General features: G+C 65.6%; 55 protein-coding genes and 1 riboswitch (1 of these 56 cut by a window edge). Of the genes, 27 read left to right on the forward strand and 28 right to left on the reverse strand.

Translation table 11 applies throughout. The features are described from left to right. The 4 genes from ACQR1B_RS16790 to ACQR1B_RS16805 form a co-directional block, all read left to right on the forward strand. The coding region (locus ACQR1B_RS16790) for a hypothetical protein (protein ID WP_434834619.1) at positions 1–228 on the forward strand (228 nt) is incomplete at its 5' end. A 559-nt stretch (positions 229–787) separates the two neighbouring features. Next, on the forward strand, positions 788–2,035 hold the full coding sequence (locus ACQR1B_RS16795; RefSeq protein ID WP_434834618.1) for a hypothetical protein: 1,248 nt from the start codon (positions 788–790) through the stop codon (positions 2,033–2,035). Between the two features lie 441 nt (positions 2,036–2,476). Further along, positions 2,477–3,085 carry a hypothetical protein gene (locus ACQR1B_RS16800; protein ID WP_434834617.1) on the forward strand — a complete coding sequence of 203 codons (609 nt, stop codon included), beginning with the start codon at positions 2,477–2,479 and terminating at the stop codon, positions 3,083–3,085. A gap of 40 nt (positions 3,086–3,125) precedes the next feature. Then, entirely contained in the window at positions 3,126–3,377 is a 252-nt protein-coding gene (locus tag ACQR1B_RS16805; protein WP_434834616.1) for a hypothetical protein, read from the forward strand. Positions 3,378–3,517: 140 nt separating this feature from the next. Here ACQR1B_RS16805 and ACQR1B_RS16810 read toward each other — a convergent pair whose 3' ends face one another. The 6 genes from ACQR1B_RS16810 to nikR form a co-directional block, all read right to left on the reverse strand. Further along, complete coding sequence (locus tag ACQR1B_RS16810; protein ID WP_434834615.1) at positions 3,518–3,976, reverse strand: hypothetical protein; 459 nt, start codon at positions 3,974–3,976, stop codon at positions 3,518–3,520. 104 nt (positions 3,977–4,080) lie between these two features. Beyond that, complete coding sequence (locus tag ACQR1B_RS16815) at positions 4,081–4,494, reverse strand: NUDIX hydrolase (protein ID WP_434834614.1); 414 nt, start codon at positions 4,492–4,494, stop codon at positions 4,081–4,083. Between the two features lie 371 nt (positions 4,495–4,865). Then, on the reverse strand, positions 4,866–5,048 hold the full coding sequence (locus tag ACQR1B_RS16820; protein ID WP_434834613.1) for a hypothetical protein: 183 nt from the start codon (positions 5,046–5,048) through the stop codon (positions 4,866–4,868). Between the two features lie 298 nt (positions 5,049–5,346). Then, complete coding sequence (locus tag ACQR1B_RS16825; protein WP_434834612.1) at positions 5,347–5,724, reverse strand: VOC family protein; 378 nt, start codon at positions 5,722–5,724, stop codon at positions 5,347–5,349. Between the two features lie 376 nt (positions 5,725–6,100). Further along, entirely contained in the window at positions 6,101–6,670 is a 570-nt protein-coding gene (locus ACQR1B_RS16830; protein ID WP_434834611.1) for a DUF2867 domain-containing protein, read from the reverse strand. 505 nt (positions 6,671–7,175) lie between these two features. Next, positions 7,176–7,667 (reverse strand): nickel-responsive transcriptional regulator NikR, encoded by a 492-nt coding sequence (gene nikR / locus ACQR1B_RS16835; RefSeq protein WP_434834610.1) that lies wholly within the window; start codon positions 7,665–7,667, stop codon positions 7,176–7,178. Between the two features lie 201 nt (positions 7,668–7,868). Here nikR and ACQR1B_RS16840 point away from each other — a divergent pair, with 201 nt between their 5' ends. Next, positions 7,869–10,184 (forward strand): TonB-dependent receptor, encoded by a 2,316-nt coding sequence (locus tag ACQR1B_RS16840; protein ID WP_434834609.1) that lies wholly within the window; start codon positions 7,869–7,871, stop codon positions 10,182–10,184. Between the two features lie 31 nt (positions 10,185–10,215). Here the strand turns inward: ACQR1B_RS16840 and ACQR1B_RS16845 are convergent, their stop codons facing one another. Both ACQR1B_RS16845 and ACQR1B_RS16850 read right to left on the reverse strand, forming a co-directional pair. Beyond that, complete coding sequence (locus tag ACQR1B_RS16845; protein ID WP_434834608.1) at positions 10,216–10,482, reverse strand: hypothetical protein; 267 nt, start codon at positions 10,480–10,482, stop codon at positions 10,216–10,218. 277 nt (positions 10,483–10,759) lie between these two features. After that, positions 10,760–11,929 carry an extensin family protein gene (locus ACQR1B_RS16850; RefSeq protein WP_434834607.1) on the reverse strand — a complete coding sequence of 390 codons (1,170 nt, stop codon included), beginning with the start codon at positions 11,927–11,929 and terminating at the stop codon, positions 10,760–10,762. A gap of 451 nt (positions 11,930–12,380) precedes the next feature. Here ACQR1B_RS16850 and ACQR1B_RS16855 point away from each other — a divergent pair, with 451 nt between their 5' ends. Beyond that, complete coding sequence (locus ACQR1B_RS16855; RefSeq protein WP_434834606.1) at positions 12,381–13,154, forward strand: DUF2147 domain-containing protein; 774 nt, start codon at positions 12,381–12,383, stop codon at positions 13,152–13,154. A gap of 41 nt (positions 13,155–13,195) precedes the next feature. On the opposite strand, the gene ACQR1B_RS16860 is transcribed toward ACQR1B_RS16855, so the two are convergent. Together ACQR1B_RS16860 and ACQR1B_RS16865 are read right to left on the reverse strand one after the other, a co-directional pair. Then, complete coding sequence (locus ACQR1B_RS16860; RefSeq protein ID WP_434834605.1) at positions 13,196–14,572, reverse strand: ATP-binding protein; 1,377 nt, start codon at positions 14,570–14,572, stop codon at positions 13,196–13,198. Next, positions 14,562–15,329, reverse strand: a complete 768-nt coding sequence (locus tag ACQR1B_RS16865; protein WP_434834604.1) for a response regulator — start codon at positions 15,327–15,329, stop codon at positions 14,562–14,564. Before ACQR1B_RS16865 ends, ACQR1B_RS16860 begins: the two co-directional genes overlap by 11 nt. Positions 15,330–15,558: 229 nt before the next feature. Here ACQR1B_RS16865 and ACQR1B_RS16870 point away from each other — a divergent pair, with 229 nt between their 5' ends. The 3 genes from ACQR1B_RS16870 to ACQR1B_RS16880 are packed head-to-tail and all read left to right on the forward strand — an operon-like array spanning position 15,559 to position 20,349. Beyond that, complete coding sequence (locus ACQR1B_RS16870) at positions 15,559–17,034, forward strand: efflux transporter outer membrane subunit (RefSeq protein WP_434834603.1); 1,476 nt, start codon at positions 15,559–15,561, stop codon at positions 17,032–17,034. Between the two features lie 55 nt (positions 17,035–17,089). After that, a complete protein-coding gene (locus ACQR1B_RS16875) occupies positions 17,090–18,388 on the forward strand; it encodes an efflux RND transporter periplasmic adaptor subunit (protein WP_434834602.1) in 1,299 nt (432 codons plus the stop codon). After that, a complete protein-coding gene (locus ACQR1B_RS16880; RefSeq protein ID WP_434834601.1) occupies positions 18,388–20,349 on the forward strand; it encodes a MacB family efflux pump subunit in 1,962 nt (653 codons plus the stop codon). The genes ACQR1B_RS16875 and ACQR1B_RS16880 overlap by 1 nt, the downstream gene beginning before the upstream one ends. A 307-nt stretch (positions 20,350–20,656) precedes the next feature. Here ACQR1B_RS16880 and ACQR1B_RS16885 read toward each other — a convergent pair whose 3' ends face one another. The 7 genes from ACQR1B_RS16885 to asd form a co-directional block, all read right to left on the reverse strand. Next, positions 20,657–21,553, reverse strand: coding sequence for a DUF3313 domain-containing protein (locus tag ACQR1B_RS16885; protein ID WP_434834600.1), 897 nt, complete (start codon positions 21,551–21,553; stop codon positions 20,657–20,659). A gap of 167 nt (positions 21,554–21,720) precedes the next feature. Further along, positions 21,721–21,870, reverse strand: a complete 150-nt coding sequence (locus ACQR1B_RS16890) for a hypothetical protein (RefSeq protein ID WP_434834599.1) — start codon at positions 21,868–21,870, stop codon at positions 21,721–21,723. Continuing rightward, positions 21,863–24,067 carry a xanthine dehydrogenase family protein molybdopterin-binding subunit gene (locus ACQR1B_RS16895; RefSeq protein ID WP_434834598.1) on the reverse strand — a complete coding sequence of 735 codons (2,205 nt, stop codon included), beginning with the start codon at positions 24,065–24,067 and terminating at the stop codon, positions 21,863–21,865. Before ACQR1B_RS16895 ends, ACQR1B_RS16890 begins: the two co-directional genes overlap by 8 nt. A 4-nt stretch (positions 24,068–24,071) precedes the next feature. Then, a complete protein-coding gene (locus tag ACQR1B_RS16900; RefSeq protein WP_434834597.1) occupies positions 24,072–25,088 on the reverse strand; it encodes an FAD binding domain-containing protein in 1,017 nt (338 codons plus the stop codon). Further along, entirely contained in the window at positions 25,085–25,597 is a 513-nt protein-coding gene (locus ACQR1B_RS16905) for a (2Fe-2S)-binding protein (protein WP_434834596.1), read from the reverse strand. The genes ACQR1B_RS16900 and ACQR1B_RS16905 overlap by 4 nt, the downstream gene beginning before the upstream one ends. 155 nt (positions 25,598–25,752) lie before the next feature. Next, complete coding sequence (locus ACQR1B_RS16910) at positions 25,753–26,694, reverse strand: NUDIX domain-containing protein (RefSeq protein WP_434834595.1); 942 nt, start codon at positions 26,692–26,694, stop codon at positions 25,753–25,755. Between the two features lie 106 nt (positions 26,695–26,800). Then, entirely contained in the window at positions 26,801–27,676 is an 876-nt protein-coding gene (asd, locus tag ACQR1B_RS16915) for an archaetidylserine decarboxylase (RefSeq protein WP_434834594.1), read from the reverse strand. Between the two features lie 35 nt (positions 27,677–27,711). Here asd and ACQR1B_RS16920 point away from each other — a divergent pair, with 35 nt between their 5' ends. Beyond that, positions 27,712–29,376, forward strand: a complete 1,665-nt coding sequence (locus ACQR1B_RS16920; RefSeq protein ID WP_434834630.1) for an aminotransferase class III-fold pyridoxal phosphate-dependent enzyme — start codon at positions 27,712–27,714, stop codon at positions 29,374–29,376. Positions 29,377–29,651: 275 nt separating this feature from the next. Here ACQR1B_RS16920 and ACQR1B_RS16925 read toward each other — a convergent pair whose 3' ends face one another. The 4 genes from ACQR1B_RS16925 to ACQR1B_RS16940 form a co-directional block, all read right to left on the reverse strand. After that, positions 29,652–30,284, reverse strand: a complete 633-nt coding sequence (locus tag ACQR1B_RS16925) for a hypothetical protein (RefSeq protein WP_434834593.1) — start codon at positions 30,282–30,284, stop codon at positions 29,652–29,654. 130 nt (positions 30,285–30,414) lie between these two features. Then, on the reverse strand, positions 30,415–31,104 hold the full coding sequence (locus tag ACQR1B_RS16930; protein ID WP_434834592.1) for a class I SAM-dependent methyltransferase: 690 nt from the start codon (positions 31,102–31,104) through the stop codon (positions 30,415–30,417). A gap of 51 nt (positions 31,105–31,155) precedes the next feature. After that, positions 31,156–32,211 carry a glycosyltransferase family 4 protein gene (locus ACQR1B_RS16935; protein WP_434834629.1) on the reverse strand — a complete coding sequence of 352 codons (1,056 nt, stop codon included), beginning with the start codon at positions 32,209–32,211 and terminating at the stop codon, positions 31,156–31,158. 58 nt (positions 32,212–32,269) lie between these two features. Beyond that, complete coding sequence (locus ACQR1B_RS16940; RefSeq protein WP_434834591.1) at positions 32,270–32,590, reverse strand: hypothetical protein; 321 nt, start codon at positions 32,588–32,590, stop codon at positions 32,270–32,272. On the opposite strand from ACQR1B_RS16940, the gene ACQR1B_RS16945 reads away from it, so the two are divergent. Then, a complete protein-coding gene (locus ACQR1B_RS16945) occupies positions 32,568–33,263 on the forward strand; it encodes a L,D-transpeptidase (RefSeq protein WP_434834590.1) in 696 nt (231 codons plus the stop codon). The two genes, ACQR1B_RS16940 and ACQR1B_RS16945, sit on opposite strands and share 23 nt — an antisense overlap. A 247-nt stretch (positions 33,264–33,510) precedes the next feature. Further along, the gene (locus ACQR1B_RS16950) at positions 33,511–35,148 is read left to right on the forward strand and encodes a DUF4403 family protein (RefSeq protein WP_434834589.1); all 1,638 of its coding nucleotides are present in this window, start codon (positions 33,511–33,513) and stop codon (positions 35,146–35,148) included. A 23-nt stretch (positions 35,149–35,171) separates the two neighbouring features. Here ACQR1B_RS16950 and ACQR1B_RS16955 read toward each other — a convergent pair whose 3' ends face one another. After that, positions 35,172–36,293: a sugar ABC transporter substrate-binding protein gene (locus ACQR1B_RS16955; RefSeq protein ID WP_434874909.1), complete on the reverse strand. Its 1,122-nt coding sequence runs from the start codon at positions 36,291–36,293 to the stop codon at positions 35,172–35,174. 2 nt (positions 36,294–36,295) lie between these two features. Then, positions 36,296–37,594: a CHASE3 domain-containing protein gene (locus tag ACQR1B_RS16960; protein WP_434834587.1), complete on the reverse strand. Its 1,299-nt coding sequence runs from the start codon at positions 37,592–37,594 to the stop codon at positions 36,296–36,298. Between the two features lie 541 nt (positions 37,595–38,135). On the opposite strand from ACQR1B_RS16960, the gene ACQR1B_RS16965 reads away from it, so the two are divergent. Next, positions 38,136–38,876, forward strand: coding sequence for a response regulator (locus ACQR1B_RS16965; protein WP_009025786.1), 741 nt, complete (start codon positions 38,136–38,138; stop codon positions 38,874–38,876). A gap of 24 nt (positions 38,877–38,900) precedes the next feature. After that, positions 38,901–40,313 carry an ATP-binding protein gene (locus ACQR1B_RS16970; protein ID WP_434834586.1) on the forward strand — a complete coding sequence of 471 codons (1,413 nt, stop codon included), beginning with the start codon at positions 38,901–38,903 and terminating at the stop codon, positions 40,311–40,313. Between the two features lie 86 nt (positions 40,314–40,399). Here ACQR1B_RS16970 and ACQR1B_RS16975 read toward each other — a convergent pair whose 3' ends face one another. From ACQR1B_RS16975 to ACQR1B_RS16985, 3 genes are all read right to left on the reverse strand, one after another. Continuing rightward, a complete protein-coding gene (locus tag ACQR1B_RS16975) occupies positions 40,400–40,933 on the reverse strand; it encodes a PRC-barrel domain-containing protein (RefSeq protein WP_434834585.1) in 534 nt (177 codons plus the stop codon). Positions 40,934–41,195: 262 nt separating this feature from the next. Further along, the gene (locus ACQR1B_RS16980) at positions 41,196–41,444 is read right to left on the reverse strand and encodes a hypothetical protein (protein WP_434834584.1); all 249 of its coding nucleotides are present in this window, start codon (positions 41,442–41,444) and stop codon (positions 41,196–41,198) included. A 150-nt stretch (positions 41,445–41,594) separates the two neighbouring features. Beyond that, complete coding sequence (locus ACQR1B_RS16985; RefSeq protein ID WP_434834583.1) at positions 41,595–43,076, reverse strand: hypothetical protein; 1,482 nt, start codon at positions 43,074–43,076, stop codon at positions 41,595–41,597. 211 nt (positions 43,077–43,287) lie between these two features. Between ACQR1B_RS16985 and ACQR1B_RS16990 the strand changes: the two genes are divergently transcribed. The 6 genes from ACQR1B_RS16990 to thiC all read left to right on the forward strand — a co-directional run bounded on the left by ACQR1B_RS16990 (position 43,288) and on the right by thiC (position 49,284). Beyond that, positions 43,288–44,112 (forward strand): transglycosylase SLT domain-containing protein, encoded by an 825-nt coding sequence (locus ACQR1B_RS16990; protein ID WP_434834582.1) that lies wholly within the window; start codon positions 43,288–43,290, stop codon positions 44,110–44,112. 78 nt (positions 44,113–44,190) lie between these two features. Beyond that, positions 44,191–44,301, forward strand: a riboswitch (TPP riboswitch). Further along, a complete protein-coding gene (locus tag ACQR1B_RS16995; RefSeq protein WP_434834581.1) occupies positions 44,289–45,305 on the forward strand; it encodes an FAD-dependent oxidoreductase in 1,017 nt (338 codons plus the stop codon). It overlaps the preceding riboswitch by 13 nt. Further along, entirely contained in the window at positions 45,296–45,493 is a 198-nt protein-coding gene (gene thiS / locus ACQR1B_RS17000) for a sulfur carrier protein ThiS (RefSeq protein WP_434834580.1), read from the forward strand. Before ACQR1B_RS16995 ends, thiS begins: the two co-directional genes overlap by 10 nt. 337 nt (positions 45,494–45,830) lie before the next feature. Then, entirely contained in the window at positions 45,831–46,613 is a 783-nt protein-coding gene (locus tag ACQR1B_RS17005) for a thiazole synthase (RefSeq protein ID WP_434834579.1), read from the forward strand. Continuing rightward, complete coding sequence (locus tag ACQR1B_RS17010; RefSeq protein WP_434834578.1) at positions 46,600–47,208, forward strand: thiamine phosphate synthase; 609 nt, start codon at positions 46,600–46,602, stop codon at positions 47,206–47,208. The genes ACQR1B_RS17005 and ACQR1B_RS17010 overlap by 14 nt, the downstream gene beginning before the upstream one ends. Positions 47,209–47,382: 174 nt before the next feature. Then, positions 47,383–49,284 carry a phosphomethylpyrimidine synthase ThiC gene (gene thiC / locus ACQR1B_RS17015; RefSeq protein ID WP_434834577.1) on the forward strand — a complete coding sequence of 634 codons (1,902 nt, stop codon included), beginning with the start codon at positions 47,383–47,385 and terminating at the stop codon, positions 49,282–49,284. Between the two features lie 212 nt (positions 49,285–49,496). Here thiC and ACQR1B_RS17020 read toward each other — a convergent pair whose 3' ends face one another. Continuing rightward, entirely contained in the window at positions 49,497–50,264 is a 768-nt protein-coding gene (locus ACQR1B_RS17020; protein ID WP_434834576.1) for a hypothetical protein, read from the reverse strand. Between the two features lie 238 nt (positions 50,265–50,502). Here ACQR1B_RS17020 and ACQR1B_RS17025 point away from each other — a divergent pair, with 238 nt between their 5' ends. From ACQR1B_RS17025 to ACQR1B_RS17040, 4 genes are all read left to right on the forward strand, one after another. Next, a complete protein-coding gene (locus ACQR1B_RS17025) occupies positions 50,503–50,889 on the forward strand; it encodes a RidA family protein (protein WP_434834575.1) in 387 nt (128 codons plus the stop codon). 396 nt (positions 50,890–51,285) lie between these two features. Next, positions 51,286–52,581: an acyltransferase family protein gene (locus tag ACQR1B_RS17030; RefSeq protein ID WP_434834574.1), complete on the forward strand. Its 1,296-nt coding sequence runs from the start codon at positions 51,286–51,288 to the stop codon at positions 52,579–52,581. Between the two features lie 182 nt (positions 52,582–52,763). Next, positions 52,764–53,018 (forward strand): hypothetical protein, encoded by a 255-nt coding sequence (locus ACQR1B_RS17035; protein WP_434834573.1) that lies wholly within the window; start codon positions 52,764–52,766, stop codon positions 53,016–53,018. 195 nt (positions 53,019–53,213) lie between these two features. Then, positions 53,214–53,483 carry a hypothetical protein gene (locus tag ACQR1B_RS17040; RefSeq protein ID WP_434834572.1) on the forward strand — a complete coding sequence of 90 codons (270 nt, stop codon included), beginning with the start codon at positions 53,214–53,216 and terminating at the stop codon, positions 53,481–53,483. Between the two features lie 43 nt (positions 53,484–53,526). Here ACQR1B_RS17040 and ACQR1B_RS17045 read toward each other — a convergent pair whose 3' ends face one another. After that, complete coding sequence (locus tag ACQR1B_RS17045) at positions 53,527–54,162, reverse strand: glutathione S-transferase family protein (RefSeq protein WP_434834571.1); 636 nt, start codon at positions 54,160–54,162, stop codon at positions 53,527–53,529. Between the two features lie 108 nt (positions 54,163–54,270). Here ACQR1B_RS17045 and ACQR1B_RS17050 point away from each other — a divergent pair, with 108 nt between their 5' ends. The 3 genes from ACQR1B_RS17050 to ACQR1B_RS17060 form a co-directional block, all read left to right on the forward strand. After that, positions 54,271–54,795: a mismatch-specific DNA-glycosylase gene (locus ACQR1B_RS17050; RefSeq protein WP_434834570.1), complete on the forward strand. Its 525-nt coding sequence runs from the start codon at positions 54,271–54,273 to the stop codon at positions 54,793–54,795. 81 nt (positions 54,796–54,876) lie between these two features. After that, positions 54,877–55,323 carry a hypothetical protein gene (locus ACQR1B_RS17055; protein WP_434834569.1) on the forward strand — a complete coding sequence of 149 codons (447 nt, stop codon included), beginning with the start codon at positions 54,877–54,879 and terminating at the stop codon, positions 55,321–55,323. A gap of 171 nt (positions 55,324–55,494) precedes the next feature. Continuing rightward, positions 55,495–55,972, forward strand: partial view of an IS1182 family transposase gene (locus ACQR1B_RS17060; RefSeq protein WP_434831094.1) — the 5' portion only. The gene runs 1,142 nt beyond the window's last position; the window shows 478 of its 1,620 coding nt (coding positions 1–478); it begins with the start codon at positions 55,495–55,497; the stop codon falls past the right edge of the window.

A 55,972-nucleotide genomic window follows, 5' to 3' on the forward strand; every position in this document is an offset into this window, starting at 1 on the left:
GCCCGCCTGCTCAAAAAAATGCAGGCGGCAGGTACCACAGGTCTGGCCGAACACACCCGGCCCTCCCCGCGCGATGGGTTTACGAATTATACGTACTCTCCCCGGTGTCCGGGCTTGTTAGCCACCGTCGCCGTCCGGATCATCACCGGACGACTTGACGCCAGCGTCGGGGCGCCAGGACCATACGACTTCACCGTCCTGCCGGACACGTTCGTCCGCTCGCGATAAGCGCGCTGCGCTCCCGACAGGCCACCGCTCCCCGCCTCCCACGTTCGTGACGATCGCGAAACGCCCCTTGCCGATCGAGACGGGATGGCGACAGAGAACCACGATTTCCGAAAAAAAGAAACAGGAATATTTTTCGCCGGAGGACTGGACAGGGCAAATCAGCTTGATGGGACGAGCGAATTTGGATTTTGCGCGCACGCAATTTTGCGTCGCGAACGCGGCAGCGCGGCGTCGTCGCCCAAGGCCGGAGCGTGGGGGTCCGAGAAGGGCCAAAAGCGGCCACCCAATACGTCGAGGAAAGGCGCAAAGCTCTACTTGCTGCGAAGACTGGCCTGAAGCCGCAACCGTCAACGGAAAGTAGAGTCAGCCGCTTCGGCCGAGCCGATTTATGCTTGGGGGCAGCAGGACTCAACGCTCCGGCCGCGAAAGCATTAACACGAACACCAGCAGTTCAGTGAACTGTACTGTAGTGAAACGCTGACAAACCAAGATTTCATTGCGGCTACGAAGCCGATTCGCGCTACAAGTAGAGTAGCTACAATGCATGAGGGAGCACGCCTTGCGGTTACTGTTGCCAGCAATCTTCTGCCTCCTCGCCACCACAGCTGCCGCTCAAGGGCCGTTCACGCAACCTGACGTGATCATGACGATGGCGACCCATGACCAATTCATGAGGGAGAACGCCTTGCGGGATTTGCCACCACCAATCCTCGCCATCACAGCTGCCGCGGAAGGGCCGTTCACGCCACCCGGCGTGATCCCCCCCGACTACGCTATGACGATGGCGACCCATGAATCGTACCGCAAGGGCAGCAAGATCATACTCCATCACGGCGACTGGACCCGGGCTGCCGTGACCGCGGATTTATCGGCGAACTCGTCGTATGGGGCAGTGGCATATTACTTGACCAACGTTGGAACGATATTGGTCGACGCTCACGGCCGATCGTTCTTGCGTGGGCCGTATCGCTCGTCCGACACCGAATATGCGCCGCGTAACACCGGCGAACGACAGATCCATCTCGGCGAAAGCTGCACGGTCTGGGAGGTATCGCGGACCACGGGGGACATACCCGTACATTTGAGCTGCGTCAGCGACGACGGCATCGAGCTTTGGCAGAAGTCGCTGAAGTCGAGCACGCGCGAAGTTACTTCATCAGCCGAGGCGACGCAGATCGAGCGACGGCCGGTGTCGACGGAAGACGCACGTCCACCGAGATCTGTCTTTGCACTGAATTGGCCCGACGACCGCGATACGCTGCCGCCAATCGCGCCGGAAAAGTCGGACTACGAACTCGTCATGGAGCAGACCATGTCGCCGCCCGGGAGAGAGGTCATTCGCACCGTGCGCCGACATGGCCCGTGGGAGTTCACCGAGGAAACCACCGGCAAGCTGCGAACGATCCATGTCATACACGATTTCGGGCAAGTAAGGTCCACCTATGAGACTGATGACTCCGGCGCGCGACAGAGTCTGTGGATAGACATAAGGGTGCGCACCCCCGCCGAGCAGGAAAGAATTGACGCACATTTTTGGGCCGCGCTTCCTCGACCACTGATCCCGGACCGGACCGATACAGTGCTCGGCGAGAACTGTCGCTGGTTTGACTTGATGCCCGCAATGGCTGGTGGCCGTACCTCTTCATGCCTTACGAAAGATGGCATCGCGCTAAAGGAAAGGCATTTCTGGGACAACTCCCTTACCTCGGAGTGGACCGCGATCCACATTACGCGGCATCCCATCACGATCGACGAGATCAAGCCGCCGGCCGAGCTGCTGTCGCCGCAAATATGGGCCATCGAGTAGACCTACTGTGCCGAAAGCGATCCGCGACCAAGCCCACGCCTTGACGCCCAAAGAGCGGGCGGCTGGCGCTTGGTGGAGGTCCGCCCTGGGTCAAAGACTGAAATTCTCATGCCGAGTAGATCTCTTCTGCACAACCTCGAATAACCGACGTGGCATGGCCCTGACGGCTTTTCTCTGCCGGGCCATGGGCTATCCTCCGAAATGGGCTGGCGCTATGGCCGGTGTACCCCAGATAACAGGCGACTTGCCGCAGCGCCGCAAGTCGGCAGCCATGGGCCACAAGCAGTCCTCCGGGATGCCGCTGCGGAGCGCCAGGGATTGCCCCGATGGCGGCCGTTAAACGAACCGCGACCGAACCGCGTCGCCCGTGGCCAGCCAGCCTGCGCATTTAGGAAAAGGTTCAGCTTTGCGGAAGCGCGGCGCGCTCCCCATATGAGGTACATGAGCAGCGATGATTACGTAATCGGCAAGCGCATGTACGAGGACATGACGGCCGAGGCATTCGAGAGCGATTTCCCGAAGGTGACCGGCCGCAGGGTCGAAATTGTCGGTAGAGAAGACCCGCCCGATGTGATCGCACTCATTGACGGCGTAGAGACCGGCGTCGAACTGACCGCGATAATGGCCGAGAGCGCCCAGGATATCGTGCTTGGGATGCACCGACTAGCGAAGCAGAAGCATGAGAAGTATGACCGCCGTGCGCTGTTCGGTGTCCGGCCAATGATCCTGTTGGGCCATCTTACCTGGCCCGCCATCGGCACCAAAGAGCGCGAAAACCTGACGATGGAAGCCATGCGCCGGGCAATGGCAACCTACCCTGCGCTATGGGATGTATGGGAAGACGTCGATGGCCTGTATGACCCATCCGATTTCGACGGGTTGGGGTTTTCCGAGGTTTGGCTGATGGACGACGGCATGAAATACACTTCCCGCCGCGATCCACGCGCTCCAGCGGATTTCTTCTGCTTTGCACCCTCTAAGCAGGGCGGGTTCTGGGAGCTTGAGAGAAAACGCCGCCCCCCTTACTGGCACCTTCATGCCGGCTACTAGAAGAGCGCACCGAGGCGGTGGTGATATGGGAGATGCGAGAATGCGGCGGTTCACGGACCCGGAGATCGTATTCCATCATGAGGGTACCGATGGCGGGATGGAACGGACGTTAGAGGCCAATGAGGATGGTACCCTAACCTATGACGAGTCACCCAATTACTATGCGCACCTCGGCGGCGAGAAGGGCAAGGTACAGAGACTGTCGCCGACCGAAGCAAAGGCGCGGTTTCCAGGTTACGATGAGAAAATCGATAGTGCTGTCGCCTATATGAAGGGCCGTCGGTCTCGCTAACGGCGCCAACGACGGGTTGGGGTCAAGGGCCGCCATGGTCAGCAGGCTGGTGGCAGAGCCAGTGTACCCCCAGCTTCGGAAATCACTTTGCCGTCCAGTACTTACGCTTGGGGCCAGAAGCAGACTGCGTCCTGCTGGGATTAAGCCCAAGCGAAACCTTCGATGGCAGGATGCTCGTCGTCGGGTTTGGTCCGACCGGTCAAGCGCTTTCGACCGCTAATATTGGGCTCCCGCTGGCGGCGAGAATCCAAGCGTTGAACGCTGACCAACGCGCGGCCCGCTAATTTGACTGCCTGCTCCACCGTCTGCTTCGCCAAAAGCCAACAAGCTGTCATGCGGCCCAAAATGCTGAGCAGCAATATCACCGAAAAGATATCGATGTAGGCTAGCACATCGCCCACCAGCATTAGTTCAGGAGGGATCGGGATGCTGTGATAGTAAGCCAAGCTCAGACTGACGACAGGAATGAACGCAATGATTTTCCTTAGCGTCAGCCGGTCCAACCAGGCGGCAAACCGGACAACAAATATTTCCCACAGCAGATCACCAAACGCCGCAGGCTCATCGACCGTCCATTTCTTCCAAAATTGTTTAAACACAGAGTGAATGCCCCGTCAGTCCAAGCTGAAAGATCATCGCAATTAGATAAAACCTTTGGTTGATCAGGGTGTCAAGTCTGCAACGGGTCAACAAGAGACATAGTTCAGCGCAGCAGTTTCCGACGAATGAAGGTGATGGCCTGCTGAAAGTCTGAATGCCATTCGTCACTGAGTGGTCGGTCCATCGCGCACCAGAAGAATTTGAACTCGTGACCACCGTCGTCCCGAGCGTCATGCGTCCATTCGTGCGGCAAGTCTCCTGTCAAACAAAGAAACAAATGCCATTCCTGGTTGCTCGCCACCATCTGAATCGCACCAATAAAAGAATCTATTCGCGCATCGCAGATGCCGCTTTCTTCGCACAACTCGCGCAATGCCGCATGCCCGGCGTCTTCTCCAGCCTCGATGGAGCCCTTGACCAGCTGACATCCTGCCAATGGATGCCGAAACGCAAGAATCTCCAGGCCATCGCTGTTTTGGCGGACGACGACTGGGCAGGCTTTTCGAGGAGACGTCATCGGTTGTTGGGGACCTGACCACTTTGTTCGAACACCGCGAACGAGGGTGGCACGCCCGCCGGGCTGGATTCAATACTTGCCATTGAAGAGCCCAGGTGCAGCTTCCGGCCAGCGTCACGCACGGGCATGGCCGCCGGGCTGATGGCATGGCCGGTGCCCTCCGCTCCGGAAATTCCCGTGCGCTCCGGCACTCGCGTTTCGGGCCATGAACCGACGTTCCGCATACACGCTACGCTCGGCCCGGGCGAGCAATCGCTTGCTCGTAGCTCAACGTATCGCGATGTCGAAGACGGAAGAGAGCTTAGCTACTGAAGTGCCGGCTTGAATCTTTGGCGCCCCTGTGAAGCCCGGGTCGTCCAGGGTCATAGGACTCAGATGAGGCCGAAGGTGATTGCGATTAGGAAGAACACGATCAGCCCGATGCCGACCAGCTTGAAGATGTAAGCGGCCTCAACATCGCGCCCAAGCCACTCGAAATCCAGCCCCCATAGGACGGTTGCGACGAACCCCAGAACGAGGGTCGAGATCAGCAGGATCACGTTGATGGTGTCCATTGACTGAGCCTTCACTGGCTACGCCGAAGTCTCAGCGGACTCCGTACGAAAAACCGCAGCCATCGTCCCGCTGCTTTGCCATTGCCATTCTGCGACGGAAGTAGAGAGCGATGGGAACAAATGCCACTCTTGGTTAATCGCGGCCATCTGAATCGCACCAGGAGAAAAATCCATTCGCGCATCGCAAATGCCGCTTTCTTCGCACAACTCGCGCAAAGGCTACAGAATTCGTCTTGCAGATCGTCATCGCCAAGGTGACGAAGCCTTGACGGGCGGCTCCGGAGTCCGATACGGCCGGTCAGCGTTTCGTGGTCACCCAGGCCATGAGTGCACCGGTCGCGTCCGCCCCGATGGCAATGCGCCCGAAATGCGGGACGTCGAACGGCTGTCGGGCGATCCTGCCGCCATTTCTCTCGATCTCGGCAAGGCGCCGGTCGACATCGTCGACTTCGAGATAGCTCAGCCAGTGCGGCGGATCGCCTTCGGGAACGATTCCGCGCATGTCGAGGATGCCGGCGACCGGCCTGCCCTCCGCCTTGGCGATCCAGTAGGTGCGGTCCCGGTCCGGCATTGGTATCCCCTCGAACGTCCAGCCGACAATCGTCGCATAGAACGCCTTCGCCGCTTCGACGTCCCGTGTATAGAGCTCATTCCAGACGAAAATTCCGTGAGTCATGGCGCGTCCTCCGTGTGATTTGGCTCGACCGGCGCCGCCGTCGAAACCGACCTGGATCGAACTCGGCAGCGCCTACAGAGGACGAACGAGACCTCGCCAGCCCGACAGCGAGCGTCGAGCCTGCCCTTCGCCGGGGCTCTGACCGCGCAGGCGAGCGCGGCAACAAGCGCCAGGTCACAGGATCAAGACGCGAGGTGAATGCGACGTCGGCTCTCACACAGGGGCGACGTTGGACTGACATGCTTCTGCTCGTATGGCAGCAGCAACGGATGTTCTGTCGTGAATGCAGCAGGTGACGCGCATCAAAACGAACCTGCCTCGCGTCTAACGAAGGACCTGCGGCGTCTCGCGCCATCGTCGTCCGTCACGAGCGACGTCATTGGGCGCGCGGCCGCGGGCGAAGCGGTCCAGGGGCCGCGCCGCTCTCTTGTTGCGTTCGTGCACAGCGTGCCAGATTGGCCCTGACCACGAGATGATGAAACGGCCTGATCGCGTTGAGATAGGTGAAGCCAAGGGCATTGTGGGTATGCACCACGGTCGTCGCGATCAGCAACGTTCCCGTCGACGCGTGGCGTCGCAGCAGAGAGAGCCGGAAGTCCAGGTGCCGGTCATCCGCACCGAGCACGATTTCGTCCGTGCCCTCCCAATGCACCGGGAAGAAATCCACCCGTTCATGGCCGTCCGGGGACGTCCTGACGACATCGGAGGTCTTGATGCCAAAGGGCGTCACCATGGCGTCGCGCAGCGCGATCAACGCCTTTTGCCACGCGGGTGGATCGACGAGTGTGCGCCGCGCCAGTTCGCGCATGGTCGACTGTTCCGATGCACGGAGCTCGATGCTGTAGCTGTCGAGCAGACTGGCGTTCTCGTACCAGTTCGCGACGACACTTTCCGACGGCGGCGTCGTCCGGCGTACCTGCGATTTGTGGTCCAAACCCATGGTCATGACGACGTCACCTCTTCGAGCAGCCCGCGGCTCGATCCATGGCTGCGTCAGTGGACATTGCGCCATGGTATCAGGCGTCCCGACTGCTTTCCAGAGCGTGGCCGCGTTGGTCGCCGCGGCGAGTCGGCTTCATGTCCATGGCCACATTGCTGCGGCATACCTCGTTGCCAACCACCTGCCTGAACCGTCGCGCCGCGGTGGGCACGGCGCGGGATGCATCACGTCTGATCAGCAGCATCGGGGCGCGCCTTTGCCCACCCTACCGCGCCATCATTGCGAGCGATCGCTGAGCGGCCCAAGGAACGTCGTCGCACGAGTGTCTCGCGACGACGAAAAGTGGCAGGCTCTGCACCTCACCCTCAACTGTCATCGCCCGGCTTGACCGGGCGATCCAGTACGCCGAGGCAGTCGTGATGACATCGATCGGCCGCTGCGTACTGGATGCCCGCCTGCGCGGGCATGACGGGAGGATTTGACCGGCAGCCCCGTCCTATCGCTCTCCGCTCTACTTCTTCCCGCTCTTGGTCGTGTGGGAATGCGAATGGCTGTGGCTGTGACTATGCGAATGGCTGTGCGCATGCCCGTGGTCATGCGCCGCCTCGATCGGCATCAGCGCGACGTGGCCGTGGCGGACGCCGCGTTCGGCGATGACGTGGTCGGCGAACGCCTTGACCTCGGCCCGCTCGCCCTTGAGCACGGTGACCTCGAGGCAGCTTTCCTGGTCGATGTGGACGTGCAGCGTCGCCTGGGCAAGGCCGGAATGATCATGCGCCTCCTGGGTCAGCCGCTTCGGCAGCTCGCGCGCGGCGTGATCGTAGACGTAGCTGAGGGTGGCGATGCAGTGCCGGCTCTCGGTGCCCGCACCGTCGGCGCTCTCCAGGCCGCTGCGCAGCAGGTCGCGAAACGCCTCCGAGCGGTTGTCGTAGCCGCGCCGCGCCATGAAGGCATCGACCTCGGCGAGCAGGTCGTCGTCGATCGTGATCGTCAGGCGCTGCATGTCTCGTCTCCTCCGGCGCGCGGCAAGCGCCTATCCACCAGCTGAGTATGATGTTTTCACGTTGACATCATACTGGCGTCACCTTAGCGTTCTTTAACACTCGACATCAGGGCGATCCAAGCGAGCTTGCCGCGCGCCGACGACGGTGCGCGGCGGATGACGACGCATGCCCGATTGGCGAGATCGAGGGGCGTTGCGACGATGAAGTGGCGTGGGGCAAGCGTGGCGGTGCTGATGGCGGCACTGGCGCAACAGGCGGTGGCGCATCCGGAACGGGCTCCGGCCGAACTGCCGACGGTCGACGTCGATGCTCCCAAACGCACGGCCAGGGCGAAGCCGCAGGTCCGGCGCGAGGCGCAGCGGCCGAAGCCCGATGCAGCCCGTCCTGCAACCAGCATTGCGCCGGCTCCCGCCGCCGCGATGGCGCCGTCCGGTGCGCCAAATGCCGGCTCAGGCCCGGCGCGGCCGCAGGGGATGGCGAGCGAGACCATCATCACCGGCGACGAGATCAACGCGCGCCCGGCCACACGGCCCGGCGAGGTGCTGGAGGCGGTGCCCGGACTGATCGTCACGCAGCATTCCGGCGAAGGCAAAGCCAACCAGTATTTTCTGCGCGGCTACAATCTGGACCATGGCACCGACCTCGCGCTGTTCGTCGACGACGTGCCGGTCAACATGCGCACCCATGCGCATGGCCAGGGCTATGCCGATCTCAACTGGCTGATGCCGGAGACGATCGGCCGCGTCGACGTCCGCAAGGGGCCTTATTTTGCCGATGAAGGCGATTTCGCTTCCGTCGGCAGCGTCCATATCGGCCTGATCGACAGCGTGCCGAAGGCGATCGCGCAGGTGACCGCCGGCAGCTTCGGCTACCGCCGCTTCTTCGGCATGGATTCGGTCCATGTCGGCGACGGCCATCTGCTGATCGCGGGCGAGGCCGGCCGGTATGACGGTCCGTGGACGACGCCGGATGATGCGAAGAAGCTGAACAGTCTGCTGCGCTACAGCCAGGGCACGGCGACCGACGGCTTCTCGATCACCGGCATGGCCTATGCGAATCGCTGGACTTCGACCGACCAGGTGCCGGAGCGCGCCATCACCTCGGGCCTGCTCGGCAGGTACGATTCGATCGATCCGACCGACGGCGGCAAGACCAACCGCTTCGCGCTGTCCGGCCGCATCGCCGGCACCGACGACGCCGGCGCGTGGAAGGCCAACGCCTATGTGGTGAAGAGCCAGCTCGATCTCTACAACAACTTCACCTATGCGCTGCGCGATCCCGTCAATGGCGACCAGTTTCATCAGCATGACGACCGGCTGATGCTCGGCGCCAACGCGTCGCGGACGATCAATGGCAGCTTTGCCGGACGGCCGATGGAAACGACCTTCGGCATTCAGACGCGCTACGACGACATCGCGCTGGCGCTGAGCTATACGAAACAGCGCAGCTATCTCAGCTCCGTCCGCAACGACAAGGTGGGCGAAGGCAGCGTCGGACTCTATGCCGAGAACACGGTGCGCTGGGCCGACTGGCTGCGCACCACGGTCGGCTATCGCGGCGACTATTACCAGACCCACGTCTATTCGCTGTATAACGGCAACAACACCGGCGATGCCGCGGCCAGCCTCGGCAGCCCCAAATTCCGCATGGTGATCGGGCCGTTCGACAAGACCGAGTTCTTCGTCGGCGCCGGCTACGGCATGCACAGCAACGACGCGCGCGGCGCCACCACCACCGACGATCCGACTGCGCCGGGCACCAGGATCGACTCCTCGCCGCTGCTGGTGCGCACCAAGGGCGCCGAGGTCGGGGTGCGCACGCGCATCATTCCCGGGTTCGACTCGTCGCTGAGCGTGTTCATGCTCAACCAGGATTCCGAAATCCTGTTCTCCGGCGATGCCGGCAACACCGAGGCGAGCCGGCCGAGCCGGCGCTACGGCTTCGAATTCACCAATCACTATCGCCCGAGGTCGTGGATCGACATCGACGCCGACCTCGCGATGACGCATGCGCGCTTCGTCGGTGACAATGCCGACCAGGCCGACGCCTACAATCAGCTCGTCGCCGCCGGCGCGTCCGCCGAGGTGCTGCGCGGCAATGCGCCCGGCAACTACATCCCCAACGCGCCGTCGATGATCGCCTCGGCCGGGATCACGCTCGGCGAGCAGACCGGCTGGTTCGGGTCGTTGCGCTGGCGCTATCTCGGCTCGACGCCGCTGACCGAGGACAATTATTTCCGATCGACCGCGACCAGCGTGTTCAACGGCCGCATCGGCTTCCGCGATGCCAATGGCTGGCGCATCCAGCTCGACGTGCTGAACCTCTTCAACACCAAGGCTAACCAGATCTCCTACGGCTACGGCTCGTTGCTGACGACGGATCAGCTGTACCAGGCGTGCTACGGCAGCGCGCCGACGGGCGTTCCGGCACAGGTGTGCCAGACCGGCGTGATGGACCGCGTGCTGCATCCGATCGAGCCATTGACGTTTCGCGTGACGGTGGCCGGGACGTTCTAGCAGCGATCGGATCAGGCGGGTTCGCCGGACCTCACTGGCAGCACAACGGCGGGCCATCCGGCACGATCGAGATCTCGAAATCAGCCTCGTCGTACGCGGCCTCTTCCGCTGCGACGGCCGGCATGTCGCGGTCCGGCGGAATGCGCCATGGAATCGGCTTCGGCGGCATCCGCTCCAGCCGCTGGGCATCGGCGACGGCGCGGCGGGCGATCTTCAGCGAACGACAGACCAGGACCGGCTGCTCGTCGGTACCGACCTCGAACCCCGAGCCAATCGCCCTGATGCGATACGATGCCATGTTCGCCCCTCCCATCCCGCCAGCAACAAGAACCCCGCGCGCCTTGTTCCCGGCGACTGTGGCAGGTCTAGTATCGGCCAATGGCGGACGGCGAAGCTGGTCAATGGATTCTTAATGCGCGTGATGCGCCGGCGGCCTTTGCGTTCCGGAGCAGGACAGACGGCGCGATGCGGCGGATCCCGCGGAAAGAAATCCACAGCCGCGCGTGACGGCGCGTGGCGGATAGCGGATCGGGACGGCGCTGCGAACCACTCGCTACTCGCCACTCGCCTCTCCGTCAATAATCCCGGAACTCGTCTTCCTCGTTGATCAGCTGACCGATCGACTTGGCCTGCTTGCGGGCCGGAATCGAGCTGGTGACGTCGGGCTCGCGCTGGCCATAGCCGTAGCGGCGCTGCTGGGCGCGCGACGCGACCGCCTCGCCGGATTGTGCGGCGGGCTGGCAGATCAGGCGGCGGCTGGCGCGGCGCATCAGGTCCACATGGATGTGGTCGTAGTGATAGACGTTGGAGCCCGGCGCCAGCACGGTGGTGAACTGCTGGCACGCGCCACCCTGGACGTCGCGCAGAAAGCCCTGCTCCTCCGGCACCCCGATCCAGCCGTCCTTGACGCTGATGCGGCGGCCGTCGGCGAGGATGAAGGCGGCGATGTCGAGCGCGTTGCCGAAGGCATGCTCGGAAATGTGCGCGCTCGGATTGCCGTTCATGCCGCGGCAGGAATAGGCCGAGATCTGCTTGATCTCGACGACCCGGGTGCCGAACCAGCGCTGTGCGGCCGGTTGCACCGATTCCGCGATCCAGCGGTCCAGCGCCGAGACGATCGGACAGGCCAGCGTCGCGGTCGGCTTCACCGCGACCGGGCCGACGGTGCCGACGGGATCGCGCGACGGGCCGAGCCGCGGCGGCACCTCCGGCTGCTGCTGCGGATAGGCGGAGCGCGGCGCGGGATAGGATGCGCCGGGCGGCAGGTTGACGTCGTCCTCGCCGGCCGGCGGCTCGAGCGGCAGCGGCGCGCCGGGAGCCGCGCCATAGGCCGGCGACGACGCCGCGCTCGGATAGGCCGCGCCCGACGGAGGATACGCGGGCTGTGCCGCCGGCTGATAGGTCGACGGCGGCGGATAGGACTGCGGCTGCTTGTTGACCGGCCAGCGCGGCTGGCCGCCGATCGCGGCCGGCGGACGCAGGCTCTCGTCGGCGAAGCCGTAGCTCGCGGTGGCTTCGCCCAGCGCCGCCACCTTGAGCGGATAGTCGGCGCCGCACATGCCGGGGCCGGAGATCGGATCGATGCGGACGATGTCCGCACTCTCCTTCACCGCACCGGATTTCAGGCAGGCGATCTCGGCCTCGGCCCGCCACGGCTCGCGTTCCTGGAAAAATCCACGGCCGCAACCCGCAAGCGAGACAAGGACGATGGAGCCGACGAGATACAAACGAACTCCGCGCGTCATGTCCGGAGGTTTGCGACAATTTGCTTAAGGACCTGTCAATGCCGTCCGTTGACGGCGCGCAAACCATCGCGCCACGCGAGCTGTCGATTGACGGGGATGCGGCAGCCGCGCTGTCTTTTATGCCGAGGCCGTTCGGATATGTCTTGCGCGCGCCTGGTGAGACGCCGGGCGGAAACGCGAAAACGGGAGCCGTGTCATGACCCTTGCCGGTCGACTGAACATGGTGGTCGCCTATGTCGTGTTCGCCTTCGTCGGCGCGATCGTCGTCGGTCTGGTCTGAAGCCGCGACGCCTCACACGCGAACTTGATCCGCTCCGTCCCTGCCGTCGGCGTCGTGAGGGTTCTCCGGACGCGACCGCTTTCGCCGACAGTGATGCGCGTCACGGAGTGCCCCGCCGGCCGCGCCTAAGGTTCCCCTCAGGTTCACGACGCGCCCGAGGGAGTTCCATCCATGAAGACCGTGTATCTCGCCGCAGCCGCGGTCCTGATCGCGAGCAGCGCCGCCCAGGCCGGCAGCTCGGTCGCGTTCGATTTCGGCGGCCACAAGGTCCGCGTCACCGTGCCGCGCAACTGCCAGTCGCTGTCCTGCCTGCAGGTGTCCGGCGTCGATCTCAGCGGCCTGAAATCCAAACTCGACGATGACGATACGCAAGCGAGCAGCACGCCTGCGACCAGCGCTCCCGTTGCCGCCGCTCCAGCGACCGCGGCTCCGGCCGCACCTGCGCCGGTCGTCAACGCGCCCGCCCCCATCGCCGCGGCACCGGCCGTCACACAGCCGGCGCCCGCTCCAACCGCACCAGCTCCGATAGCGCAGATGCCGGTGCCGCCCGCCCCGGTCACTTCGACCGTGGCTACGCCAGCCCCTGCCTCTGCCCCTGCCCCCGCGCCGGCCACCGTCGCCGCTGTGCCTGCCGCTCAGGCCGCGCCGCCCGCAGCAGATCCGAATTCGCCGCTCGGCCTGTGGGCCACCGAAGGCGGCAAGGGCAATGTGGTGATCGAGCCGTGCGGCGCCAACATCTGCGGCTTTGCCGAGAAGACGCGCGAGAAGATCCTCATCAACATGAAGCCGAAGGACAGCAAATGGGTCGGCCGCATCCACGATCCGGACGGCGGCGGCAACTACGACTCCACGATCGTGCTGAAGAACGCCACCACCTTGCGGGTCCAGGGCTGCGCCTTCGGCGGCCTGTTCTGCGGCGGCCAGACCTGGAAGCGCATCGGCTGACGCGCTCCCCCGGCGGGGCTCTCAGGTCCGGCTCGCACCGCCTACGCCACCTTGGCCGGAATCACCGCAGCGGCGGCCGGCAGCGTCGCGCGCAGCGGCAGGGACAGCCGCACGCGCAGGCCGCGCGGCGTGTTCGGCATCAGCGCAATGCCGCCGTCGTGCTTCTTCATGATCTCCTGCGCGATCGACAGCCCGAGGCCGAAGCCCCCGGCCGAGCGCGCCTGGTCGAGCTTGACGAACGGCTCCAGCGCGCGCGCCTGCAGCGCCTGCGGAATGCCCGGGCCGTCATCGGCGACCTCGATGGCGATGATGCCGTCGGTCACGGCCGACAGGCTCACCACCACCTGGCTGCCGTGCTTGACGGCGTTCTCGACCACATTGGTGACGGCGCGCGACAGCGCCCGCGGCCGGCCCTCGCAGACCAGGCGCTGCGGCCCCTCGAAGGTGACGGCGTGGCCGACATCGGCGAAGTCGCAGCAGATCGTCTCCAGCAGGCTCGACAGCTCGATCCGCGCCGGCTGCTCGGCCTTGGTGTCGTCGCGCAGATAGTCCAGCGTCTCGTCGAGCATGCGGCTGACCTGGTCGATGTCGCGCAGCATGGAGTTGCGCATGTCGCCCTGCCCGATCCGCTCCGAGCGCAGCCGCAGCCGCGTCAGCGGCGTGCGCAGATCGTGGCTGATCGCAGCCAGCATGCGCGTGCGGTCGTCGAGCAGCGTGCGGATGCGCGCGCGCATGTCGTTGAGCGCCTCGGCGACCTGGGCGATCTCCTTCGGGCCCCGCCCGCTCAAGGCCTCATGCGCATCCTGCGAGCGGCCGAACGCGGCCGCCGCGCGCGCCATCTCCGACAGCGGCCGGATGATCGCGCGGGCGGTATAGATCGATAGCAGCAGCGCCAGCAGCAGCACGATGAACATGACGACCACGGTCGGCTTGAGCACCATCGACCAGATATCGAGGCGTGGCACGTCGTCGAACACCAGCGCCCGCTCGCTGTCGACCTGGACGATGATCTGCGTCGGCGGCGCCGCACCGTATCCGACGCCCCGCAGCAGCGTGATGTCGCGCAGCACGCCGAGCTGGCGCCGCGCCAGCTGCGTGCTCCAGGGCACGTTCCGCTCGCGGTTGCCGGAGATCGCGAGCGCCGTCAGCGACACCAGTTCGACCTGAATGCCGGACGACCGCACGCTGGCCAGCACGCTGTCGGCGGCCGCCGAATCCTTTGCCGCGCGAACGAAATGCACCGCCTCAGCCACCCGCGCGACGCCGTATGCGGGCGATTCGGTTTCGTCCGGCGGATCGAACAACAGCACCGCCGCCGCGATCATCATGATGACGCCCAGCATTACGGACAGCGAGGCGAGCGCCACGATCTGCGCGGTGATGCCGAGCCGGATCCGCGATTTCGGACTAGGATTCATCGAGGGTCTCGACCTTTGGCGTGAAGACATAGCCGCCGAGGCGGACGGTCTTGATCAGGGTCCAGCTCCTGGCGCCGGGCTCGATCTTCTGGCGGATGCGGCTGATGTGGACGTCGATGCTGCGCTCGACCGGCCCGGCCTGGCCGCCATGCGCCAGCTCGATCAGCTGCTCGCGCGACAGCACGCGGCCGGCGTTGCGGCAGAATGCCAGCAGGATGTCGAACTCCGCGCTCGTCAGCGTGATCTTGACGCGGTCGGGATCGAACAGCGTGCGCGTCGCCGGCTCGATGCGCCAGCCGTCGAAGCTCATCGGCGCCTGCCGCGCCGCGATCACGGTGGGATGCAGCTGCGAGCGGCGCAGCAGCGCGCGGATGCGCGCCACCAGCTCACGCGGATTGAACGGCTTGACGACGTAATCGTCGGCGCCGAGCTCGAGCCCGAGGATACGGTCGATGTCCTCGCCCTTTGCCGTGACCATGATGATCGGCACCGTCGAGATCTGGCGCAGCCGGCGGCAGATGCTCATGCCGTCCTCGTCCGGCAGCATCAGGTCGAGCATGATCAGGTCGACCTGCTCGCGGTGCAGGACGTCGTTCATGGCGGCGGCAGAAGCCACGAAGCGCGGCGCGAAGCCGTGCTCCTGCAACAGCTCGGTCAGCAGCGCCGCGATCTCGCGGTCGTCCTCGACGCAGAGAATGCGCGCGGCCGCCGGAATGTTTGCGTCTGCGGTCACGACGGTATTATGTGACGACATCATGCGCAGAACATGGTCGATTTGGGCCGAAAAGAACAGCCCGAAGCGACCTCCGATCGTGGCGAAATTAAGTTGTGTTGTTAAGGTGGAAACATTTCTTCACGCGACTTAACCCTGCGAAATTAGTATCGCGCCTACGCTTTGGGCATCAAACAAGCATCAACAGGGAAGTCCTGCGGCGTGGCTCTTCGGCCGGCGCGGCCCTCTTCCGAACCGCGATCGTCTCAGCCACGTGAAGCCAGTCCTGCTCGCACTCTGCCTCGTCACACCGCTGCTCGCCGGCTGCGCCGTCGGGCCCGACTACATGACGCCGGATTTCGGTATGCCCCAGAAATGGAGCAGCGACCGTCACCAGCCCGCGCAGGCGCTCGAGCTCGCACAATGGTGGCGCAACCTCGGCGACCAGCAACTCGCACAACTGATCGGCGAAGCCGTTGCGGGCAACCTCGACGTCGCCGCCGCCAAGGCGCGCATCCGCAAGGCCCGCGCCACCCAGCGCCAGGCGGTCGGCGCCCTGTTTCCGACAGTGAGCGGCAGTGGCTCGGCGACGGAGAATCGCAGCGCCGCCTCGTCGACCAGCGGCATCGCGATCGCGCCCGCCACCTACAGCCAGTATCAGGCCGGCTTCGATTCGAGCTGGGAGCTCGATCTGTTCGGCGCCAACCGCCGCGCGGTCGAGGCCGCGACCTACGGCGTCGACGCCGCAGAGGACGACCTGCGCGCGACGTTGCTGACGCTGGTCGGCGACGTCGCATCGTACTACATCGATGCGCGCGCCTACCAGGCGCGGGTGGCGCTGGCCCGGCGCACCGCGGCCTCGCAGCGCGAGACCGCGGCATTGACGGAGCGCAAGCAGAATGCCGGATCGGCGTCTGCCGTCGACACCGCCAAGGCCTCGGCGCTCGCCGCCAGCACGGAAGCCACGATCCCGACCTATGAGAGCAGCTATCAGCAGTCCGTGCACCGGCTGGGCGTCCTGCTCGGCCGCGACCCGACCGCGCTGAGCCTGCGCCTGTCGCTGGTGACGGCGATCCCGTCGCCCCGCCTGCCGTTGCCCAAGGGCATCCCGGCCGATGTGCTGGTGATGCGCCCCGATGTCCGCAAGGCCGAGCGGCAGCTCGCCCAATACACTGCGAAGATCGGACAGGCGACGGCTGCGCTCTATCCGGATGTCAACCTGACCGGCTCGGTTTCGACGACGGCGCTCCGGCTCGGCGATCTCGGCAAGAACTCGACCATCGGCTGGTCGATCGGGCCGAGCGTCTCGGTGCCGATTTTCAATGGCGGCAAGCTGCAGGCCGCCGTCGAGGTCGCGGAAGCCCAGCGCGACGAATACCACGTGGCCTGGCGCAACGCCGTGCTGAGCGCGCTGGAGGATGTCGAGAACGCCATCGTCAACCTGAGCCAGGAGCGGCTGCGCATCCGCAGCCTGACCGAATCGGCGCGCCGCTACGGCGAGGCCGCGCGGCTGTCGCGCTCGCTGTACGAGACCGGTTCGAGCACCTTCCTCGACGTGCTCGACGCCGAGCGCTCGCAATTCACGGCCGAGGACAACCTGCTCGCCAGCCGCGCGACCTTGGCAAAGAACTATGTGGCACTGGCCAAGGCGCTGGGCGGCGGCTGGACCGGTCCGATCGACAGCTCGCGGCCCGAGGTCGTCGACAGCGGCACCTGGCCGCATCTCGCGCAGTCCGCCGAACCCAAATAATCCGCGACGCATAATCTACGATCCGAATTCCCGAACCTGTTTCAGAAGTGCCCCGATGAATGCCCCCCTGTCCCCCATGCCCCGGCCGGTCGCGGTCGATGACGGCCACGCGCCGGCATCGAAGCCGAAGCGGCCGCGCCGCTGGCCGCTGCTGATCGTCGGAGCACTCGTGGCGCTGGCCGCCGCGACCGTGCTGGTCATGCGGCTGGCCGGCAATCCCAACGCCAATCTGGTCACCGCGCCGGTCACGATCGGCGACATCGAGCAGACCGTGCTCGCCACCGGCACGCTGAAGCCGGTCAAGCTCGTCGCAGTCGGTGCCCAGGCCTCGGGGCGCCTCGTCGCGCTCAACGTCAAGCTCGGCCAGAAGGTCAAGGCCGGCGACCTCATCGCCGAGATCGACTCGCTGACGCAGCAGAACACGCTGCGCACCAACGAGGCCGCCTTGGGCAACGTGCGCGCCCAGCGCGACGAGAAGCTCGCCAGCCTGGCGCTGGCCGAGGCGAATCTCGCGCGGCAACAGCTGACGCTGGCGCAGAAGGCCTCGTCGCGCGCCGACTATGACAATGCGGACGCCACCGTGAAGCAGACCCGGGCCCAGATCGCGCAGCTCGATGCACAGATCGTCGAGGCCGAGGTCGCGATCGAGACGGCGCGCGTCAGTCTCGGCTACACCAAGATCACGGCGCCGATCGACGGCACGGTGCTGTCGATCGTGACCCAGCAGGGCCAGACCGTGAACGCGGTACAATCGGCGCCGACCATCGTCGTGCTCGGCCAGGTCGAGACGATGACGGTGCGGGTGGAGATTTCCGAGGCCGATGTCGTCAAGGTCCGGCCCGGGCAGAACGTCTATTTCACCGTGTTGGGCGAGCCCGATCATCGCTACGAGGCTACGCTCGGGTCGATCGAACCGGCCCCCGAATCGATCAAGAGTGATTCGAGCTTCTCGTCGAGCACGACGACCACGTCGAGCAGCAGCAGCAGTTCGTCCTCGTCCACCACGTCCTCCGCGATCTACTACAATGGCGTGTTCGACATCGCCAATCCGGACGGGCGGCTGATGACCTACATGACGGCCGAGGTCCACATCCTGCTCGGCGAAGCGCGCAAGGTGCCGACCATTCCATCATCCGCGCTCGGCAACGCCAATTCCGACGGCAGCTACATCGTTCGCGTGCTGACCGGCTCCGGCACGCTCGACAAGCGGACGGTGCGGATCGGTCTCAACAACAAGATCCGGGCCGAGGTACAGTCCGGTCTCGTCGAGGGCGAACGGGTCGTCATCTCGACGCCCGAGGAGGGACCGAAGCAGACCGCGATGCCGCCACCGCCCTCCGCCGGAGGTCCATGATGGCGGAAGCGCTGATCGATCTGCAGAATGTCGGGCGGCGCTACGCCTCCGGCGAAAGCACCGTCCATGCCCTGCGCGGGGTCGACATCCAGATCGCGCGCGGCGAGATGGTCGCGATCATCGGCCAGTCGGGCTCCGGCAAGTCGACGCTGATGAACATTCTGGGCTGCCTCGACCGCCCGACCTCCGGCAACTACCGGATCGCCGGCCGCGAGATGGGCTCACTCGATCCGGACGAACTGGCGGCGCTGCGGCGCGAGCATTTCGGCTTCATCTTCCAGCGCTATCATCTGCTGGGCGAACTCACCGCCGCACAGAATGCCGAAGTCCCGGCCGTCTATTCCGGACTCGGCCCCAATGCGCGGCGCCGGAAGGCGGCGGCGCTGCTGCAGCGGCTCGGCATGGGCAGCCGCACCGACCACAAGCCGGGTCAGCTCTCGGGCGGCCAGCAGCAGCGGGTTTCGATCGCCCGCGCGCTGGTCAACGATCCCGACGTGATTTTGGCCGACGAGCCGACCGGCGCGCTCGACCGCGCCAGCGGCGAGGAGGTGCTGCGCATCCTCGACGAGATCAGCGCCTCCGGGCGCACCGTCATCATCGTCACGCACGATCCCAGCGTCGCAAAGCGCGCCCGGCGCATCATCGAGATCGAGGACGGCCGCGTCATCTCCGACCGGCTCAATCCGCAGACGTCGGGTGCCGCGCCGGCCGCAGCGACCGAAGACCGCGCCGCGCAGCCGTCGTCGTGGTGGCGCAGCCATCTCGACCGCTTCCGCGAGGCCGCGCGGATGGCGCTGCTCGCCATGAATGCGCACCGGATGCGCGCCTTCCTGACCATGCTCGGCATCATCATCGGCGTCGCCTCCGTGGTGCTGGTGCTGGCGCTCGGCAAGGGATCGCAGGTCAAGGTGCTGAAGGACATCAACCGGCTCGGCACCAACACGCTGGAGTTCTTTCCCGGCAAGGATTTCGGCGATACGCGCTCCAGCAAGATCAGGACATTGGTGCTCGCCGACGCCAAGGTCATGGCGCAGCAGCCTTACGTCGATGCGATCTCGCCGACGGTCTCGACCACCAGCACGCTGCGTTACGGCGCGACAGAGGTCAGCGCCCAGATCTCCGGAGTCGGCGAGCAGTATTTCCGGGTCAAGAACACCGAACTCGCCGAAGGCAGCTACCTCGATGCCGATGCAGTCCGGTCCTACGCCCAGGACGCCGTGATCGACGACAATGCGCGCAAGGCGCTGTTCCCCGATCCCGACGTCAGCCCGCTGGGTAGCGTGGTCCTGATCGGCAAGGTGCCCTGCCGTGTCGTCGGCATCACCAAGCAGCAGCAGGCCGGATTCGGCTCCAGCTCCACGCCGATCGTCTATCTCCCCTACACCACCGTGCAGGCACGCTTCATCGGCAACCAGGTCCTGCGCAGCATCAGCGTCCGGGTCGACGAGGCGACGCCGATGGCCGCGGCCGAACGCGCCGCGACGGCGCTGCTGACCGCGCGGCACAACGCCAAGGACTTCTTCGTGCTCAACACCGACGACATCCGCAAGACCGTCGAGAGCACGACGCAGGTGCTGACCCTGCTGGTGGCGGCCATCGCCGTCATCTCGCTCCTGGTCGGCGGCATCGGCGTCATGAACATCATGCTGGTGTCGGTGTCCGAGCGCGTCGGCGAGATCGGCGTACGCATGGCGGTCGGCGCCCGGCGCAGCGACATCCTGATGCAGTTCCTGATCGAGGCCGTGCTGGTCTGCGTGATCGGCGGCGCGCTGGGCCTTGCGATCGCGGTCGGCTTCGGCACGGTGTTCAACGCGCTCGATGCCGGCTTCCAGCTGATCTACTCGCCGCTCGCCATGGTCGGCTCCGCCGTGATCTCGATGGCGATCGGCATCGGCTTCGGCTACATGCCCGCCCGCAGCGCCTCACGGCTCGATCCCGCGACGGCACTGGCGAGGGAGTAGTGATCAACTCGTGAATCAGCTTTGGAGGGGACTCGCGTCCTCGCCGCAAAGCCGGTGCGCCCTCTCCTCGCAGAACGATCGCATTTCAATGGATGAGCATTCGCCGCAGGTGCTTCTGCTCATGAGTTACTCCGTCATGCCCGGGCTCGTCCCGGGCATCCACGTCTTTCCGAGACCACCGGACGACGTGGATGGCCGGGACAGGCCCGGCCATGACGATGTGGAAATGGACGAGCGGAACGCCAACACGGAGGGCGCATATATGATTGCCCTGGCGCAAGCTCGGCGTGCTTCAGATCCGGCCCCCCTACCGCTTCGCCATCTGCGTGCTGGCCTGCGCGTCCGTCGGCGCGGCGCCCTTGTCGACCCATTCCGGCGGGGCGCCGAGACGGTTCGCGACCATGCCGATCAGTCCGGGATCGCGGCCGAACGCTTCGCACGCCGCGTTCTTCGGCTTGCCGCCGAGGGCGGCGCCGATCCGGTCGATCGACGGAATCTTCGGCGGCTTGCCAAACGGCGTCTCGCCGGTCACCAGCATCTGGCCAAAATCGGCGCTGAACGAACTCGCGAGGTCGTAGGCGTCGCCGGCCTGCGACAGCACCGGCGAGTTGGTGAACGAGTTGGCGCCGCGCGCCCACACCATTGCGGCCTGCTGCCGGCCCCTGCGATCGACCGCCTCCGCTTCGATGGTGAGACTGCCGAGCCCGATCGGCAGCCGCGGCACCGGAACGGGGACGCCGAGCGCGCCGGGCACGGCCGACACGACCTTGGAGGCGCCTGCCGCGACCGGATCGGTCGCCGTCGCCTGGGTGATGAAGGTGCGCGTCGTCAGATCGGCCCTGTCATTTGGCGCCACCACCGTGAAGCGTTCGCTCAGGCTGAGGCACAGCGCACGGTCGACGGCGTTCGCGACCAGCCGCCGCTGTTCGTCGGTCAGAACCGCGCCCGCCTGCCCCGAGAACGACGCCGGCATGATGCGCACGGTGGAGGCCGCGAGAACCATCTCCTTGTCGACGTTGAGGAGCGACTTGGCGAGCACGCCGTTCGATTCCGCCAGCGACTGATAGGAGGCGAGCGCGCCGCTCTGCGTCATCGGCGCCGTCGCACAGCCGGCCAGGCTTACGGCTGCGCAGACCGCGGCGACACGAATGACGGCCAGCGGATGAGACGATCCGACCCAAGCTCCGACTGCGGTTTCGACCATGCGGCCCCCCTGCGCTCGCTCTCCGTCGCCCTTCGCAGGCGGCGCATCGTTCTCCTCCGGCAATCCGGACAGCATGGGGCGAAAGCTTGGAGAGATGTTACGGAACGGCACGAACCGAGGAGACCGTGCGGCGCAGGTGTCCGTGCGTCGGCATGATTGCGGCGAACTCACCATCCGCTGGTGATGGCGACGATGCCCGCCACCGCCAGACCCGCGCCGAACCAAGCCAAGTCAAACCAAGCCAAGTCAAACCAAGCCAAGCCAAGCCGCTGACGCGTGATCGGTGCCTCGCCGCGGGTCAAGCCGTACTCATCCAACCACCTTGTCCAGGGTGATGGGCAGGTCGCGGACGCGCTTGCCGGTCGCATGGTACACCGCGTTGGCGATGGCGGCGGCGACGCCGATGATGCCGATCTCGCCGACGCCCTTGATGCCCATCTTGTTGATGATCCGATCCTCTTCCTCTACGAAGATGACCTGGATGTCGTGCACGTCAGCATTCACCGGCATGTGATACTCGGCGATGTTGGCATTCATGATACGGCCGAAGCGGTGATCGATCAGCGCTTCCTCATGCAGGGCCATGCCGATACCGAACACCACGCCGCCCATGATCTGGCTCGCAGCCGTCTTGGTGTTGATGATGCGCCCCGCCGCCACCGCATTGACGACGCGCGTCACCTTGATGACGCCGAGCTCCTCATCGACCTTCACCTCGGCGAAGACCGCCGCGTGCGTGTTGTGGGCGTGCTCGTCGTCGTCCTCGAACTCCGAGCCGCGTTCCTTTTCGATCCGGTCCATGCCGCCATGGCGCATGACGTCCGTCATCGGCACCGACCGGCTGCGGTCGGAGATCGCCACGATCGCGCCGTCCGCCAGCGTGACCTCGTCGGCTGCGAGACCCTGCAACGGGGAGTCCGGCATGCGTTGCGCGATCTTAAGCAGCTCGGCGCGGATGTCGTCAGCCGCATTGACGATCGCGTGGGCGATCGAGGCCGCGGTCCACGAGCCGCCTTCGACCGGCGCCTTCGGCAGGGTGGAATCGCCGAGCTTCACGGTGATGCTGTCGAGCGGCACGCCGAGCATGTCGGCGGCGACCTGCGCCATGATCGTATAGGTGCCGGTGCCGATGTCGGAGGTCGCGCTGGCCACCTCGACATGCCCGTTGGCAGTCATCACGATCCGCGTCGCGAACGGCATCTGCAGCGCCTCCCAGGCGCCGCTGGCCATGCCCCAGCCGACCAGTTCATGGCCGTCACGCATGGAGCGTGGCTCCGGGCTGCGCCTGGACCAGCCGAACGTCTCGGCGCCCTGCTGATAACACTCCCTCAGCCGCTTGCTGTAGAACGGCAGGTCCTTGTCCTGGTCGCGCTCCGAGTAGCAACGGAGACGCAGTTGCAGCGGGTCCATCTTCAGCGCGATCGCGAGTTCGTCCATCGCGCATTCCAGGCCGTAGACGCCGGTGGCGGCGCCGGGGCCGCGCATGTCGCCGGGCGTCGGCACGTCGAGCTTGGCCAGCCGATGCGTCGCGCGCGACGTCTCGGACGCGTAGAGCACTTCGCCCCAGCCGATGTCGTTGCGTGAGAACGCTTCATGCTGCGAGGTCATCGCGATCGCCTCATGCGTCAACGCCGCCAGCGCGCCATCACGGTTGGCGCCGAGCGCCAGCCGTTCGATCGTCGCCGGCCGATAGCACAAGCCATACATCTGCGCCCGGGTGAGCACGACGCGCACCGCCCGCTTCAGCTTCAGCGCGGCCATGGCGGCGAGCGCCACCTGATATTGCGGGCGCAGGCCGGAGCCGAACGCACCGCCGACGAAGGGCGACATCACCTGGACGTCGTCGTCCTTCAAGCCGAATACGCCGCAGACGTAGCGCTGCACGTTCTGAACGCCCTGGGTCTTGTCGTAGACCACGAGCTTCCCGCCCTCCCGCCAGAGCACGGTGGAAGCGTAGAGCTCCATCGGATTGTGGTACTCGATCGGAATGCCGTATTCGGCATCATGGCGCACGTCTGCGCCGGCGAGCGCGCGGGTCGCATCGCCGCGCGGCTTGACCGGCTTGTCGACCTCAACCGCCTGCTCGCGCCGCGCCTGCAGGTCGGTCGCGAAGCTCTCCACGTGGTACTCGACCTCGACGAGCGTGGCGGCGAAGCGCGCGGTGTCCTCGTCGTCGGCCACCACCAGCGCGACCGGCTGCAGGTTGAATTGAACCTTGTCGTCGTAGAGCGGGCGATAGGGCGAGCCATCCTCGGGCGCGACCTCGTCGCAATAGGCCTCGTCCTCGTCCGCCATCTGCACCCGGTTAGCGTGAGTCAGCACGTCGATCACGCCGCCGACCGCCAGCGCGCGGCTGGCGTCGATCCGGGCGATGCGGCCTTTTGGAATGGTCGATGTGACCACGACGCCGAAGGCGAGACCGGGCGCGGTGAATTCGGCGGCATATTTGGCTGATCCGGTGACCTTGGCGCGGCCGTCGACGCGGGATGTGGCAGTACCGATATGAGCTGTCATGACGTCACCGGATCGACTTGATGGATTGAACCTGCGGCGTGCCGTTCGCGGCCTGCGTCAAGGTGCGGACGATGGCGCGGCGGGCCAGCGGAATCTTGAAGGCGTTGTGGGCGTAGGCCTTGGCGTCGTGCAACAGGATGTCCGCCGCGCGTCCGAACGCATCGCGGTCCGGTGTCTGTCCACGCAAGGTCGATTCCGCCGCCTCGTTGCGCCAGGGCTTGTGCGCGACGCCGCCGAGCGCAAGCCGGACGTCGCGGATGCGGCCGCCATCGAGATCCAGCGCAGCGGCGACCGAGACCAGCGCGAACGCATAGGAGAGACGATCGCGGATCTTGAGATAGCTGTGGTGCGCGGCGAAGCCCTGCGGCGGCAGCTCGATCGCAACGATGAGCTCGTCGGCACGCAGGGTGTTGTCGAGATCGGGACGGTCGCCGGGCAGCCGATGGAAGTCCGCCAATGCGATCACGCGCTCGCCCTGCGCGCCCGCCACGTGCACCGTGGCATCGAGTGCTGCCAGCGCCACGCACATGTCCGACGGATAGGTGGCGATGCAGGCGGCGCTGGTGCCGAGGATCGCATGGTTGCGGTTGAGGCCGTCGATCGCCGAGCAGCCGGTCCCGGGTGCGCGCTTGTTGCAGGGCGTGGCGACATCGTAGAAGTAGGCGCAGCGGGTCCGCTGCAACAGATTGCCGCCGGTGGAGGCCATGTTGCGCAGCTGCGCCGAGGCGCCGGCCAGAATCGCGCTCGACAGCAGCGGATAGCGGCGTTCGATGACCGGGTGATAGGCCAGCGTGCTGTTCGGCACCAGTGCGCCGATCCGGACCCCGCCCGAGTTCGTCTCCTCCACTGCGTTCAGCGGCAGCCGGCTGATGTCGATCAGCCGGCGCGGCTGCTCGACGTGATACTTCATCAGGTCGAGCAGATTGGTGCCGCCGGCGATGAACCGGGAATCGGCGCTGCCCGCCTTCAGACGGACGGCGTCGGCGACGTCCGCCGCGCGTGCATAGTCGAAATTGTTCATCGGCCGCCTCCCATGGCCTGCTCGATGGCGCCGACGATGTTCTGATAGGCGCCGCAGCGGCAGATGTTGCCGCTCATCAGTTCGCGAATCTCATCCCGGCTCTGCGCCCTGCCCTCCGCGATCAGACCGGCGGCCGAGCAGATCTGGCCCGGCGTGCAATAGCCGCATTGAAAGGCGTCGTGATCGATGAAGGCCTGCTGCAGAGGATGCAGTTCGCCGCCCTTCGCAAGACCTTCGATCGTGGTGATCTCGGCACCGTCCTTCATGACCGCGAGCGTCAGGCAGGACAGCACACGACGGCCTTCGACCAGGACCGTGCAGGCGCCGCACTGGCCGTGATCGCAACCCTTCTTGCTGCCGGTGAGATCGAGATGATTGCGCAGGAGATCGAGCAGCGTCGTCCAGGGGGCCACGGACAGCGTCCGCGATTGCCCGTTGATACGCAGCGTGACGGACAGCGGATCGGGCCTGGTGGGCACCGCGGGTTCAGGCGCTGGCAAAGTGCTCATGCGGGGATCTCCGGTGACGGACCGGCATCAACCCGCAATGGTGGATTTTGTTCTTAGCAAATTTCGGCAACCGCCACGCAGCGGACGCAAGGCGGCCGGCAGAGGCCAGCGCGCAGCCTTAGCCTATCATCCATCGCATGTTCGACGACGGCGCGTCAGGCGGCGCGGCCGAGCCACGCCCGCATCTTCTGCGCGAGGCTGCGGCGCGGGCCGTCCTCCGGAGGATCGATCGCTGCTGCGGCCTGCTCCTCGGGCGGCGCCGCGCCGGCGTCGGGATTCGGCAAGTCCGATGGCGGATCGTCCCGCTTCTCGAGAGCGTCGGCATCGGGCGCCGTCAGCGGCACGAGCGATTTGATCGCGGCCGCCACGGCCTCGACGCGCTCGACATCGGCCGAGTGCTCCGGCACCGGCTCCGCCGTTGCGGTCGGCACCGGCTCCGCCGCGCCGTCGTCGCGCAACGCCGTATCCACAGGCTGGAGAGCCTCGACCTCCGCGGGACCTGCTGCAGCAGCCGGTGCGATTGCGCCCGAGGTATCCTCCGACGCGATCGCCTCGACGGCCGGGACATCCTCGAGCACCGGTGCCGGCTGCTCGGTGACGCGGCTGCGGCGCTTCCTGGCGGTGGCGGGCTTCTCGACGCTGTCCTTGGTCTTGGCCGCCGGCAGCGGTTTCGCGCGGGTCTTGCGGATCAGGCCGGCCAGCGCATAGGGCCCGACAGTTTCCAGGAAGGTCTTCTCATGATCGCGCGACAGCCGCTCGACGGCCGCATCGAGCGGCAGCCAGTCGACGGCGCGGACGTCGTCCATCAGCGGCTGCAATGGTTCGTCCAAGGCCTCCATGCGCCAGTAGTGCACGACCTTGGAGCGCGCGCCGGTGTCATATACCAAGGTGCCGAGGAACTCGTGCACGGTCACCTTGTGGCCGGTCTCCTCCAGCACCTCGCGCTTGGCCGCGTCGCGCGGCGTCTCGCCGTCGTCGAGCTTGCCTTTCGGCAGCACCCATTCGTCGCGCTTGCGCAGGCGCACGACCGCGATGCGCGGCGGCTGTTCCCGCCGCAGCACGATGCCGCCTGCTGCCATGATCGGCACTCTCGCCATCGCTTCTCCATGCAGCGGGTTGCAGCCCGCCGATTCGCCAGTTCAACGCCAGGATATGGCGATGCGCAACGGCGAAATCGAGACTGCGGCCGCGCGCCCGTCACATTCAGCCGGCGGCGACGCGCCTGCGCCACAGTGGCTGGCCGGCGCTGATCCGCGCGCCCTCCGCCACATTGGGACAGAAGGTGAAGTCGCCGGGCGCGAGCAGGATGATCGTCGAGCCGTGCTCGAACCAGCCGAGTTCGTCGCCCTTGCGTACGGTGTTGTTGCAGGCGTAGACGAGCGGTCGCTCGGTCTGCGCGTTCAAGACGCGGTCGAGCGCGTGCAGACGGATGCTCGCCACCAGGATCGCGGCGACCGGCACGATCGTCAGCGGCTCGCCGGAGACAAGATGGGTGCGGATCACCGCGCGCTCGTTCTTGCAGAACAGCCGCTCGACGCGCTTCAGCGCGATCGGGTTGACGTTCCAGACGTCGCCATGGATCAGGCTGACATGCTCGAGCGTCATGTCCGCCGGCGCATGGAAGCGGTGATACATGCTCGACGTCAGCCGCAGCGTGACGAAGCAGCCGTTGCGATGGGTCTCGACGACAGCGGGATCGGCGACGAGGTCGCGCAACGCATAGGGCGCGCCCTTGATCTGATACAGCTCGCCGTCGCGGATCAGGCCGTGGGCGCCGATGATGCCGTCGGACGGGCTCGTCACGATGGCGGGATCGGGATCGAACGGCCGCAGGCCGGGCTTCAGCTCGCGCGTGAAGCAGGCGTGCAGGCTCTTGAAGTGGCTCTCCCTGGCCTCGGAGAGATCGAGGTCGGAGAACAGCTTCCACAGCGCGATCGAGGCGTCGCGAATGAGCGGGTTCTCGAGCTTGGAAAACCAGCCCATGAAGCGGGTCAGCGCCGCGCGCGGCACGCGGTTGGTGAGCAGGAAGTTGAGATCTTCCTGTTGGGTGAAGGAGGCGATCAGGCTTTTGACTGTCATGAATCTGTCAGCAGGAGGGGTTAGCGCTGGTGGACATGATGGAAAACTCGATTCCTTATGTATCGCTGGCCGTCGGCGCCGCTGTGACAGCCGCCGTCGCCCCGAAGATCACCGCCCGGATCGCGCTGTCGCGCGCCAAGCACCGCTCGCTCGCGGGCCATTCCAAGATGTCGCGCCGGATCTCCAAGCTGATCCCGCGCTATGAGTTCGAGATCGACAAATTCTTCTGCTCCGACGGCGCGCCAGCGGACGTCGCAACCAGGCGCCAGGACGGCTTCTTCCGGCTCGGCGCGCTGTTCCAGGAGAGGTTCGCCAAGAGCCGCGCGCTGACCGCCGAGGCCGCGAGCCGCATCTCCGACCTGCAGTTCACCCAGAACTATCGCGTGCCGTTCCAGTACAGCCGGCTGGTCAAGGAGCAGCTCGGCGCCGGATCGTTCATGCAGGCCTCGTCCGGCGTGACCCTGACCGATCTCGACGGCAACCGGTTCTACGACCTCGCCGGCTCCTACGGCGTCAACATCTTCGGCTACGACTTCTACAAGGAGTGCATCGCGAGCGCCGAGCGGCGCGCGAGCGCGCTCGGCCCGGTGCTCGGGCTCTACCATCCCGTGGTGGCCGACAACGTCAAGCGCCTGACCGAACTGTCCGGCATGGACGAGGTCTCGTTCCACATGTCCGGCACCGAGGCCGTGATGCAGGCGGTGCGGCTCGCGCGCTATCACACCGGCAAGAGCCATCTGGTACGCTTTGCCGGCGCCTATCACGGCTGGTGGGGCGATGTGCAGCCCGGCGTCGGCAATCCGATCGCGCCGCACGAGACCTACACGCTCGCCGAGATGTCCGAGCGGACGCTGCATGTCCTGCGCACACGGCGCGACATCGCCTGCGTGCTGGTCAATCCGCTGCAGGCGCTGCATCCCAACGGCAATGCGCCCGGCGATTCCGCGCTGGTCGATTCCTCGCGCAAGGGCAACTACGACCGTGAGGCCTACACCGCCTGGCTGAAGCAGTTGCGCGAGGTGTGCACCGAACGCGGCATCGTGCTGCTGTTCGACGAGGTGTTCCTCGGCTTCCGGCTCGCACCGGGCGGCGCCCAGGAGTATTTTGGCGTGAAGGCCGACATGGTCACTTATGGCAAGAGCCTCGGCGGCGGCCTGCCGATCGGCGTGGTCTGCGGCAAGAAGGACTACATGCGCCGCTTCCGCGACGACCGCCCGGCCGACATCTGCTTCGCCCGCGGCACCTTCAACTCGCATCCTTACGTGATGGCGGCGATGGACGAGTTCCTGAGCCGGCTCGACAGCCCGAACTTCCGCACCATCTATGACGGTCTCGACGAGACCTGGGACGGCCGCGCCCAGCAACTCAATACGATGTTGGCCGAGCGCGACCTGCCGGTGCGCGTGTCCAACATGCAGTCGATCTGGCTGGTCGAATACACCGTGCCGTCGCGCTACAACTGGATGCTGCAATACTATCTGCGCGCCGAGGGCCTCGCCCTGAGCTGGGTCGGCACCGGCCGCTTCATCTTCAGCCTGAACTACACCGATGCCGATTTCGCTGAGGTCACGAAGCGTTTCGTCGCGGCCGCCGACAAGATGAAGCAGGACGGCTGGTGGTGGAACGACGGCACCCTCACCAACAAGACGATCAAGCGGCAGATCCTGAAGGAGATGCTCGGCACCGTGGTCGGGCGCTGAGGCCGCTGCCACCCTCCCCTGAAGGGGGAGGGTCGCCTTATGGGGCGCGCAGCGGCACGTGAGGCGGGGTGGGGTGATCCCTCCATGCAGTTCAGTGCCCGTGGAGAGATCACCCCACCCCGCCGCCCGCTGCGCGTGCGTCGACCCTCCCCCTCCAGGGGAGGGTGGCAGCGCCGCTTTGACGTCGTGCGCGATCGATCTCATTTTTCCTGCCCCACAAACACCGATGCCCGGGACCGGCCCGGGCATCGCGCAGATCAGACGCAGCACCCGGCTCAGGCGTGCTGTTCCTCGAGGCCCTCGCCCATCAGGTGCAGGCCTGGATCGATCAGTTCGCCATGCAGCAACGCGATCGGCGCCTTGCGGTAGAGCATGAAGTCGTTGAACGGATCGGTGAGGATCTTGGTCATCCAGACCAGGCCAGTCTCGACGTCGCGGATGAAGAACAGGTGCACGGTGCGGAACACGAGCCCGCCGATGCCGATTACGAGCCAGAGCTTGGCGGTCTCGCGGGCGAAATCCATCGCCGAGGTCCAGGGCGTGAAGAAGCCGAAGAACGACGGCTGCAGATAGAGCACGACCGGCGCGGCGGCCCAGATCGACATCAGCACGACCTTGCGCTGCAGATTGTAGCCGATCTTGATCTCTTCCTTGTGCTCGTGGGTCGCCTGGTTGACGTGATCATAGCCCCTCGGCTCGAAGAAGAAATGACCGGCCTGGCGCGAGGTCATCGACACCAGCCAACCGATCAGCGCCGAGATCAGGGGATCGAACACCATCATCACATAGGCGATCATGAAGCTGACCGCGCTGACGAAGTGCAGGCTCTGATTGATGCGGCTGTGATGGTAGTAGCGATGGTCGTCCCAGCGCTGGACGCGCAGCTGCTCCAGGAAATGCTTGATCATGGTTGCTCCGAAGACTGAGTTGCAGGACGTGTAGGGGGATTCGATGGAAGTGATGTGACAACATCGAGCTGTCACATCACCGGGCACACCGACGCGGCACTGAGGGCGCGCCGGAGACGTCGCCGCGGCCTCAGGCCGCGGCGGCGCGCTCCAGCTTGCGGAAGCGGACCAGCGAGAAATGCCCAAGCGGCGGAATCAGGCGGCGCTCGACCAGTTCCATGCGCTGCGCGCCGGCGAGCCAGCGCATGTAGCGCGACCAGCCGAACTCGGCAGTGCGGAAGCCGAGGCGGCGCACCACCGGCTGCAGCGCCTGCTCGATGATTCGGCGCAGGCCGTCATCGGCGCTGACGCGGGTGAGGATGATCAGCTCGCCGCCCGGACGCAGCACGCGGGCGAACTCGTCGAGCGCGACCTCGGGATTGGGCACGGCGGTGACGACGTATTGCGCCATCACGACGTCGAAGGAATCGTCGGCGAAGTCGAGATTCTCGGCGTCCATCACCGCGAGCCCCTCGACGTTCTTCAGCCGCTGCTCGGCAACGCGGCGCATCGCCTTGCCGAGCATCGCCTCGGAGATATCGGTGCCGAACACGCGGACATGCGGCGCATAGAGCGGCAGCGAGATGCCGGTGCCGACGCCCACTTCGAGCACGCGCCCGCCGAGCTTGTTGGTGGCTGATATCGCGGCCTTGCGGCCCTTCTCGAACACGCCGCCGAACACCAGGTCGTAGACCGGCGCCCAACGGTCATAGGCCTGCTCGACCTGCTCGCGATCGAAGTCGAGCTCCCGCGCGCCGCCGAGCTTCATGGTTTCTGCCATCGTTACATCTCACTTGGTTTTGGAATTGATGGGGTGACGCGATGTTTGCCGTCAGCCGCGCGCCACGCTCTGACCGGCCAGCACGGGCGTGGGACGAACGACGCGAGACGGTTGGAGCACAGCGAGATTGCCGATGAACTGGCGCGCGCTGTTCTCCCAGGAGCGATCGAGCGCAAAGGCGCGGCAGGTCGTGCGCGACATCGTCAGCGCCTTCAGGCAGGCCGCGCGCAGGTCCCAGTCGATCGCCCCGATCGGATGATCGGCGATGACGTCGAGCGGACCAGTCACGGGGAAGGCCGCGACCGGCGTGCCGCAGGCCAGCGATTCGAGCTGCACGACGCCGAACGTGTCGGTCAGGCTCGGAAACACGAAGACGTCGGCCGCCGCCATGTGCGCGGTCAGATCCCGGCCCGTCTTTTCGCCGAGGAAATGCGCGTCCGGAAAGCGGCGCTCCAGTTCGGCCTTCTGCGGGCCGTTGCCGATCACGACCTTCGAGCCCGGCAGGTCGAGCGACAGGAACGCTTCGAGGTTCTTCTCGACCGCGACACGCCCGACCGTCATGAACACCGGGCGCGGCAGATCGAGCGCGGCCGGCTCGTCGGGATTGAACAGCGTGGTGTCGACGCCGCGGGTCCAGAAGCCGAGCTTCTTGAAGCCGCGCGATGCGAGATCCTGCCTCAGCGAATTGGTCGCGACCATCGTCATCGCGGCCGCATCGTGGAAGCGGCGCATCACCCAATAGCCGACGGCATCGGGAATGCCGGTGCGCACCGAGACGTATTCCGGAAAGCGCGTCGTGTAGGACGTCGTGAACGGCAGGCCATGGCGCAGGCAGTAGCGGCGCACCGCCCAGCCGATCGTGCCTTCGGTGGCGATGTGGATCGCGTCGGGCGCGGCCGCCTCGATGCGGCGGGCGATCTCGCCGGCCCTGGTGATCGCGAGCCGCAGGCCCGGATAGGTCGGCACGCCGAACGAGGCAAACCCTTCCGGCGTGAGGAAGGTGATGTCGGCGCCAAGGCCGGCAGCCGCGCGCGACAGCGAAGTCAGCGTGCGCACCACGCCGTTGACCTGGGGGTGCCAGGCGTCGGTTGCGATTAAGATCCGCATAAGGCGATCCGGAAAGTTGCGACGATTCTGAACGGCCGCAAATTCCGACATTGTTATTTCAGGCGTGTGACGTCATCGAACTGTCGAAGGGTCTTTTTGCCCCTTGCCGCCGTTTTCCCCGGCATCTGTCGCTCCCCTGGCGCGGACGCTGTCGTGAAACCGTCATGAAACAAACCGTTAAGCCGGCGAAACCGTTTTGCGTGCAGCGCGCAAACGCAGCGAAACTTTTCTCCCCTATGAGTTGCAGCATCGGGCGCAGATCGAAGCGCCAAAGACATTGATGACAGATCACTGATTTCAGGTTCGCACGCCGGACAACGGCGGCGGCAAACGAGCGATCGAGCAAGGGGACGTCCATGTTCACGTCAGGCAAAGCCACCTCACCCTCCCATCTTCTCCTCGGCGTGCTGGTTGCAGGCGCCATCATGGCCGCAACGCCGAGCCGGGCCGCCTCCCCCGCGCCGCTCCCATTCCCGTTCCTGCTGCCGCCGGTCGCCGCCTACGAGCCGCCGGCAGCGGCGCCGCAGATCATCAATCCGCGCGAGGACGACGCCGCCGCCTATGAGTTGCCCGCGCGGCTGCGCCGCCAGGTCGTGACCTACGCGACCCGCGAGGCACCCGGCACCGTCGTGATCGACACACCCAACAAGTATCTGTACTACGTGCTCGGCAACGGCCAGGCGATGCGCTACGGCATCGGCGTCGGCCGCGACGGCTTCACCTGGTCGGGCGTGCAGTCGGTGACCAGGAAGGCCGAATGGCCGGACTGGACTCCGCCGCCGGAGATGATCGCGCGCCAGCCCTATCTGCCGCGTCACATGGCCGGCGGTCCCGGCAATCCGCTCGGCGCCCGCGCGATGTATCTCGGCGGCACGGTCTATCGTATTCACGGCACCAACGCGCCCGAGACGATCGGCACGCATGTGTCCTCGGGCTGCATCCGCCTTACCAATCAGGACGTGGTCGATCTGTATTCGCGCGTCGCCGTCGGCGCCAAGGTGATCGTGCTGCCGATGGAGCGCCGCGCCGATCTCGGCCGCGTCGCGCGCTGATCGCACCATCTCCCTTTCGTTCGTCATTCTCCAGGATCCTCCCCGACTGGACCGCCGCGGCCTGACAGCCCCGGCGGTCATTTTTTTGTGTGCGTCCTGCCGTTCAGCATCACGGCCGGTTAATGGCGTCCGGCGTTTTGCCGGCCGCCCTGGCGCGCCTCCATCCTGCCCTGTAAGATTGCCAATCTCGTATTGATCGTGATTTCGCCGGACCCGGCATCACGGCAGCTGGAGTCCTTGGACCGACATGACCCCTCCGATGCGGCGACCGGATTGGCAGAGCAGGCCGCATCCGCTTGCTCCGAGAACGCAGCGGCCGCCGCGGCGCGCGCCGCCCAGACTCCAACTGATCCTGATTGGCGTCGCGGGCCTTGCCGCCATCGCGCTCGTCGGCGTCATCGCATGGGAGGTGTTCTTCGCCTCGGGCGTGCCGCAGACGCCGCAGCTCGCGCAGTTGCCGCCGCTGCCGCCGGCCACGCGCAACTCGATCATCATGGCGCCGGTCGCGATCTCGCTCAGCGCCATCCGTGACGCCGCCGAAAAGGCGACCCCACGCAATTTCGCCGGCAAGGCCGACAACCCGGCCGCCCAGATCCTGCAGAACGCCGACATCGGCTGGACGGTCAACCGCGGCGCCATCGCCGCGACCGGCGCCCAGGACGCGCTGTCGCTCGCGACGCCGCTGTCGGGCCGGCTGAACGTCACCGGCTCGCTGTCCTCGAAAGCCACCGGCGCGATCGGGGATGCCCTCGGCAGCCTGCTCGGCTCGGATACCGCGAAGCAGATCGGCGGCATCAACATCAAGAACCTGAACGCCACCGCCGACATCAAGGGCAATGTCGTGATCGCGATGCGGCCACGGCTGGCCACGACCTGGTATGTCGAGCCGAATTTCTCCGCCCAGGTCAATCTTGGCGACACCGCGCTCTCGGTCGCAGGCGCCCGGGTCAACGTGCCGGCGCAGATGAAGCCCGTCATCGACAAGACCGTCAACGACCAGCTCAACGTGCTCAGCGACCGGCTTCGCAAGGACCCGACGATGAGGCGCAGCGCGCAGGCGCAATGGGCGCGCGCCTGCCGCTCGGTGCCGCTGCAGGGCACGGCGCCGGGCCTGCCCGCGGTCTGGCTCGAGATCAAGCCGACGCGGGCGCTCGCCGCGCAGCCCGTGATCGACGCCACCACCGCCAGCATCACCATCGGGATCGAGGCGGAAACCCGGGTCACGGCGGCAGAGACCAAGCCGGAGTGCCCCTTCCCCGAGAAGATCACGATCATTCCGCCCACGGCGGGCGGCATCAACGTCGCGATTCCGATCGACGTCCCCTTCACCGAGCTCAACAAGCTCGTCGATTCGCAACTCTCAGGACGAACGTTCCCCGAGGACGGCTCCGGCCCGGTCGCGGTGACCGTCAAGCATGCGACCGTCGTTCCCTCTGGCGACCGGCTGCTGATCTCGCTGCAGGTCAAGGGCAAGGAGAAGGAGAGCTTCTTCGGCTTCGGCGCCGATGCGACCGTGCAGATCTGGGGGCGTCCGATGGTCGATCAGGCGCAGCAGATCCTGCGCCTCTCCGATCTGCAGCTCGCGGTCGAATCGGATGCCGCCTTCGGCCTGCTCGGTGCCGCCGCGCGCGCCGCGGTTCCTCATCTGCAGCGCGCCTTGCTGGAACGCTCGGTGATCGATCTCAAGCCGTTCGCCGACAATGTCCGCGAGAAGATCGCAACCGCCGTCGCCGAGTTGCAGAAGAACGAGAACGGCATCCGCGTCGATACCGACGTCAACAACCTGACCCTGACCGACATCGCCTTCGACGCCACTACGCTGCGCGTCATCGCCACCGCCGAGGGCACGATGACGGTACGGGTCAATTCGCTCCCAGGCCTTTAGACCTCAGCCTGGACGCGGGGTCATCATCGCTCGGACGACCAGGGAAAATTCAGATATTGGTCGCGCGTGTCATAACAAATGTTGCCGTACATTCTCAGATATTCGTCGCGGCGCCTGGCGTCGCGAAACACCGATGCGGGATCCGCGGTATCGGCCTCGTACTGAGCGAGATTTTCCGACGTCAGCGCCTTGGGCAGAATGTCCATCGCCTGTGGAATGCTCTTGCCTTCCAGCCAGTCGGCCGCATGCTGGCCCATGGCGTATCCGAAGATCGGCGAAGCAAGACTGACGCTCGCCTTGTAGGGGCCGGTTCGCTTGATCTCGGCAACGGCGGCCGGCTCACCGTCGATGCCGCCGAGAAACTGGTCATCTCGCGCCTTGCCGGCCTCGCGCAGCGCAGCCAGCGCGCCGAGCACGACGGTGTCGGCACCGAGCACGACGTCGACATCGGGATTCGCCAGCAGAATGGTGCGCATCATGGCTGCGCCGCCGGCCTCGTCGACCGTGAGTGGCGAGATGTCGGCAACCAGCACCGCGCCCGGAACGGATCGGAGCGCATCGCGCATCGCCGTAAAGCGCGGCGCCAGGAACTGCAGGCTGTCATGGGTCAGCAGCACGACCTTCGCCTTGCCTTTCAGACGGGTCTTGATGTACCGCGCCGCTTCGTCGCCGAGCACCTTGCCGGTCAGATATTGCGGAGCATTGAGGATCGTGGTGGCCGGCGGCGGTACCACCGTTCCGACATAGGCGCCTGACCAGATCACCTGCTGGAGCGCAGGCGCAAGGGACACGGGATCGACCGGGGCAGCGACGAGCGCGCCGATCTTCGCATCACGCAGTTCCTTGATCTGCTCGACCATGCGAAGCGGATCGTTGTCTGCCTGAGCCAGCCGGTAGGCGAGCCCGCGGTCCTTGGCCGCCAGCGCGAGGCCCTGCGCGACGCCTTGCATGAACTTCCGCTCATTGTCCTGAGCGAAGGCAAGCACCTTGCCGAGATCCGCCGGCGCGCTGCAGGATGGCCTGGTGGGATCGAACGCGGGCAGAACGACGGGCTTGGTCAGCCCGGGAGGGCCCTGCTGGGCCACCACGCTCTCAAGCGTCGGCAACAGCACGAGAACGCCCAGAAGCAATCGCCAGCCGCGCATCATCAGCCTTCCCGTGCAGCAGAAAATGCCAGACGCGCGACCGTCCCGGTGCCGCCCGCAACATATTCCACATCGCCGCCGATCGACCGCGCCATGGCATTGACGATGCGGGTCCCGAGCCCGGTGCCCTTGGCGGGACCGTCGGCGCGGCCGACGCCGTCGTCCTCGACGGAGAGCTCCGCCTTGTCGCCGGCCAGCCGCCGCAACCGCACGCGCACCTCGCCGGGCTTCTCGGGATAGGCGTATTTGAAGGCGTTGGTGACCCATTCGTTGACGATCACGCCGAGATTGATGCTCCAATCGGTCTTCAGCTTGAGCGGCTCGAGGTCGTAGCGGAGCGAAGCGACATGCCCTTGCCCGCGCATCGACGCCTCCACGTTCTCCAGCACGTTCGTAAGATATTCCTGCAGATCGACGAAGCGGGCATCGCCGCCGCTGTACAATCGCTTGTGCACGGAGGCGACCGCGAGAATTCTCGCCTCGGTCTCCTTCAGCGCGTCCTTGGATTCGCGGTCCGTGATCAGGTTGGATTGCAGCCGAACCAGCGAGGCGACCAGCGCGAGGCTGTTCGCCACGCGATGGTTGACTTCGGTCACCAGCAACTCGGCCCGATCGCGCGCCTCGGCCAGTTCCGCGGTGCGCCGGACGACGCGCTGCTCCAGCGTCAGGTTGAGCGCATTCAGTTCATTTCGCGCATGGGAAACTTCCCAGGCATAGCGAAACACCATGGCGGTGGCGCCTCCCACCACCAGCACGATGATCAGCCCGCCGATGATCGTCGCCAGGCGCAGCAACGTGGCGTTCCGCCGCTGGTCCTCGAGCAAGGTGTCCAAGCGGTCATCCGCGCCGCGAATGATGCTGGACAGAAAGAGGTTGGCCTCGTCCATCAGCGCCTTGCCCCGGTTGCTGCGAAAGACCGTCGCCGCCTCGCTATCCTGAAAATCGCGTTTGAGCCGGATCGAGCGGTCCATTTCGGCAAGCTTTTCCGGAATGATCTTCGAAAGCCGCCCGAGCATGGTGGCATTCTGGGCCGACGGCGGCAGCAGCTGGTTGAGGCGATCGAATTGCGCCAGCACCTCGGCCTTGGCGGCATCGTAGGGCGCGAGGTAGATCTCGTTGCCGCCGACGAGATAGCCTCGCTGGCTCGATTCGGCGCTCTGCAACGCATTCCGAAGTTCCACGGCCGACCCACGGGTGGAACGGGAACGGTTGCTCTGCTCGAAATAGGAACTCGCCTGCTCGGCCAGCCAGGCGGTGGACCCGATGATGCCCAAGAGGGTCAAAAAGCCGACCGTGAGCAAGACGATGCTCCATCCGATCACAAACCGGCTCGAAATGGGCATTGAGGCCAAAAAGCTCCAAAGCGGCGAGAGACAAAGTTGATCGGCTCAGCCAGACATCGTCAAGTAGCCGTGACCTGCCCAGCCTGCGATTGTTGCCCATCCATGACGGCCGGCCGATTGCGCCTGTCACGTCGTTCGCCGTCGTTCCCTGCGCATACCATCATGGGCGTGGCGCGATCGATGGCGTTGCGAATCATCCGGTCGGCCGGGTCGCTTCACCGCTCCAGCAGCCGGCGATCGCCACGTCGATCTACGGGCCCTCGGTAACATGGTCCGCTGGCGGCGTCGGCACCATCTGCCCATGCGTCTCAACGACGAATCGGATAGCGCGTGCCTTGCCGTCAATTCCAGCGTAGGCGGCCCAAACTATTGACGCGCCGAGGGCACTAGCCGCAACACCGGGTGCACGTGCTTTCCAGGCAGCGCCGGGCGTTGCGCCAGGAAACATTTCGCAACAAAATTTAACGCAAAACGCCCCGATTCTAGGTCACTTGTCGGTATGGCCCAGACACAACCACACATCCTTGTCGTCGAGGACGACCGCGAGACGCGAACGCTGATCGCGAAATATCTGCGCAACAATGCCTGCAACGTGACGACCGCGACCGACGGCCGCGAGATGACGCGGATCATGGGGGATCACCGCATCGACCTGCTGATCCTCGACGTGATGCTGCCCGGCGAGGACGGCCTGACCCTGTGCCGCAAGCTGCGCGCGGAATCGCAAGTGCCGATCATCATGCTGACCGCGCGCGGCGAGGACGTCGATCGCATTCTCGGCCTCGAGATGGGCGCCGACGACTATCTGCCGAAGCCGTTCAATCCGCGCGAACTGCTGGCCCGCATCAACGCGGTGCTGCGCCGTCAGGCGGCGGCGATGACCGCGAGCGCCACCGAAGGCGCCACCGCGCTGAGCTTCCTCGGCTGGAAGATCGACTTCCGGCTGCGCGAACTGCGCAACCCCGAAGGCGCGCGCGTCGCGATGACCAGCGCCGAGTTCGACCTGCTGCGCACGTTCTGCGAACGGCCGGGCCGCGTGCTGTCACGCGACAGCCTGCTCGACCTCACGCAAGGCCGCAGCGCCGGCTCGTTCGAACGCTCCATCGACGTCCTGGTCAGCCGCATCCGCCGCAAGATCGAACCCGATCCGCAGGAGGCCACAATGATCAAGACCGTGCGTTCCGGCGGCTACATGTTCACGCCCGTCGTCGAGGTGGTGACGGCGCCGCAGAGCCATTGACCGGTCTGATCGGATGGCGGTGTCATGATGTCGTTCGGTTTTCTCAACCTGAAGGGGATCCGCGGCCAGATCACCGCACTGGTCGCCATTTCGATCGTGGCGCTCCACGCCATCATCACGGCGACCTTCCTGATCTACCGCGCCGAGCAGCCTCCGGGCGAGAACGAGGCCGGTCCGTTCCAGTTGGCGGCCGTGGTCCACGTTCTCGGGCGCGCGCCTGCAGGCGAGCGGCCCCGCCTGATGGTCGACATCGCGCGCGCCTACCCCGAATTCGACATCAAGGCCCATTCCGGCCCCTTGCCGGCCGGACCAGGACGGCCGGTCGAGCCGGGTGCCGGATCAACCAGCGACGCGCCGCGCCCCGGCGATCCAGGTGTCGAAGCGCGCGGCGTCTCCGAGCCCGGACCTTTCGGACCCGCAGGCTTTCGAGGTCTGGGCCCCGGCTATCAGGTCTTCATGTTGCCGCCGGAATCAGGCGCGCGCCGGGTTGTCGTCGCCCTCCCCGACGGCGACATGATCTCGGCCAAGGCGCCGGATCGGCCGCGCCGGCCGCCGTTCTGGGGGGCGCCCTGGCTGACCACGATCATGTTCGCGCTGATCAGCATGACTCTGCTGGGCCTCTGGGCCGCACGGGCGCTGACGGCGCCGCTCTCGAGCTTCGCCAAGGCCGCCGAGAACTTCAGCCTCGACGGCGAGGGACCCGCCCTGCCCGAGCGTGGCCCTGAAGAAATCCGCTCCCTCGCACGGGCGCTGAACCGGATGCGGCAGCGGATCACCGCGCTGATCAACGACCGGACCAAGATGCTCGCGGCCATCAGCCACGACCTGCGCACGCCGTTGACCCGCATGCGGCTGCGCTGCGAGTTCGTCGAGGACGAATTGCAGCGCAGCCGCATGCTGGCCGATCTCGACCAGATGCATACGATGCTCGGCTCGGTGCTGTCGTTCCTGCGCAACGGCCGCCAGCTCGAACCGATGACGCTGGTCGATCTCGCCAGCATCCTGCAGCTCATCGCCGACCAGTTCGCCGATGTCGGGCACAACGTCAGCTATGCGGGTCCAGCGCATGCCATGGCCACCGTCAGGCCGGACGATCTGATGCGCTCGGTCACCAACCTGGTCGAGAACGCCGCGAAGTATGGAACGGAGAGCGTCATACGGCTGACTGTCTCCAGAAACGGAGTGACGATCGACGTCGAGGACAACGGGCCCGGCATCAGCGACGCACTCAAGCCGGACATGCTGGAGCCGTTTGTGCGGGGAGATCACGCCCGCAACATGGACGAGGCCACCGGCTTCGGGCTTGGCCTGTCGATCGCCAAGGCGATCATTCAGGCCCATGGCGGCGAGCTGTCGCTGCACGACCGCAAGCCGTGCGGCCTGATCGCCCGCATCCAGCTGCCGCTCGGCCAGAACAGCCTGCGTCCCGCAGCCTGACGCGCGAACGCGCCCGAAAACCTTCGGGCGCGTCGCGTCGAGACGATCAGCTATGCGTCGAGACGATCAGCTATGCCGAGTAGCCGTTACTCCGAGTAGCTGAACTCGGGCATCGTCTTCAGCTGATCCTTGGTCGCGTTGATCATCGCGTGGTCGGGATACCAGCGGCTCTTGGTCGAGCTCATCGAGGACGACGACGAGGTGCCGGTGGCCGCGCCGGTCGTGGTGGTCGAGGCCGGAGGCGTGGTCGCCGACGTGCTGGTGCCCGAAGCCGAAGCGTTCGCGGCGGTGGTCGACTGCACCGGCTGATCCGAGAACTTCACCTGGTCGAACGAGACCGCAACGAGGTGCTCACCCATGCCGAGGAAGCCGCCGACGCCGATCACGACGCCCTTGATCGCGCCGGTCTTGTCCACCAGCAGGTCGTCGATCGAGCCGACGTTCTCGTTGTTGTTGTTGTAGACCTTGACGCCGACCAGCTTGGAGCTGCGCCAGTTGCCCTGATACGTCGACGCGTCGGCGCGGGTCGTGGTGGTCGAAGTGGTGCTCTCGGCCGCGAAAGCCGCCGTCGCGAGCAGCAGCGAGCCGGCGAGGCCGGCCGCAACAGTCTTCTTCATCATGGTGTGTCTCCTCTCAGTGAATGGTCACGGGAGAACTGCAACGGACCGTCGGCGTTCCCAAGGGAACCACGATTTCGTCATGATGCGCGACATTAGCGACAAGTGGCCTCAGGGAGAGCGGCAATGTCGGTTTGTGACGGTTCTGTCGACATGCGCCGCTGTTGCAACAACGGCAACGGCCTGGCGTCCGCGCTCAATGCGAGTTGCTCGCATCGATCGCGGAACGATTCTGAGCTCGATTGCGCCGGGGTTCTGGAATTAACTACGCCGCCAGCGCGCTATCCTCATCGACGGCCTCGGCATAGAACGCGATCGTCTCGTAGCGATAGTCGCAGAGGCGGCAATGCCAGAGATAGGCGACGCGACGGCCGTCCTGCTCGACCCAGGACGGCAGCGCGATCGGCTCGGCGCATTGGGCGCAGGGATTGTTGCGGGGCAGGTCCAGGACGCGTAGCTCGGATTGCGCAGTATCGACGTCGCGACGTTGGATGTCGGTTGCCTTGACGGCCATGACGCGCTCCCTCTCCGTTCAGATTTTTTTGAATGAGTCAGGCTTGCTGTCGAACTGACCGGATCATGATAGGCGCATGCCGATCGAATTGCACGCGCCGGGATGCCGCGCGACATCCGACCTCACGGCGACGGAACCAACATGTTTGATTCAATTGCCGTCGATGGCAACCGCAGGTTCCGCGGTGCGGCGGGCGCCGGGCTTGCGCAGGTGGATGGTAGCGATGCCGTCCGAATACACTTTCTGCCAGCCGTCGACGTGATCGAGCAGCCGGGTCGCCGCGCTCTGCGTCCGCAGCAAGGTCGCCTCGATGTCGTAGTCCTTCAGCAGCCGGAATAGATTGTCCGGTTCCATCAGGCCCGAGGCGGCGTTGTGATCGACGAAGAACGTCTCGCCGTAGAGTTCGGTGCGGCCGTCGATGAACGGCGCGACGCCGGTCGAGATCAGATAGCCGCCGAAATCATAGTCGTTGAGGACCCGCGTCAGATTGAGCTTCTTGAGCTCGGTCACGGCTGCGACCGGCGTGCCGCGCATGTTCGGCGCGTAGTCGAGAATCGACAGGGATGCGAGGGTGCCGGCGCCCAGCGCGACCATGACGACGGATGCCAGCGAGGCACGCGCCCCTGCCGCCGGCAGCGGCGCGGTGCCGAACTGGCGCGCCAGCGGCGCCGCGATCACCAGGGGGCCGACCAGCGCGAGCAGTTCGGCGGCGCGCGCCTGCGCCAGCGCCAAATGCAGCAGGCCGAGCAGCATCAGGATTCGCACCGCCGGCAGCTCGAGGCCATGGACCAGGGCGAAGCCGATCGCGAGCAGCAGGCAGATCTCGAACGGGCCGAAGCCCTGGAAATCGGTCGCCTTCCATTCCACGATCAGCGGCAGCGCCTGCCCGAGCGAGAGGATCTTCTGCGCGGCCAGCAGCGCATTCCAGCCATAGGGCGTACAGCAGCTTGCCGCCAGCGCGAGCGCGGCGAACATGGCCCAGCGCAAGGCGAGGCCACGGCGGGCCGCGGCCTCCGCGTTGACCAGCGCGTCGAGCGCCGCGGGCGCGATGAAGAACAGGCCGAACACGAAGCCGCCATGCAGATTGGCCCACAGCGCGATCAGCAACGCCAGCGCCGCCGGCGGCGCCTCCTTGCGGTCGGCAGCCCGGATCAGCCCCGCGATCCAGGCCACCAGGATCGGAAATGCCAGCACATGCGGCCGCGCCAGGAGATGCGGCAGGCACAACAGGAAGGCCGCGACCACGAACAGCAACGTCGTGCTGTCGCGCAGATGCCGGCGCAAGGCACGCGCGAACAGCGCGAAGCCCAGCGCGATCGCGGCGGCTGCCAGCACCACCGGCCCGCTCCAGCCTGCGAGCCCGTAGGCCGCGGCATAGGCGACCTGCGCGAGCCATTGCGTCGAGATCCACGGCGCGCCGCGCATGGTGAAGGAATAGACGTCGACCGTGGGCACCGCGCGGTGGTCGATGATCCACTGCCCGACCGTGATCTGCCACAGCGTGTCGGGGTCGTTGAGCAGCCGGTTGCCGGCGACCAGCAGCAGCGCATAGACGCCGGCCCCGACCCACAGCGGCAGCAGCGCACGCCCTGGCGGGGCAATCGCTTCGGTGTGAGTGACGGAGAGCGTCATCGCGGCGTGGTCCTGGCTCGAAACTGCGCCAGCCAAGCAGGTGCGCCATAACTCGAGGTAAACCGGCGCCCCCGGGCGGGAGCCGCCAGGCCCGTTTCGCCCCATTATTGCCACATTATCGCCCGGCGTTCGTACCAATTACGGTGTGCAAGATGTAAACGCATGCCGGGGGGCTGCCTGGCATGCGCATGGTTGGCGGGGATCCTGACACATGAAACGTCTCGTGCTGACGGCCTGCATCGCAGGCCTTGCAATGGCCGGTCACGTACCGTTCGCCATGGCTGCCGAGGATGTGAGCACCGCATCGGACAACACGGCCAAGCCGAAGGGTGGCAAGGCCGCCGCCAAGGGCGGCACGCCGCTCAAGCTGGCTCATGCCCGCTCTGATGGCACCAAGGTCCTGGCCGCGCACAGCGCCGTCACCAAGGCTGCCCGCGAGGTCGAGGCGATCGAGGCCGTGAGCGGCGCCGACGCCTCGCAGCCGATGGATGCCAGTGCCGCCGCGCCGGCGGACGCCGATGCGGCCGTGCCGGCCGAGGCGCCCGCCGTCGAGCCCCGCGACGCCGAGCGCAAGGCGGCCGATGCCAAGCCCAAGCATATGGACACCGGCCATCCGCACATCGACGCGCTGGTCGCGGTCCACGCCGCCGCCAACAACGTTCCCGAAGCGCTGATCCACCGCGTGATCGTGCGCGAGAGCAAGTACCAGAAGGATCTGGTCGGCCGCTGCGGCTGCATCGGGCTGATGCAGATCAAGCTCGGCACCGCGCGTGGCCTCGGCTATGGCGGCGACGCGGCCGGCCTGCACGATCCCAACACCAACCTCACCTATGGCGTGCGCTACCTCGCCGGCGCCTACCGCGCCGCCCGCGGCGACCACGACCGCGCGGTGGCCTATTTCGCCAAGGGCTATTACGAGGAGGCCAAGCGGCAGCGCATGGCCGACGCGCGACCTGCCGGCCGGCCGGAGCGCGCGAGCGCCCCGCTCGACATCACGCCGAAGATTGCAACCACTCGCCACGCGCGGGCGCATTGATCGCGATTGGTTCCTATTCGTCCGCGACGGTCTTTCCATGACACTCCGTTGACACTTGAGCATATCGGTCTATTTTAAAGGCGTTCCGAGGGGAGCTCCGAGGGGAGCTGAGATACCGCAGCGATGTGCGGTGACCCTTTGAACCTGATCCGGGTCATGCCGGCGAAGGGACAGGGATGCAGCAGACGAGCACGACGCGCGGGGATCGCCCCGTATCCATCATTGGTGCTGGCATTGCCGGCGCCTGGCAGGCACTGCTGTTCGCGCGGGCCGGCCATGCCGTGACCTTGCACGAGCGCAGCGACGAGAGCCTGGTGCTCTCCACCAGCCATTGGGCCGGCGGCATGCTCGCGCCCTATTGCGAGAGCGAGGTCTCCGAGCCGCTGATCAGCCGGCTCGGCCTGAAATCGCTCGACATCTGGCGGCGCGAATTGCCGGACACGCCGTTCAACGGCTCGCTGGTCATCGCCCATGCGCGCGACCGCGCCGACTACGACCGCTTCGCCCGCCGCACCTCCGACTATCAGCGCCTGGATACGGCCGCGCTCGCCGCGCTCGAGCCGTCGCTGGAGGGCCGCTTCCGCGAAGGCCTGTTCTATCCGGCCGAGGGCCATGTCGAGCCGCGCCGCGTGCTGCCGAAGCTGCACCAGCGCATCGTCGAGGCCGGCGGCCGGGTGCTGTTCAACAGCCATGTCACGGCGGATGATCTCGACGGCCTCGTCATCGACTGCCGCGGCCTCGAAGCGCGCGACACCGAGCCGGAGCTGCGCGGCGTCAAGGGCGAGATGATCCTGATCGAGACCGCGGAGGTCAGTCTCGCGCGCCCGGTGCGGCTGATGCATCCGCGCTTTCCGCTGTATCTGATCCCGCGCGAGGACAATCTGTTCATGCTGGGCGCGACCTCGCTCGAAGCCGAGGACACCGGCGTCAGCTTGCGCTCGGCGCTGGAGCTGCTGGGCGCCGCCTATTCCGTGCATCCGGCGTTCGGCGAGGCGCGCATCCTCGAATTCGGCTCCGGCCTGCGGCCGGCCTATCCCGACAATCTGCCGCGCATCACGGTCAAGGGCCAGCGCGAAATCCGCGTCAACGGCCTCTACCGCCACGGCTTCCTGATCGCGCCTGCGTTGGCGCAGGCAACCTTGAACTACGTCGAGCGCGGCCAGATCGACAATGAGGTGATGCGATGCGCGTGACCGTCAACGGCGAGGCGCGCGACATCAGCGCCACCAGCGTCGCCGCGCTGCTGTCCGAGCTCGACTACGAGGGCACGCATTTTGCGATCGCGCTGAACTACGACGTCGTGCCGAAGAGCCGCTGGTCCGAGACTGAGCTCAAAGCCGGCGACGAGATCGAGATCATCACCCCCCGGCAGGGAGGGTGATGATGCTGATGCCGATGGGATGCGCGCAGGCACGTCAAACTCCGCTGTCGTCCCCGCGAACGCGGGGACCCATGACCACCGGCTGGTGTGTTGAAGCACGATCTCTCCCACCCGGATCCCACGCGAGATCACGCGGTATGGGTCCCGGCGTTCGCCGGGACGACGTGGGGAGAGAAGTCGCGCCCCACCCACAATCGTCATCCCCGCGCAGGCGGGGATCCAGTACGCCGCGGCCTCTCGGCCTAACAAGACCGCCTCTGGAATACTGGATCCCCGCTTTCGCGGGGATGACAGCGTCCCTTGCGGCGACCACCGTCCGACATGACGGAGACAATCCATGCTGAAATTCTACGACAAGACCGTCTCCTCCCGCCTCCTCATCGGCACCGCGCTGTATCCATCGCCCGTGATCATGCAGGACGCGATCCGCGCCTCCGGGGCCGAGATCGTCACGGTGTCGCTGCGGCGTGAAGCGGCCGGCGGCAAATCCGGCGATGCGTTCTGGAAGCTGATCAACGCGCTCGGTGTCACGGTGCTGCCGAACACCGCCGGCTGCCGCAGCGTGCGCGAGGCGGTGACGACTGCGAAGCTCGCGCGCGAATTGTTCGGCACCAGCTGGATCAAGCTCGAAGTGATCGGCGACAACGACACGCTGCAGCCCGACGTCATCGGCCTGGTGGAAGCCGCGACCATCCTGATCAAGGACGGGTTCGAGGTCTTCCCCTATTGCACCGAGGACCTGACGGTCGCCACGCGGCTGGTCGATGCCGGCTGCAAGGTGGTGATGCCCTGGGCGGCGCCGATCGGCTCGGCCAAAGGCATCATCAACCGCGACGCCCTGAGGCTGTTGCGCGACCGCCTGCCCGACATCACCCTCGTCGTCGATGCCGGCCTCGGCGCGCCCAGCCACGCGGCGGAAGCGCTCGAACTCGGCTACGACGCCGTGCTGCTCAACACCGCCATCGCCAAGGCCGCCGATCCGGTCGCGATGGCGCGCGCCTTCCGGCTCGGCTGCGAGGCCGGCCGCGCCGCCTACGAGGCCGGGCTGATGGACGCCCGCGATTTCGCCTCGCCCTCCACCCCTGTCGTTGGGACACCGTTCTGGCATGCCGTATCCTGATCGCTTCTATCCGGTCGTCGATTCCCTCGCGTGGGTGGAGCGCCTGACCAAGCTCGGCGTCGGCACGGTGCAGCTGCGCGCCAAGGACCTCAACGACGGCGAGGCGCTGCAGATCGTCACCGACGCGCTGGAGATCACCAGGGGTACCGCGACCAAACTGATCGTCAACGACTACTGGCGCGCGGCGATCGTTGCCGGTGCTGCGCACGTCCATCTCGGCCAGGAGGATCTCGCCGAGGCCGACGTCGCCGCGATCAAGGAGGCCGGCCTAACGCTCGGCCTCTCGACGCATGACGACGCCGAACTGGAGACCGCGCTCGCCGCCAAGCCCGACTATGTCGCACTCGGCCCGATCTTCCCGACCACCCTGAAGGCGATGCGCTTCGCGCCGCAGGGCATCGCCAGGATCGGCGAGTGGAAGAAGCGTGTCGGCAACATCCCGCTGGTCGCCATCGGCGGCATCAAGCTGGAGCAGGCCGCCGAGATCTTCAAAGCCGGCGCCGACTCGATCGCGGTGGTCTCCGACGTCACCCAGAACGCCGATCCCGACGCCCGCGTCCGCGCCTGGCTCGATGCGACCAAGGAGCCGGCATAATGCGCGCCACATTTGCGAATGCGTCTGAGAGTTTTTCTACGAAAACGCCGCGAGGGCGGTGCTCCCCCTCCCCCTTGCGGGAATGGGAGAAGACGCACCGCCGCCGCCAGCAAGTACGGCCTACCACAGGCCTTGCCGCACGCGCCCGACGCCCAGAATAATCAGGAGGATCCCATGAACATCCGCTCCAATCCCGATACGACGCTGCCCGCCGTCACCACCGGTCCGCTGCCCTCTTCGCGCAAGATCTACGCGCATCCGGCCTCGGCGCCGGACCTGCGCGTGCCGCTGCGCGAGATCATCCTGTCCGAAGGCGCTGGCGAGCCGAACCTGCCGGTCTACGACACCTCCGGCCCCTACACCGATCCGACCGTGACGATCGACGTCAACGCCGGCCTCGCCCGCAACCGTCTCGCCTGGGTCAAGGAGCGCGGCGGCGTCGAAGAATATGTCGGGCGCGACATCAAGCCGGAGGACAACGGCAATGTCGGCGCCGACAAGGCGGCAAAAGCCTTCACCGCGCATCACAAGCCGCTGCGCGGCCTCGACGGCCACAAGATAACCCAGCTCGAATTCGCCCGCGCCGGCATCATCACCAAGGAGATGATCTACGTCGCCGAGCGCGAGAATCTCGGCCGCAAGCAGCAGCTCGAGCGTGCCGAAGCAGCCCTCGCCGACGGCGAGAGTTTTGGCGCCGAGGTCCCCGCCTTCATCACCCCGGAATTCGTCCGCTCCGAGATCGCGCGCGGCCGCGCCATCATCCCCTGCAACATCAACCACGCCGAGCTCGAGCCGATGATCATCGGCCGCAACTTCCTGACCAAGATCAACGCCAATATCGGCAACTCGGCGGTGACCTCGTCGGTCGAGGAGGAAGTCGACAAGATGGTGTGGGCGATCCGCTGGGGCGCCGACACCGTGATGGACCTGTCGACGGGCCGCAACATCCACACCACCCGCGAATGGATTTTGCGCAACTCGCCGGTGCCGATCGGCACCGTGCCGATCTACCAGGCGCTGGAGAAGTGCAACGGCGACCCGGTGCAGCTGACCTGGGAGCTCTACAAGGACACCCTGATCGAGCAGTGCGAGCAGGGCGTCGACTACTTCACCATCCATGCCGGCGTGCGGCTGGCCTACATCCACCTCACCGCGAGCCGCGTCACCGGCATCGTCTCCCGCGGCGGCTCTATCATGGCCAAGTGGTGCCTCGCGCATCACAAGGAGAGCTTCCTCTACACCCATTTCGAGGAGATCTGCGACATCATGCGCAAGTATGACGTCTCGTTCTCACTCGGCGACGGCCTGCGCCCGGGCTCGATCGCGGACGCCAACGACCGCGCGCAGTTTGCTGAACTGGAGACGCTGGGCGAGCTCACCAAGATCGCGTGGGACAAGGGCTGCCAGGTCATGATCGAAGGTCCCGGCCACGTGCCGATGCACAAGATCAAGATCAACATGGACAAGCAGCTCAAGGAGTGCGGCGAGGCGCCGTTCTATACGTTGGGGCCGCTGACCACCGACATCGCGCCGGGCTACGACCACATCACCTCGGGCATCGGCGCCGCCATGATCGGCTGGTTCGGCTGCGCCATGCTGTGCTACGTGACGCCGAAGGAGCATCTCGGCCTGCCTGACCGCAACGACGTCAAGGTGGGCGTCATCACCTACAAGATCGCAGCCCACGCCTCCGATCTCGCCAAAGGCCACCCGGCCGCCCAGCTCCGCGACGACGCCCTGTCGCGCGCCCGCTTCGACTTCCGCTGGACCGACCAGTTCAACCTCGGCCTCGACCCAGAGACGGCAAAACACTTCCACGACGAGACCCTGCCGAAGGAAGCCCACAAGGTCGCGCATTTCTGCTCGATGTGCGGCCCCAAATTCTGCTCGATGAAGATCACCCAGGACGTCCGCGACTACGCCGCCACGCTGAACGATCCGGCCACCGTCGGCATGACCATCTCCGGCACCATCGCGGACGGCATGGCCCAGATGAGCGCCAAGTTCAAGGAAATGGGCGGCAGCGTGTATCTCGATGCGGAGAAGGTGAAGGAGAGCAACAAGGCGTTGTCCTGACGCTTTGCCCCGCTCTCTCGATCGTCATGGCCGGGCGCAGACCCGGCCATCCATCAAAGCCGGGCGAAAGCCCGGCTTTTTTCGGCATCCAGCGACCGACGCTCTCGCCGAGTCGATACTATTCCAACCACGCCGCGCACCGCCCACCGACGTAATGACACACGGCATCGACCTGCAAGGCTTCATCGGCTTAGCTCATCGATAGATGAACACTATTTGATTCGTTTTGTTGCGCGGGATGGCCCGGGCAAAGTTAGCGGGAATTTATCCAATTTTTCCTTCACTTGGCGAGCATCATTCTGAATACCCTGCATTGACTCGCCGACCTTTTGGCCAGATTCATCCAAGGCCTTCTCTGCGTACGATTTGACAGCTTCAAGCTGATACTTCCCCATGCTCATCATCGCATAACTTGTCAGCTCAATAAGCTTCTTAGTAATAGCAGCTTGCTCCCGTGTGGAAGGCACCAGCGGAGCCAATTCCTTCGCCAAAGACCTTTCTAGCGACCCCTTTGAATCTTCTACTGTGCGCGAAAATTCGTTCTGTATCCTACTTAGGAACACGTCTTGCTGAGTACGAAGCGAATCTATTATCGAACCAGAAAGACGCTCAACCTCGGAGTTCAACTTCGAGTACGAAATCTTCAGGTTATCTAAGGATGTATGGATATCCAAAACTGACTTTGCGTCGGTAGCAACCTTTATGCTTGCTATGTCTTTCGACATACTTCCAAAATCACGATCCACAGCTATCAGCCCCTCAACGACCTTTCGCTGCTCGTGACGCTGAAGCTCAATCTCTCGATCGAAATTTCTCAGGCGTTCAAAGAGACGGTTAAAGTCCGTGATTTGCTGGGCTCTAAAGAAATAAAGGGAGACACCGGCGCCAGCGCCAGCTCCCAATAGCGTAGTGAACAAGCTGAAGGTAATCTCGGAAAACGTCATTCGAGAATATGCCCCTTCGATAAAAGCGACAAACATCCTTATGCAACCAACTACACCACAGATCGCCAACAAGTTGCAAGCAGGCATGCAGACCGAGTCTAAGGAAAGCAAAGCGCCATTGAGAACGTCGCACTTACCTCTCACATCGCACCCCGAAAAAAGACTGCGCGCCCGAATTGTTGCACGTCTAAACAAATGACTTGAAGGCGCGCTCACCTTACATGACCTATTCGCGATATTTTGTTTAACTCGCCACCAATCGCCCGAGACTCCCATGCCCATCCACCACATCCCCGCTCCACCCCACATCAAGGCTCCGCCGCTCTCCTTCGGCACCCGGATCGGCGATCTCCTGTTCATCTCCGGCATTCCCGGCTTCGACGCCCACGGCAATCTGCCTGATGATTTCGAGGCTCAGTTCGCCAACGTCGTGACGAACTTCACGCAGGTCCTGACCGGAGGCGGCGCCACCCTGCGCCACCTCGTCAAGGTCAACGTGCTGCTGACGCGCGCCTCGGATGTGGCGACCATGAACCGGCTCTATGCCACGGCGTTCGGGCCCGCGCCCTATCCGGCGCGCACCACCTGCGTGGTCGCGGCGCTGCCAGATCCGAAGATGCTGATCGAGATCGAGGGCGTCGCGGCTATCGTCGCTGCGTAGGGTGGGCAAAGGCGAAGCGCCTCTGCCTCCGCGTTCGGGATCGCGGTAGCGCCGTGCTCACCGACGAGTTCGCTGCGCGATGGTGGGCACGCGGCCGCCCCTGTGGGCGGCTGCCCTGCCCATCCTACGGCTGACGCCGCCTTTGGCTCGCCTCGGAAATCTCCAGCTCGCGCTCTACGCTCGCTCTCGCTTGGCGAAACCCGAGTTCCCGTTCGCATCGACCGCTTGGCGCCCGATCCCCGCCACCGCCTGCTGCTGCGGCGTGCAGTATGCCACATTTGACTGCAACCCTGCGTCGTAACGACACCCGCTTCGCTATTTCGACACTTGCGGTGAATTTAAAATTTAAATAGGATTTAATAGTCCGAAACATTATATCCGAAAATCTGACGATAAATGTTTAAATCACGGCCGATCCATGCCCTGTTCCGCCTCTCGGGTGCCGCCACAACCCCCTTGCGGGAGGCGATCCGCGAGGCCTGGAAGGCCCAGGTCTATCCGCTCGGCTACGTCCCCGCGCATGACGGCATGCGCGGGCTGATGACCCTGGGCGTCGTCGTCGCCCATGTCTCGCACCGCCACGTGCCGGGCGCCGTGCTTTATATCGACCTGTTCTTCGTCGCCAGCGCGTACTACATCACCGGACTGCTGCTGCGCGACATCGACAAGCACGGCCATATCAGGTTCCGGGAGTTTTATGCGCGGCGCTTCGCCCGGATCGTGCCGCCGCTGCTGTTGATGCTCGCCGCCTATCTGCTGTTCACGTGGCTGCTGCGGCCGCCGTTCCTGCCGGCGCTGGAGCGCGCCGCGATCGCTATCTCCTACATCTCCAACTATTGGTACGTGTTCGACCCGAAGACCATCGAGGACATCGGCCACACCTGGACGCTGTCGACCGAGGAGCAGTTCTATCTGCTGTGGCCGCTGACCTTCGCGTTGCTCGTCAAGCACTTCGGCGTGAACTGGCGGCTGGTCGGCGCGATCTGCGCCATCGCGGCGGCGATCTGGGCGTGGCGGCTGTCGCTGCTGCTCGATGGCGCCGAGTGGCGGCGGCTGTATACCGCGTTCGACACCCGTGCGGACGCGCTGATGGCGGGGTGCGCGATGGCCGTCACATTGCGGCTGGTGCCCCTCGGCGCCTATCCCGTGCTCGACCGTCTCCTGCCGAAGCTGGCGTGGCCGCTGCTGGTCTATTGGGTCGCGATCACATTTTTGTTCTGGCCCGCCGACGGGCCGAGCATGAACTACTATTATTTCGGCAGCATGGTGTGCGGCGTTCTCCCGGGCATCCTCACGCTGACCATGCTGGCGCGCAGCCACGGCACCATCTGCCATCGCGTCTTCGAACGGCCGGAGGCGGTGTTTCTCGGCCGCATCTTCTACGGCATCTATCTGTGGCACCTGCCGATCCTCAACTTCCTCGACAGCTATGGCATGCCGTGGTTCCCGCGGCTCGTGGTGGGGCTGGCGCTGTCGATCGTGGCGGCAACGCTCTCCTACGCCTATCTCGAGCGCCACTTCCTGCGCCGGCGATCGCCGCCGCAGCCGCTCGCATCGCAGCCGCCTGTCACCGTCACCGTTCCTGCATTCGTCCCGGCACCGGCCTTCAGCACGGATCTCGGCTTCTCGTCGCGCACGGCCGCGCAAAGCGATCCGTCGCTGATGATCCAGGCCCGGCGCGCGTCGCCTTAGAGTGATCGCGTCGGACCATCACGTCCGCCGCATCGTGATGGGCTCGCAAGCCCGCTCTTTTGCATCGCTGATCGCGCGCTTTTGCCGCACGCTTCGCGGGTGTCCGCCTTCAAAATGATCGAGACCGCTCCGACATAGGGCCGGCCGCGGGCTGCGGCCTTTTTGTTGCAGGAGTTTTCACGATGCCTCGTTTCACCACGATCTGTTTTGCCGCATCTGTTGCCGCCGCGCTGCTCGGCGCCGCGCCCGCCCGGGCCGGCTACTACATCATCCGCTGGGACAACACCGGCATCTGCCAGGTGTGGAGCGAGGCCTTGACCTTCAAGCCGATCCAGTGGCCGTCGAGCTATCAGGTCGTCAGCCGTCCGGTGCCGACGTTCAACGACGCCGTCACCCGCCAGATCAGGCTGCGCCAGCAGGGCCGCTGCACCCTGTGAGCCCCGGCGCGACGGGCCGTCCCCTGTGACGACGGCATGTCGTCATTCACATCCTGGACATCGCTGTGAACGGCGACCCGCGAGCACCTTGCTTTGCGCGCGCTTTTGTCGCACCACTTGGGCGCTAATCCCGCCGCAAGGCGGCAGGCCCGCGTCCGCGGGCCGGCCGCGTTGTTTCGTTCGAGGAGATTGACGATGCGTCGCCTGACCACTCTCGCCGTTGCCGCCGCGCTCGCGGCCGCCTCATTCGCCGCGCCCGCATTCGCCGCGCCGGCCCCCCAGAGCGGCTACTATGTGATCCGCTGGGACAACACCGGCATCTGCCAGATCTGGAACACCGATCTGCAGTCCAAGCCGGTCGAATGGCCCTCGACCTACAAGATCGTCTCCCGGCCGGTGCCGACCTTCGTCGAGGCCACCAACATCCAGCTCAAGCTGCGCGACGAGCGCCGCTGCTTCCTGTAAGGCCGCATCCGGTGCGGCCGCCGGGCGTCAAACCGCCCTGCGGTCATCCCTGCTCGATGGCGCCGCCGGCGATCGGGCTTGCCTGCATCGGCACGAAGCCGGGCAGGCAAGCGATCCGCTTTAGCCATGCCGTCACATTCGGATAGGGCGCGAGCGACACGCCGCCCTCGGGCGCGTGCGCGGTGTAGCTGTACAGCGCGACGTCGGCAATGGTCGGCGCATCGCCGATGAGGAACGGCCGACGGCCCAGTTCCTGCTCCATCACCGCGAACAGGCCGTTGGCGATCTGATGCGCTTTCACCATGTCGAGCGGCACGCCGAACAGCGTCGAGATCCGCGCCGCCGCAGGGCCGAACGCGAGAGGGCCCGCAGCCGCGGACAGCCAGCGCTGGACCTGCGCCTGGCCCAGCGGATCGCGCGGCAGCCAGCGGCCGCTGTCGTCGTAGCGGGCCGCGAGATACACCAGGATGGCGTTGGAGTCGGCGATCACCGCATCGCCGTCGACCAGCACCGGCACCTGGCCGAACGGATTGAGCGCGAGAAAGTCCGGCTGCTTGTGCGCACCACCCTTGAGATCGACATCGACGATCGCGCAAGGCAGATCGAGCAGGCTCAGCATCAGCCTTGCGCGATGCGAATGGCCGGACAATGCAAACTGGTAGAGGCGGCGTTGTGACATGTTGAGCTCCCGTTGCGCTGCCTCACCTAGACCACGGCTGACGCAGCAACAATGCAGCATCCCGGCAACAGCCTGTTGCCGACGACGCAACAATGCGACGATGGCACCATGGACCGCCTGCCCGACCAGCTCCAGCCCGGCCTGCGCCTCGTGTTCGTCGGCACCGCCGCCAGCGAGCGGTCGGCGGCGACCGGCCACTACTACGCCCATCCCGGCAACCGCTTCTGGCGCACGCTGTTCGCCGTCGGCCTGACGCCGCGGCTGTATCGGCCGGAGGAATTTCCGGCGCTGCTGGCGCTCGGCATCGGCTTCACCGACCTTTGCAAGCAGGGCGCGGGCATGGACCACGTCGCGCTGAAGGCGGGCGTCGACGTCGACGGCTTCATTGCGAAGATCCGGCAGCATCGGCCGGCGACGGTCGCCTTCACCAGCAAGAAGGCCGCCAGCCTGGTCTATGGCAAGCCGACCGGCGCAATCGCGCTCGGGCTCCAGCCGGACCACAAGGATGTCCCGACCACGTTCGTGCTGGCCTCGCCGTCCGGCGCCGCATCCGGCGCGTGGACGCTGCAGCCGTGGCGCGAGTTGGCAGAGCATGTCGTATCACTGGACACGTTGACAGCGCAGCCGCGCTGAGGAAGCTGAGCCGTCACAAGGGAGGAACTCGGCATGCGTCCAGTAAATGTTTTGGCCTGCCTATTCGTCGCGGTCGGCATCATGTTTGCTTCGTTGCTGCACGAGGTTCACGCCCAGGATCGCTCGGGCCAGTCGGCCGGGACTCTCGCCGCGCGCCTGCCTTCCGACTATCGTCGGCAGATCGCCGAATATGTCCGCGTGCGCAACCGCTACGTTCTTCGCGATGCCCAGATCTCGGCGCCCTACGAACGGTGGGGCGGCCTGTTCGCAGGCGGCACATTCATCGCCATCTGCGTCAAGCTGCATCGGGACAATCCGCTGGGCATCGTCGTCCAGGACAATCATGTCGTGACCTTTGACGGCGGCAAACTCCACGAAGTCGGAATGGGCACCGAGTCCTGCGACAATCTTTCTCGTTTCACCGAACTGATACAACCGCCTGCGGCGCCGCAGCCTCAGCGCACCGGACGATCGGCGCCGGCGCCGCAGGCCACGAGGCCGACGGCTCCGGGCGGCTCGCGGCCTTAGTCGCAGAACGTCACAGGAGGAAGTCTCCTACCCGTCGGGCAATCGGCGCATGCGCGCCATGCGCCAACTGCCCGTCGTGTTGGTATGTCGCAGGCATCGGCGCTTGCCATGTCGAGGCTGGGCAAGAATTCCGGGCTTTTCCGTTGAGCTGCGTGTACGATTTGTCACATCATGAATCGAACTTTCAAGAGCGGCGAGAGCCGCGAGCAGGCCAGCCTTCTTCCGCCACGGATCGAGGACTATGTCGGGGACGACAACCCGGTCCGGGCGATCGAGAGCTTCGTCAAGGCGCTTGATCTGGCGAGTTTGGGCTTCAGGCACGCCAAGCGCGGTGTTGGTGCCGGGCAGCCGCCCTATGATCCGTCGGATTTGTTGAAGCTCTACCTCTACGGCTACATCAACGGGATCAGGTCGTCGCGCCGGCTGGAGCAGGAGGCTGGCCGCAATCTCGAGCTGATCTGGCTGTTGAAGAGCCTCAAGCCCGGCTACCGAACGATTGCCAAATTCCGCAAGGAGAACTGGCAAGCGCTGAAGGCGACCAACCGTAGCTTCGTGCTGCTGCTGCGCGAACTCGGCCTGGTGGGCGGGACCCTGGTTGCGGTCGATGGCGCCCTGTTCCACGGCAACGCCGCCAAGGACAGCATCTTCA

Source organism: Bradyrhizobium oligotrophicum, assembly GCF_051168495.1.
GTDB classification, from domain to species: Bacteria; Pseudomonadota; Alphaproteobacteria; order Rhizobiales; family Xanthobacteraceae; genus Bradyrhizobium; species Bradyrhizobium oligotrophicum_A.

Bases quoted from the DNA above. Each gene is read 5' to 3' on its own strand.
- ACQR1B_RS17005 (WP_434834579.1), top strand. From the start codon at position 45,831: ATGCTGAAATTCTACGACAAGACCGTCTCCTCCCGCCTCCTCATCGGC.
- thiS (WP_434834580.1), top strand. From the start codon at position 45,296: ATGCGCGTGACCGTCAACGGCGAGGCGCGCGACATCAGCGCCACCAGC.
- ACQR1B_RS17035 (WP_434834573.1), top strand. From the start codon at position 52,764: ATGCCTCGTTTCACCACGATCTGTTTTGCCGCATCTGTTGCCGCCGCG.
- ACQR1B_RS16975 (WP_434834585.1), bottom strand. From the start codon at position 40,933: ATGATGAAGAAGACTGTTGCGGCCGGCCTCGCCGGCTCGCTGCTGCTC.
- ACQR1B_RS16930 (WP_434834592.1), bottom strand. From the start codon at position 31,104: ATGGCAGAAACCATGAAGCTCGGCGGCGCGCGGGAGCTCGACTTCGAT.
- ACQR1B_RS16910 (WP_434834595.1), bottom strand. From the start codon at position 26,694: ATGGCGAGAGTGCCGATCATGGCAGCAGGCGGCATCGTGCTGCGGCGG.
- ACQR1B_RS17025 (WP_434834575.1), top strand. From the start codon at position 50,503: ATGCCCATCCACCACATCCCCGCTCCACCCCACATCAAGGCTCCGCCG.
- ACQR1B_RS16970 (WP_434834586.1), top strand. From the start codon at position 38,901: ATGATGTCGTTCGGTTTTCTCAACCTGAAGGGGATCCGCGGCCAGATC.
- ACQR1B_RS17045 (WP_434834571.1), bottom strand. From the start codon at position 54,162: ATGTCACAACGCCGCCTCTACCAGTTTGCATTGTCCGGCCATTCGCAT.
- ACQR1B_RS16840 (WP_434834609.1), top strand. From the start codon at position 7,869: ATGAAGTGGCGTGGGGCAAGCGTGGCGGTGCTGATGGCGGCACTGGCG.
- ACQR1B_RS16850 (WP_434834607.1), bottom strand. From the start codon at position 11,929: ATGACGCGCGGAGTTCGTTTGTATCTCGTCGGCTCCATCGTCCTTGTC.
- ACQR1B_RS16820 (WP_434834613.1), bottom strand. From the start codon at position 5,048: ATGGACACCATCAACGTGATCCTGCTGATCTCGACCCTCGTTCTGGGG.
- ACQR1B_RS16875 (WP_434834602.1), top strand. From the start codon at position 17,090: ATGAATGCCCCCCTGTCCCCCATGCCCCGGCCGGTCGCGGTCGATGAC.
- ACQR1B_RS17050 (WP_434834570.1), top strand. From the start codon at position 54,271: ATGGACCGCCTGCCCGACCAGCTCCAGCCCGGCCTGCGCCTCGTGTTC.
- ACQR1B_RS16925 (WP_434834593.1), bottom strand. From the start codon at position 30,284: ATGATCAAGCATTTCCTGGAGCAGCTGCGCGTCCAGCGCTGGGACGAC.
- ACQR1B_RS17030 (WP_434834574.1), top strand. From the start codon at position 51,286: ATGTTTAAATCACGGCCGATCCATGCCCTGTTCCGCCTCTCGGGTGCC.
- ACQR1B_RS16855 (WP_434834606.1), top strand. From the start codon at position 12,381: ATGAAGACCGTGTATCTCGCCGCAGCCGCGGTCCTGATCGCGAGCAGC.
- ACQR1B_RS17010 (WP_434834578.1), top strand. From the start codon at position 46,600: ATGCCGTATCCTGATCGCTTCTATCCGGTCGTCGATTCCCTCGCGTGG.
- ACQR1B_RS16950 (WP_434834589.1), top strand. From the start codon at position 33,511: ATGACCCCTCCGATGCGGCGACCGGATTGGCAGAGCAGGCCGCATCCG.
- ACQR1B_RS16865 (WP_434834604.1), bottom strand. From the start codon at position 15,329: ATGATGTCGTCACATAATACCGTCGTGACCGCAGACGCAAACATTCCG.
- ACQR1B_RS16800 (WP_434834617.1), top strand. From the start codon at position 2,477: ATGAGCAGCGATGATTACGTAATCGGCAAGCGCATGTACGAGGACATG.
- ACQR1B_RS16990 (WP_434834582.1), top strand. From the start codon at position 43,288: ATGAAACGTCTCGTGCTGACGGCCTGCATCGCAGGCCTTGCAATGGCC.
- ACQR1B_RS16845 (WP_434834608.1), bottom strand. From the start codon at position 10,482: ATGGCATCGTATCGCATCAGGGCGATTGGCTCGGGGTTCGAGGTCGGT.
- ACQR1B_RS16905 (WP_434834596.1), bottom strand. From the start codon at position 25,597: ATGAGCACTTTGCCAGCGCCTGAACCCGCGGTGCCCACCAGGCCCGAT.
- ACQR1B_RS16920 (WP_434834630.1), top strand. From the start codon at position 27,712: ATGATGGAAAACTCGATTCCTTATGTATCGCTGGCCGTCGGCGCCGCT.
- ACQR1B_RS16805 (WP_434834616.1), top strand. From the start codon at position 3,126: ATGCGGCGGTTCACGGACCCGGAGATCGTATTCCATCATGAGGGTACC.
- ACQR1B_RS16985 (WP_434834583.1), bottom strand. From the start codon at position 43,076: ATGACGCTCTCCGTCACTCACACCGAAGCGATTGCCCCGCCAGGGCGT.
- ACQR1B_RS16955 (WP_434874909.1), bottom strand. From the start codon at position 36,293: ATGCGCGGCTGGCGATTGCTTCTGGGCGTTCTCGTGCTGTTGCCGACG.
- ACQR1B_RS16885 (WP_434834600.1), bottom strand. From the start codon at position 21,553: ATGGTCGAAACCGCAGTCGGAGCTTGGGTCGGATCGTCTCATCCGCTG.
- ACQR1B_RS16895 (WP_434834598.1), bottom strand. From the start codon at position 24,067: ATGACAGCTCATATCGGTACTGCCACATCCCGCGTCGACGGCCGCGCC.
- asd (WP_434834594.1), bottom strand. From the start codon at position 27,676: ATGACAGTCAAAAGCCTGATCGCCTCCTTCACCCAACAGGAAGATCTC.
- ACQR1B_RS16830 (WP_434834611.1), bottom strand. From the start codon at position 6,670: ATGACCATGGGTTTGGACCACAAATCGCAGGTACGCCGGACGACGCCG.
- ACQR1B_RS17055 (WP_434834569.1), top strand. From the start codon at position 54,877: ATGTTTGCTTCGTTGCTGCACGAGGTTCACGCCCAGGATCGCTCGGGC.
- ACQR1B_RS16900 (WP_434834597.1), bottom strand. From the start codon at position 25,088: ATGAACAATTTCGACTATGCACGCGCGGCGGACGTCGCCGACGCCGTC.
- ACQR1B_RS16825 (WP_434834612.1), bottom strand. From the start codon at position 5,724: ATGACTCACGGAATTTTCGTCTGGAATGAGCTCTATACACGGGACGTC.
- ACQR1B_RS17020 (WP_434834576.1), bottom strand. From the start codon at position 50,264: ATGTTTGTCGCTTTTATCGAAGGGGCATATTCTCGAATGACGTTTTCC.
- ACQR1B_RS16860 (WP_434834605.1), bottom strand. From the start codon at position 14,572: ATGAATCCTAGTCCGAAATCGCGGATCCGGCTCGGCATCACCGCGCAG.
- ACQR1B_RS16995 (WP_434834581.1), top strand. From the start codon at position 44,289: ATGCAGCAGACGAGCACGACGCGCGGGGATCGCCCCGTATCCATCATT.
- ACQR1B_RS17040 (WP_434834572.1), top strand. From the start codon at position 53,214: ATGCGTCGCCTGACCACTCTCGCCGTTGCCGCCGCGCTCGCGGCCGCC.
- ACQR1B_RS16945 (WP_434834590.1), top strand. From the start codon at position 32,568: ATGTTCACGTCAGGCAAAGCCACCTCACCCTCCCATCTTCTCCTCGGC.
- ACQR1B_RS16815 (WP_434834614.1), bottom strand. From the start codon at position 4,494: ATGACGTCTCCTCGAAAAGCCTGCCCAGTCGTCGTCCGCCAAAACAGC.
- ACQR1B_RS16980 (WP_434834584.1), bottom strand. From the start codon at position 41,444: ATGGCCGTCAAGGCAACCGACATCCAACGTCGCGACGTCGATACTGCG.
- ACQR1B_RS16935 (WP_434834629.1), bottom strand. From the start codon at position 32,211: ATGCGGATCTTAATCGCAACCGACGCCTGGCACCCCCAGGTCAACGGC.
- thiC (WP_434834577.1), top strand. From the start codon at position 47,383: ATGAACATCCGCTCCAATCCCGATACGACGCTGCCCGCCGTCACCACC.
- ACQR1B_RS16880 (WP_434834601.1), top strand. From the start codon at position 18,388: ATGGCGGAAGCGCTGATCGATCTGCAGAATGTCGGGCGGCGCTACGCC.
- nikR (WP_434834610.1), bottom strand. From the start codon at position 7,667: ATGCAGCGCCTGACGATCACGATCGACGACGACCTGCTCGCCGAGGTC.
- ACQR1B_RS16965 (WP_009025786.1), top strand. From the start codon at position 38,136: ATGGCCCAGACACAACCACACATCCTTGTCGTCGAGGACGACCGCGAG.